Source organism: Bacillus sp. D386, from assembly GCF_006346415.1.
This window is the reverse complement of sequence record NZ_VEMV01000004.1, coordinates 403,701-461,371: the sequence shown is the minus strand read 5'-3', so window position 1 is coordinate 461,371 and position 57,671 is coordinate 403,701. Positions and strand designations below refer to the sequence as shown.

Here is a 57,671-nt window from a genome sequence, read left to right as displayed (position 1 = left end):
TAAATCTAACAATGCGCCTAATGCACCAAGCAGCATTCTTTGATCTTCAGCTATTACGATTTTAATCATGCCATTACCTCCTGTTGAACGTTCCGCTCTATCAGTGGAATTTTAAAAATTAATTCTGTTCCTGAATTAACCCGAATATCAAGGCTTCCATTCACAAATTCAAGCCGCTCCCTCATTCCCTTTAATCCATTCCCTTTACCCATTTCTTTTTCAACAATTCCTGTTCCATTATCCTGAATAATCATTGTTAATTCTGTATGCGTTTTTTTAATATCCAGTCTGCATTCATTGGCCCTGCTATGCTTCACGATATTAGTGATAGCTTCCTTTAAACACATACTCAATACATTTTCCACAAGCAGCGGAATCTTCTGGATACTCTCTTCTCCTTCAACATAAAATTCCATTTGAGCTGCTCTCAATATTTGCTTGATACGGATTAATTCATCCTCCATTTTGGTGCCCCTCATATCAGCTACAATGTCACGCACTTCTTTTAATGCTGTTCTTGCAGTCACTTGAATATCTTTCAATTCATTCTTTGCCTGCTCCGGATTTATTTGTACCAGCTTACCGGCCAAATCACTTTTCAGTCCGATCAACGAGAGTTTCTGACCAAGAATATCATGTAAGTCCCTTGCAATTCGCTGGCGTTCCTGAAGCTTAACTAAATCCGATATTTGTTTGTGAGCATCTTTCAGCTCGGCCTCAAGCCTTTCTCTTTTATGAATATTATAGGAGCTCAATGGAAGTAAAATGACACCAATTACACATATTAAAATAAAAGGAAATTGTGAAAAGAAGAGTGGATTCTGAGTAATGAATCCCCAATTAACCGTCAGTACTGTGCCTCCAACATGAATACCATATAAAATAAAGAAACCTACCTTATTCTCAACAGTTCCAATATAATAAGCCAGAAAGAGTGAAAAATAAACAAATCCAAAAATTAATGACATAGCTATACAAATTGCCATTTGAATTCCTACCCAGAAATAAACAAATCCACCTTTTGAAATGGCTGAAATACGATTACTAATAAAAAATAGCAGAATAAGAATGACTCCTGACACCATCATAAAAATAGATTTTGTGTGGAAAATGAAGTAGAAAGGGAGAATACTAAATACAAGCCAAATATAAAGATTCAACCCTTTATTATTTGGAAATAATTGATTCAAAGCGTTCAATTGCCCTCTCCCCCTCCATTGATTTTACTTCAGCATATACCAGTAAATTAAAAAAATACAGTAAATTTACTGTATTTTTTTGTAACATCTAAATTATGATTTTACCTTACCAGCACGCCCATTTATATCTTTAAAGCTCACAAATCCTTTACCTTTTTCATCCCATAAGCGAAAACGGATGGCCTTTAAGCTTGAAGATATCGTAATGGTTGTAGCTTGCTGTAAAGGAGCAGTCTCATTATGGACTTTTTCAAGATGGTAATTTGGTACTCTTGGACTTAAATGATGGACATGGTGAAATCCTATATTCCCTGTCACCCATTGAAGAACTCTTGGAAGTTTATAATAGGAGCTTCCGTCGATTGCCGCTTTGACATAGTCCCAATCTTTTTCTTCCTCAAAATATGAATCTTCAAATTGATGCTGTACATAGAATAACCAGATTCCCAGAGCACCTGCAATAAACAAGATCGGCAATTGAATCAATAAAAATTCTTTCCAACCGATGAGCAAGCACATAGACGCATAAATGACGACGATAGATAGATTGGTAATATACGTGTTTATGCGTTCTTTTCTTCTGGCACCTTTACGATTGAAACGATTTGTAACTAAAAATAAATAGATTGGACCTAATCCAAACATGACAATTGGATTCCGATATAGTCGATATATTAACTTTTCCTTAAACGAGGCCATCTTGTATTCCTCGACAGTCATGATCCAAATATCTCCGGTTCCACGCTTATTCAAATTACTGCTTGTCGCATGGTGAATGGAATGACTTCTTTTCCACTGTTCATATGGAAACATGGTAATAACTCCAGTTATCGTCCCTAAAATGTCGTTCCATTTCCTATTTTTAAAAAAGGATTGATGGCAGCAATCATGGAAGATAATAAACAATCTAATAACAAAACCGGATGTAAGTACCGCAAAAAACAATGTCAGCCAATACGAAATTTCCAGACTTTGATAGGCAGCAAACCAAAGAATTAAAAACGGAATAAATGTATTTAGAATTTGTTTTACACTTGATTTTGTATTCGCCTTTTCATAGGGAGCAATTTGTTTTCTTAAGGATATATTCTTCTCCTTGGACATTTTATTCACCTCTATAACAATATTTATTCTTAATGTTATAGAATAGTTCAACTCCAAACTAGTCATAAACGTCAATAGGTGAACATGACATATGTCATATACAAACATTTTAGAATAAACTGAATAATTCATTTGCAAATCATACATAATTAAACTATAGTTAATGTAATCACTTACTTAAAGGAGGAATGTATTATGGAAACTCAAATCGTAAATATAGTTTCTGTCAATTTCATATCACAGCCCTCTGGTAAGGATGCATAAAATTCCTTTATTTTAACATGATTGAATTTGCATATATCCATGGGCTGTGTGCGCCCATGGTTTTTATTTGTCCGATCTGTCTATAACACAGAAACGACATGAAGGAGACCAACGTATTTGGCCTCCTTTTTATTTTGCAATCAAAAACAATCATATGGAGGAATTTAAATTGAATTTAAAACAATTAGGTTGGAATCAGCATTTTGAAGAAGCTTTCAAACAATTTAGCAATAAAGAATATACAGTAGGCCGCGTGGCTTTAGAGCATAAAGGTATGTATCGTGTTTTCTCGGCAGATGGTAATCTTTTAGCTGAAGTTACAGGCAAAATGCGTCATGAAGCAAAGGAAAGCTCAGATTTTCCTGCAGTCGGTGATTGGGTTGCCATCACTTCCCGAAAAGAGGAGCAAAAAGCAACCATCCACGCAGTACTGCCAAGAAGAAGTAAATTCTCAAGAAAGAAAGCTGGAGTGACAACTGAAGAGCAACTTGTCGCAGCCAATATCGATACCATTTTCTTAGTCAATGCACTAAACACCGATTTTAATATGCGCAGGCTGGAACGTTACTTATTGATGGCTTGGGAAAGCGGAGCAAATCCTGTCATTATTTTAAGCAAATCTGATTTATGTGATGATGTTGATCAAAAAATCAGAGAAGTAGAGGCAGTCGCATTAGGTGTACCCATTCATGCTATCAGTGCGGAAAACAGGATGGGTTTAGAGCAATTAGACCCTTATATCCAAGAAGGTAAAACAGTTGCTTTACTTGGTTCATCTGGTACCGGTAAATCAACATTAACAAATGTACTATACGGCGACAGCATCCTAGAGGTTAAATCCATTCGGAAAGATGATGATAAAGGGAGACACACAACTACACACCGAGAACTAGTTATCCTTAATGGAGGAGGGATCATAATTGATACTCCCGGAATGAGGGAATTACAATTATGGGAAGCCGACGAAGGAATCAGTCATAGTTTCACTGATATAGAAGAATTAGCTTCACAATGTAAATTCACAGACTGTAAACACAAAACCGAACCAAGTTGCGCAGTACAGGAGGCAATATCCAATAAAACGCTGAGTAAAGAACGCTTTGCCAGTTACCTAAAACTCCAACGCGAACTCGCCTACCTAAACCGAAAAGAAAACCAACGCGCCGCACTCGCGGAAAAAGCTAAATGGAAAAAAGCAAAAGGCTGAAGGGCCCCGCTCAGCCGCGACAAGCGTAAGAAGAGGCGCGCAGGGAGAACGATTCTTCCTCCCGTAGCGGCTATTCTTACGACCTCGAGCGGCTAGGCCCTGAAGCTAGATTAAGCAAAAAGCGGAGACGGCTTGCCCAGAAGCGAGGAGCATAAGACAGGAACTCGGAAGGAGGTGTTCTCCCTCCTGTAGAGTTCATACTTATGTCCTGAGCTTCTAGCCGTCGAAGCTAGATTAAAACAAAAGGCTGAAACGACTGGGTTAAGGATCGAAGACTAAGTTCGCCACATCCTGTGGCAACGTCTTCGTGACCTACATCCTGTAGGCCTCCGACAAGCATAAGAGGAGTCATGTAGGGAGGCGCTCTATAAAGGACCAAAGGCTATGGGCGCCACGTCCTGTGGCAACGCCTTTGTGACCTACATCCTGTAGGCCTCCGAAGTGGCTATCCTTATGACTCGAGGGACTAGGAGTTGAAGCTGGATTAAAACAAAAAGCTGAGACGGCTTGCCCAGAAGCGAGGAGCATAAGACAGGGGCTCGGAAGGAGGTGTTTTTTCCTCCTGCAGAGACCATGCTTATGTCCTGAGCTTCTAGCCGTCGAAGCTAGATTAAGCAAAAAGATGAAGGGCCTAGCTCAGGAGCGAGGAGCATAAGACAGGAGCTCGGAAGGAGGTGTTCTCCCTCCTGTAGAGGTCATGCTTATGTCCTGAGCTCCTAGGCCCTGAATCTGGATTAAGCAAAAGGCTGAAGGGCTGGGTTAAGGAACGAAGACTAAATTCGCCACATCCTGTGGTAATGTCATCGTTCTTTTTCTTTTGTACTACCTTATCTTTCTGAGTGAACTGCCCACTCAAATCAAACCTCTCTTATACAAACCCTCTTACATAAAAAAATTACAAAATTCTCCTCCCAGTGCAGAATATTCAATCATTTAACCAAAATATGTTAAAATCATCATGACAAAATGATTATCCATATTTACAAGATAAAAGGCAGGCCTTTGTACAGAAAGAGGAGATTTAAATGAATAGTCCAATAGGAAGAAAAAAGCGGACAGAAAAATTATTAAAAGAGATGGGAATCCCAATAAATACACACTTACATACATTAGAAAGTGAAAATAGCCTGCATTTTAAAGAAATTGAACAGGTGATTGACCGAATTATTGCCATCACTATAGTATCGGCTAAAGGCAGCGGTGCCCCCGATGAAACGATCGACGAATTTTTAGAGAGTTACAATGCGAAAGAATTATTTTCTCCTGAGGAAAAAGAGTTCATTGAGAATGAAGAACCTGACCAGGACGAATATAACACCTACTCCTGGAAAATTGAATGTAACTCTGCCCTTTTATGGGCCATTAATCTGATACCCGATCTTCCATTCCCACATACTTTATCCGATGTAGAAACACTTTATGATCTTGTATTGCATTCTACCAAGGAAGAGCTATTGGAACGGGCTTCCTATCGGGACAAAAATGAAATACTGGATGCACTCGATCTTTTGTACAGACTCCATTGGGCTATTGCCGAAACTCGTATGAATAATGAAGAATTTCCGATTGAAATTAGTCCCGGTGTTGTTTACGAGAGAAGATATGCTCTAAATTGGATGATTAATATCTTGGATGAGGAATGGGACGATATATCAATGGATACAATCTAAACCTATACTATATTCGATCAATTCAGATGGGGATGCCTTGGCTTGCAGTTTCGTCACTACTTGTTACGAACTTACCATATCCCCTCCATTTGGATGGAGGATTTGCCCCGACATATAGCTCGAATCATCTGATGCTAAAAATACATAGCTGGGGGCAATTTCAAATGGTTGGCCTGCTCGCTTCATCGGTACCTCAGGAGTTAATGTTCCAAAAGTCTTTACCTCTTCAGCTGAAAATGAAGACGGAATCAGCGGTGTCCAAATTGGTCCTGGAGCTACACCATTTACCCGAATCCCCTTTTTTATTAAAGAAAGAGAAAGCGAACGCGTAAATGTAACAACCGCCCCTTTCGTTGCTGAATAATCCAATAGCTTAGGGTGACCATTATATGCTGTTACGGAAGCTGTATTTATAATAGAAGACCCACGCTGGAGATGTGGCAGGACAGCCTTCACCATAAAAAAATAGGAATAAATATTCGTACGAAATGTTAAATCAAGTTGTTCCTCCGTAATATCCTCAATCCGTTTTTGAACAAACTGTACAGCATGATTATTTACCAAAATATCGATCTTTCCAAATTCGTCCAAACATTGACGAACGGCAGCCACTGACATATCCTCATGGGTAAGATTTCCACATATAAGCAGGCACTTAACCCCTAGCTTCTCGATTCTTTCTTTTGTTTCCTCGGCATCCTCATGCTCATACAGATATACAATAGCAACATTCGCACCCTCTTTCGCAAAAGAATAGGCGACCGCTCTGCCAATACCTGAATCTCCTCCTGTAATAAGCGCAGTCTTCCTCTCCAGCTTTCCGCTCCCTTTGTAGTATGGATTTTCAGATATAGGTCTAGGATTCATTACATATTCCAACCCCGGATGCTCGCTTTGATGTTGAGGAGGAAAAGCAATCGGTACATCTTTACAATATCTTTCCTTCCTTAAATACTTATAGTATGGATACATATAATTCAGACCTCCCGAATTTTAGCCTCACTATTATGCGTATAGCAGAAAAGTGTCCTATATGCACCCTGGGGTTATATATTTATTAAAATAGCCTATCAAGAGACAGGTGGCTTCCTATAATCCCTTTAACATAAAAAAGACACCCACTCTGGGTGCCCTTCATTTAAATACTTTTTACATTTTGGATAATGAATCCACTTTTTGGGTAGGTTGGTATTCTGGTCTTACTGATTGCTAAGTCCTGTTCGGGTACTTCATAATCAATATCTTTAACTAGAAAATCAACAGTTGTTTGCAAAATCTTGACGGTAGCCCATTCCCCTGCACAACGGTGTCCCTTATCATAATCTCCGCCGCCTTGTGGAATAAAGGCAAATGGGCTGTCCTTCCATTCTCTAAATCGCTCAACGTTAAATGTATCTGGATCATCCCAAAGATTCGGATGATGATTGGTTCCGTATAGATCCAAAAGAACCAATGTCCCTTTTTTGAACGGATATTCATTCCAATAAAAGTCTTTGCGGACTCTGGCTCCTAAAAATGGTGCAAAAGGATAATAGCGACGTACTTCCTGTACAAACATTTTATTGTACACTTCATTATTGGTTTTCAATAATTTACGTACCTCAGGATAATCATGCATCGCTATAGCACAGAATACAACAAAATAACAATTAGCCACCACAGGTCGAATGATATTAATTAATTCGACCGCAGCCAATTCCGGTTCCAACAATTCACCAGTCAAATCACGATGATTAGCTATGATCGATAAAGCAGTACCTTGCTCAGCTCTTAGTTTCCCATCCCGTACTTGTCCAATAATATCAGCAACCCACTTATCTGAGTCTCTTCTTGCCCATCTGCCTTTTTGGTATCTTGGACCCACTCCACCAATAGAATCAACTAAATTAAACATTTCTTCTGCTCTCTTTTTTACTTCCTTTTCTTTTAACGGAACTCCAGCCCACTCACAGGCAATCCTGTAAAGAACTTGTTTAGCCTCTTCCATTAAAATCACTTTTTTACTCTTTTCCCATTTAGGGATAACCGACATCCATTGTTTTTTTGTGATTTCCTGGAGTTTGTCCAAACTTTGGTGTGTCATAATCGACATGAACATCCCTTTACGATGTCGGTGTTCTCCTTCATCCAGCGTTTGTACACCATTTTTACCAAAAAGAGATTTCTGAATTCTCATCGGAATTGCCGGTTTACGAATAAATCGATCTTCATCATAGAAGGCTCTTCCAGCTTCCTCTCCTGTCATACAAATAACCTTCTGTCCCAGAAGGCGAGTCTGAAATATGTCCGAATTGAATTGCTTTCGCCTGTTAGAAATAAATTCGTACCCTTCTGATAATAGGGTAAGGGTGTTATCAACGGTTTTTTCACGAGGAATTTCTTTTATACCTTTCATATCAACAGCTCCTCATATATAGTCCATAATAAAACAGGATACCCCTCAGAAAAGTATATAAACATACTATTCATGCATGCCATTTCCGTTCTGTACCAACTAGCTGCCCTAATAGAAATAAGACTTACGTAATCCGTAAGTCTCTAATCAATTTTCAATATATACATGCTGGGAAAGTTCATGTTTTAAATGTTGCGGTATAGGTTCTGTTTTCTGAGTCTCCAAATTAAAATTAACATATACTGCTGTCCCTTTGGCACAAACCTGACCATTCTGGTGAATCTCCTCATACAGCTCCAAGCTTGTATTTCCAATGCGTTTAACCCATGTGAAAACTTCGACATTTGTACCGAAATATATTTGTCTACTATAATCTATATTCATATTTAGAATGATCATTTTCCATTTCTGAAATGAGAGATCTGGAGTAAACAGTTTAAAAATCGGGTTCCTTGCTGCTTCAAGCCAAATGGGAATCGTCGTATTATTGACATGGCCAATGCCATCTGTTTCAGAAACTCTCGGCTCTATCGTTTTCTTATACATACCGGCCTCCCGCCTCCCTACTCAAAGGTACTCCTTTATATGCATGCTGATAAATGTTCAATATATCATCCTTATTTAAAGGGAGCGGACTTCTGGCCAGCAGCCTTGTCTGTTTGTTCGCATCATCGGACAATCCTACCAACGAGGCTTCCTTCACACCATATTCTTTCAATGTGACAGGCAATCCAACGTCCTCTATCAATTGATGAAACACCTCGAATGGCGTCTGCTTTTCATCTCCCAGCATCGTTACTAGATGACTCATTTTATCCTGGCAATGTTCCTTAATATAGTCCATTACATAAGGCAGCAATACAGCATTCGATTCACCATGAGGCAGTTTGTATTGACTTCCTAGTGGATACGCAAGTGCATGGACACCGGCTACACCTGCATTGTGAAAAGCCAGGCCAGCCAGATAACTCCCATGGCTCATTGCTGATCTTGCTTCCGGGGTCTCACCATTTTGTACAGCCCTGCGGATTGCCCCTCCAATAAGCTTAATTGCTTGAATGGCAATCCCATCCGTCACATCATTCGCTTGGACTGAAAGATATGACTCTATCGCATGTGTCAAAGCATCCACACCGGTAGCAGCCGTAATTCGTCTTGGTACAGAAACAGTCAGCTGCGGATCGACAATTGCCAGATCAGACAACAAATACTTATGGGTAATGACATCTTTTGTTCCATCAAGTGATAACACGGCAATATCCGTCACTTCACTTCCAGTCCCCGAGGTGGTCGGGATTAATATTTTTTGTTTCCCTTTACGGAGGATTGGTTTTGTCCCAGTTAAATTTAAATAGTCGGCAACATCCCCTTCATTGTCAGATATAACCGCGGCCAGCTTAGCTAAATCCAATACCGATCCTCCGCCAATACCTACAATACAATCAAAATCTTCTATTCTTGCAAAATCGACCAATCGTTGAGCACAAGCAAGAGTCGGCTCTGGCTCTACATCTGTGTAAATTTCAACTCTATATTTTGATTGCAATGGAGTCATATAAGGTGTAAGCAATCCAATATCAAGTAATATTTGGTCAGTGATTAGCAGGATTTTATTACTTTTCATAGATTGCAAACCTTCATCCAGTCTCTCCATTGAACCCCAGCCGATAAAAGTTTGACTTGGTAATTTAATAGTAGACAACACCATCACAGCCTCCTTTTCTCTATTAATGACTCTTTACTGAAAATCTAAAGACTTCTTTTACATACTTCGTTATAAACCGTCTATTTCCTGTTATATTTTTAACAACTACACAATTTTCTTCCAATTAAATATAAATTTTACATCTATTATCTATTTTAATATGATAGAAGTAACCACTTTCCCACCGATATAAAACTAATATGCCAAGGATTGCAGGAGATGAAGATGCATGAAAATCAAGAAAGTCCTTAATAATAATGCCGTTATTGTCATGGATGAAAATCAGGAAAAAATTGCGCTGGGTCCAGGAATTGCATTTAATAAAGGGAAAAACGATATCATCAATAGGAATAAGATCGATAAACTATTTGTTATCAAAAACAGTGATCATTTTGATCAGCTTTTGCCCCAAATCCCCAATGAGCATATGATTCTAACACAGGAGATTATTCAGTATGCTGAGGATTGCCTTCAAGTAAAATTAAATCCCCATATCTTTATTGCTCTCGCAGACCATCTTACGTTTGCGATTGAACGCCATGAAGATGGTATATTTATAAAAAATAAACTTATCCCCGAAATAAGAGTTTTATATAAAAAGGAGTTTGACATAGGCATTTGGGCGATCAATCATGTTAAGGAGAAAATAGGTATACAAATGCCCATAGATGAAGCTGCCTTTATCGCGCTCCATCTGCATACGGCATCTATTCCGTCTGGAAATCTGCAAGTCTCCCTGCGCCAAACTTCTATTATTAATGAAATTGTACATATGATCAGGGACTATTTTTCTATCAGTTTAGAAGAAACAGGACTTTCCTACGAGCGCTTAATAACTCATTTTCGCTACACCCTGTATAGAGTCAATGAAGCTCCTGAACGCACAATGGATGAAGAAATGCTAATGATGATAAGCAGTAAGTTTCCTTCCTCTTACCAATGTGCTAAAACAATCGCAGAACATCTATCTACACAGCATGGCATACATCTTCCCTCTGAGGAAATTGGCTATATTACGATTCATATTGAGAGATTGCGAGGCAGAAAGGGATGATTATGTTATTTATTGCTGATAGCTTTGACCGCTTCTCTCATAGTTGAACTTGTAATACTAAAAAAAGCTCTTTCCATATCGACTGGAAGGAGCTTTCGTTTGAGTTGCATTATAGGCTAGATGCCTGCAAAAAATGAAGCTAAGTTGCCAATTTAATAGGATCCACTTGAAATTCTATGATTGTATCTTTCATTTAAAACGATTATGAACTAGTTCTTTACTAATTTTTTTAATTCATCAGCAACAAACTGAACGTTTGTACCGACAATAACCTGCAGACTTTCCCTTCCGGTTATCTTAATACCATGTACACCGGTTGATTTAATTTTATTTTGATCAACCGCTTCCATATTTTTGACTTCCAGTCTAAGGCGAGTTGCACAATTATCAACAGAAACGATATTTTCTTTCCCACCCAATCCTGTATAAATCTCAGCAGCTAAACTAGCATATTTATTTTCAATAGAGGCCGCAGCAGATTGCATTCCATTTGCCTCATTCTCCAATTCTTCTCCTCTTCCAGGTGTATTAAGATTAAATTTCACAATAATGAATCGGAACAAGAAATAATAAATGACTGCAAAAATTAATCCCTGGACAATCAGCATATAAGGCTGATTTGCAAGCGGTAATTTGAAACTTAGGGCAAAGTCTATAAAACCAGCACTGAATCCAAACCCCGCTGTCCAATGAAAAGTGGCGGCAACCGCTAGAGAAATTCCTGTCAATACAGCATGGACTAAGTATAATAATGGGGCTGCAAACATAAAAGCAAACTCAAGAGGTTCTGTCACACCTGTAAAAAATGCAGCAAAGCCTGCAGCAAGCATTAAGGAAGCGATCTGTTTCTTATGTTTTGTTTTCGCCGTATGATACATAGCCAATCCAGCAGCAGGTAACCCAAACATCATTACCGGGAAGAATCCGGCCTGATACATTCCAGTGACACCTTTTACACCTTCACCTTTCCAGAAGTTACTGATATCATTAATGCCCGCAACATCAAACCAAAATACTTGGTTTAACGCATGGTGTAAACCGGTTGGTATTAGTAATCGATTAAAGAATCCGTAAAGACCGGCACCTACGGCTCCCAATTTAGAGATACCTTCACCAAATGAAATCAGAGCAGTATAAACAGGAGGCCAAACAAATAGTAAAACGATAGAGACAACCAGCATGGTTAAGGCTGTCATAATCGGCACCAAACGTTTACCGCTAAAGAAAGCCAATGCATCCGGAAGCTTGACATGACTGAATCTGTTATACATAGAAGATGCTATAATACCTGATATGATTCCGACAAATGCATTTTTGATTTTATCAAAGCCTGGTTGCACATTTTCTAATTCAATCCCTTTTAACATCGCAACCGTTTCCGGTGCCAGCAAGGTCGTTACAACTAAAAAGGCAACTAAGCCACTTAAAGCAGCTGAACCATCCCGATCCTTTGACATTCCAAGCGCCACACCGACTGCAAATAGGATTGGAATACTGTCAATAATTGATTTACCGGCTGTTATTAAGAAAGCCGCCAAAGGGCTGTCAGCACCCCAGTTATCAGGGTCAATCCAGTAACCAAGTCCCATCAAAATAGCAGCAGCAGGCAAAACTGCGACAGGCAACATTAACGAGCCGCCCAGCCTTTGTATATACTTCTTCACTTTACTCCCTCCGCTTCTTTTAATTAGTGAGCTAGACTACGCTTTCAAGCCATACATTTGACCAGATTTTGAAAACGTTTTCAAAATAATGCACTTTCCTAAAGTTCTCATCACCTCCTTTCATGTATAATAAAAAATAGTTTTAGATTGTCATAATAACCGTTTCACCTTGTGTACACGTTCCCTTACTGCCGTAGGTAATTTCCTTATCGCTATTCATCACTATAATTGGAGTAACCGTACTTTCAACTCGCTCCTCTAAATACGCCCAATCCACCTCTATCAACAATTGTCCAACTCTCACCTGTTCTCCTTCTTTAACGGAAGGCTGAAATCCTTCTCCATTTAAGGCAACGGTTTCAAGACCAATATGAATTAAGACCTCAATACCAGATTTACTGCGGATCGCAATGGCATGTTTGGTTGGAGCAATCATGATAATCTCTCCATTAAAAGGCGCATATACATGGCCGCCCGAAGGCTGAATTGCAATACCTTCTCCCATCATTTTTTGGCTAAATACCGGATCGGGAACCTCTTCAATTGAAATAACTGTACCATTTAACGGTGCCACCAAATTATTCTCTTTCTTCTTAAAAAAACTAAATGCCATTCTTAATTGCTCCTCTCTGTCTATAGATATGAATTGTATTTAGAAATTAATCTTCATCCTGTCCTATTGACCAAAAAAAGGCATGGCGGAATTAGAAATAGGTTACTTCTAACCTATCACTATACCACCATGCCTGATCGTATCAGTTACATGTGAGACAGATAACATTTCTATCTCCATAGTATCATTTTTCCTATGTAAATTACAGGATAATTTTGGATGCACTTACAATCTTTTTATATTTTCACTACCCTTATACCATTCATGAAATTCGACAACGACTTCCTTTGGTACATCAGGTAATGAAGTAATGACAACCGGCTTGGAGCGATTGGTGAATTCCAATGTAGCCACGTTAAATTTACGCTGCAGCCATGAATATTTACTCACGGTTTGCTGAATATTCTTACGTTTTGTTAAAAAGGTTTCTGTAATTAAACCGCCATTTCGTACTTGGATGAAAGCATCCGTTTGCAAATAGCTTGTAAATTTATAATTAAGGAGGCGGAGAATCAGCTCAATTACAAATACACCTATCGCCAACCAAATCCAGTCTTTCTTGAATAAAAAGAGACCGATCAAAGCAGCAATCGTCCAGTAATAAGGGCGAATTAGCCTTAGCCATAATACGTGCTTCGGTAAATGAGTCATTTCTTCTTCAATATGATAATCTGGCAATAATTCATTCGTTAACGAATAGGCTTCATGCTTTGGTAAAAATGGATAAAGTGAACTAATCTCCTGTTCACTACTCTCTGTTTGGCCGGCACTTACTACCTTGACCTCGGCCATCCCCAGAAGACGCTTGATTAAAGACTGTTTAATCGTAATCGCCTGAACCCTGCTTTTTTGTATAGAAAAAGTGTTTCTGTTCAACACTCCTTTAGAAATATAAATCCTTTGATTATCACCGGCTATTTCATAATTCCCATACTTGATGACAGTTTGGATATATCCTATTCCAAAAGAAAGAAGAAGCGCAATTATAATCAACGGAACCAATAAACCTAAGTGATTCATAAAGTAGGTAAACACTGCTTTAGTGGATTCCTCTACATTAAAAAAATCATCAATATTTGAGTACACAGCTGCCAGAAGAGGGAAAATGGCTAGAAAACTGAATGACGTCAGCGCAGCTTTTAGGTTATCTTTTTGAGTGGAGCGGAAGTAGATCTGTTTTTCAACGACTTCTTCTTCTTTTGCTTCATCTAACCGATTGGAATTTTTCCTGTATACTAAATCAAGGATGCGATCCGCTTCCTCTGAACTAACAGCCTCAAAGATTAGAGTCGATTCGTCATCCGTAGTCCCGGTTTCAAGTTTAATCGTTGTTAGCCCAAGCAGCTTATGAATAAAGTTTGTTTGAATATGATGGTCCTGAATTCGTTCATAGGTTGTTGTACGCAGCTTTTTAACCAACACACCCTCATGAAGAACGATCGCTTCTTCGTTCAATTCATAGGTATTTGAATACCATTTTAATGGAATGTATATAAGGGCCCAGGCAACAACAGCCCAAAATGCATATCGCGCCCATACAACCCAACCGGTCTCTGTGCCAGCATTTAAAATAAATAGGAAGATGATAATAAATAAGAGACTTTTAATAAATGAAACGATTTCTATAAGAATCCAGGCAGGATGCTGTCTTTTTTTAGAGTGATTCATAACTCCTGCTCCATTCCTTTTTCATCACGGTCTTTAACCTTCGCGAAAATCGCAATTTGCTCCCTTAAAGCGATCGCTTGTTCAGCTGGTATCGCTGGAATCGTATGATTTGTAGTTGTGGTTCCTATTTCAACATCATAAAGCTGATACTTTCGTAAGAAGGGGCCTTGATGTGTCGATACATATTCTACTTTTTCCATCGGAATCACAATGTGCTCTACAATAAAATGGCCACGCTTCAATTGAACGTATTCCTCGTCAATCTCGTATCTCCAGGTTTTATATTTATAGTACGGTTCAAATAAAATTTCATAAATAGCTGAAAGCACTGTCAAACCTATAAGCACGATTAAAGTATAGGTGATCCACGTTTTCCATTCATACATTTCAGATAGATACCATAATACCCCAGCTACGAGGATAGTGGCTCCATGCCCAAGTGTTTTGGACAGCCTCCAAACCAATATACTGTCCTTCGATATTCTCTGCGTCGGTTCTTGAATCTGTAAATACATTGCTCCACATCCCTGCTTATCTTTTACTATCTATACGTGAGGATAGATATTTACTCTGTTATGCTCCTATCCCTTATTTCGACAAAAAACCTTCTATTCCTTTCAATCAAATAAAAAAACCCGGTAACTAGCCTTACCGAGTTGTATCCTTCCAGGTTTATCCCAGCTTGATTGAGATACTGCATTTAGCCTGTAACTCATCGTGCGCAGGTAAACGAACAACACCTTCCATCTGTTCAAATCCACCAGGTAATGCCATCCATGGTTCAAGACATACATATTGATCCGGCCGTTCTGACCACACAACAATGGTAGTAAAGTCGTTGCTATACTCTACTTCTATAGTGTCTTGATTATTACTTAGTCTGGATATCCCTTCAGATACCGGATTGAAATTCTTTGCATCCTGAATAGGTAAATCTTTTAGATTTTCTTCGTACTTTTTTGTTATGCCATCTTCATTATCAACATATTGAGTTGCTGGAATTTCATAACGACTGTTTGGATGATTCGCATTAAAATAAGGATGAAAACCAGCATAGAATGGCATGGTTTCTGATGATAAATTTTTGTAGGTTTGGTAGATACTTAGTTTTCCGTCTTCCAATTTATACGTAAATTCTAGAGAAAAATGAAAAGGGTATTGTTTAAAGCTTTCTTCATCATCCTGCAGTTGTAAAGTAGCCCAATTTGAAGCTTGATCGATTACTTTCCAAGCTTTATTCCGGGCAAATCCATGCTGTCGCATTGTATATGTATGTCCGTTTAATTGATATTCATTGTTTGGTAATGGACCACAGATTGGAAACAGAACCGGGTTTCCTCCGCGGATATTTTTTGCTGGATCCGCAAACGTTTCCTCTTGTAAATATAAAATGTCCTTTCCATGAAGAGTTAGCTGAATTAAGATGCCCCCTCTTTCCGGACATAAAACCGCTCTTGAATCTGTGGCTTTTTCCGTAAGAACGATTACGTTATAACCCGCCATTACTTCCATCGTCATTCCGTTCACTCCTTAAACCTAAATTGATTTATATTTGTGAATTATACCACAATTCATACTCATATTGATTAATGGCTAGACAAAAAAACACAGTTTCGTTAGCAAACTAGGTTGCTAGGAAACTGTGTTTTTAGTTGTTTAGTCTTCTACTATATCCTTACGATTCTTCTTAAGCATTTTAGAAAGTACCTCATAAACAATCGGTACTACTACTAAAGTTAATAGCGTGGAACTAATCAAACCGCCAATAACGGTAATAGCCAGGTCTTTTGAAACAAGACCTCCACCGCCGCCATCACCGAGTGCCATTGGTATCATTGCACCAATTGTAGCAATAGCAGTCATGAGAATTGGGCGCAATCTTGTTGCTCCAGCCTCAAGAATGGCTTCACGCATCTTCATTCCTTCACGTTCCATGTGAATGATACGGTCAACTAACACTATGGCATTTGTAACAACAATACCAATTAACATTAACAGACCCATCATAACAGATACAGAAATGGTTTGATCAGTTAGATATAATCCAACAAATGAACCTATTACTGCAAATGGCAAGGAGAACAGAATGGCAAATGGCGCCAATCCTTCACGGAATGTGACAACTAGGATAAAGTAGACAATTGCAACTGCTGCAATCATGGCCACCCCTAGCTGTGTAAATGTCTCAGTCATATCTGCTGCAACGCCCGCAACTCCCGTCGTTACACCCTTAGGTAGATCGAGTTTATCCACTTCTTCATCTGCTGCAGTTGAAGCCTTGGATACATCTTCACCGATAATGGTTGCAGACACAGTCGCATAATACTCACCTTCAGAACGAGCTAATGTGTTGAGTGTTGTGCCTTCTTCAACTTTTACTAACTCGGATAAAGGCATTGCCGTACCCTGTGCAGTTGGTATTGGCGTTTTCAGTAAGTCATCCATTGATTTCGGATCAGCTTTCGCTTCACGTTGAACGACTACCTCTATATCATTGCCATCATTTTCAACTGTCGTTAATACTTCTTTTTGATCAGATGCATTTAGTGCCATAACAATTTGGCCAGTAGTTAAACCATATTGCAGGACATCCGCCTGATCCACATTTAATACGTGCTCAACATATGGATCCTCGGCATCAGAAGTCACATCTTCAACTTCATCCACATTACCGAGAGCGCCTTCCACTTGTTTAACAGCATTCTGCAGATCATCCAAGTCCTTACTGTAAATCGTGTAGCTTACTTCATTGGATGACATGCCGCCCATAGCTGCAAAGTCTTGCAGCTTCCATTCACCTGATTGGCCGATATTAAGTAAATATTCTTCAACTTCTTCTTTTGCCTCACTGAAGTTTTCCATATCAGGATCAAAGATGAGGAACATTAATGCTCCGCCAGCACCGCCGCCCATAGCCATAGATGCTGCCATATCAGCAGAATCAGAATCGTTTACGGATATCTGGATTGTATCTATATCTTTCCGATCCATTAACTTCTCTTCGACTTGCTCAATGTTTTTCAATGTATCTTCCTGTAACTCACCAGTAGCTGGTGTGTACGTAATATACATTGTTTTCTCTTCCTGTGATCCCATAAAGCTGAATCCAATTAACGGTGTTAAGGCTATTGAACCAACTAGCAGAACAACAGCGATAATGGAGGTGATGATTTTATGGTTCAGCACCTTCGCCAATACACCTTTATACCATAATGCTAGTTTACCTACTTCTTTATGCTGACCTTCTTTTCTTTCACCATATATTCCTTTACGGAATAAGAAGTGAGATAGTGCCGGAACAATTGTAATGGCCACGATTAACGATGCAATCAAGGCAAATGACATTGTTAAGGCGAATGGCATGAACAATTCTCCTACCATACCACCAATGAAGACCATTGGGGCAAATACTGCTATCGTTACTAATGTTGAAGACAATATAGGCTTGAACATTTCAAGCGTTGCTTCACGAATCAGTGCACGCCCTCTAAGCTTCTCTTCTTTCAAGTGCATTCTTCGATAAATATTTTCCACAACGACAATGGAGTCATCAATTACCCGTCCAATCGCAACCGTAATCGCACCAAGTGTCATGATATTTAAAGTAATATCCATCCAATTCAAGAGCAACAATGCCATGAAAATGGATACTGGTATAGAGATAATGGATATAATCGTAGATTTGATATCCCGTAAAAATAACAAGATAACCAGAATCGCAATTAATCCGCCAAATAAAGCTTTTTCAATCATCGTAAATACAGAGTCTTCAATTGGTTTACCCTGGTCAAGCGTAACATCGATCTTCAATCCATCGATTGCCTTCTCCTGGTCATCAATTAAATCTTTAACAGCATTCACGACTGTCACGGTATTTGCTTCCTGCCCTTTAACGATTTGAATCGCTATGGCATCCTTACCGTTCGTACGTGAAACGGATTCTACTTTACCAACCGTTTCAATTTTTGCAATGTCACTCAATTTCACAAATGGCGTTGGATTTTCCGCAGACGGTGTAACTGGAATGACCATGTTTTTCAGGTCATCAACTGTTTTTAGTTTACCATCTACATAAACCGCTTCTTCGCCTTCCTCAAACTCATAAAGACCGAGTGAAAGCTCCATATCACTCGCCTGAATCATTTCCTTCACTTTGTCTTCAGTCAATCCCAATTGCTTCATCTTTTCCTGATCGTAACTGAAGTTTACTTCTTCTATATGCTGTCCTGTGATAGTTGCAGAAGCTACACCATCAATATCTTCAATCTTAGGCAGGATTGTATCTTCAACAGTCGAGGTTAAATCTACAATGTCCTCTTCCTCACTGCTGATGGATAAGGATAGAATCGGCATCATATTCATACTGATTGCCATAATAGATGGTTCTTCAGCATCCTCCGGCATTTTTACTCCGTCAATAGCTGATTCAAGCTGACGCTTTTTCTCATCCATATCTACTCCGTACTCATACTCTACCTGAACCTGAGATACACTGGATGATGAATTGGAATATACGGCATTGACATCTTCAAGTCCTTCTATTGCCTTCTCCATTGGAATGGAGACTTCATTCATTACTTGCTCTGGAGCAGCACCGGGATATACACCCATTACAATTAAGTAAGGAATAGATATATCTGGAATTGACTCCATTTTCATTCTTGTACCTGAATAGATTCCTGATGCTGTAATAATAATCGTTAATAGCCACACGGCCAGTTTATTTCCTAAAACAAAGTTGACTAACCCCTTCACCCTTACACCTTCCTTTAACTAAAAAAATTCAAACAATTGACTCAATTCCTACAATTAATTATAATAATGACTGGTTGGTCAGATGTCAACTAAATGAACAGGGGTGTCGGCATGGTTAAAAAACAATTAATAATGGAAAGGGCCTTTGAGCTTTTCGCAAAGAATGGAATTGAAGCAACATCTGTTCAACAAATAACGGAAGTATGCGGAATCTCAAAAGGCGCATTCTACCTATCTTATAAATCTAAGGATGAATTAGTTTATGCACTTATTGATTACTTCCTGAGCGATATGGCAGCGAATATTGAACAGGCGGTCAGTGAATCTAATTCAGACCATTCACTGCTTTATCATTTTTATTTTAATATTTTTAGTTCGTATCAAAGCCATTCCAACTTTGCAAAGGTTTTAATAACAGAACAATTTACCTCCTGTAGTATGGAATTATTTGAACAGTTATCAAAATATGATCAATTTATGAACTCTATTATATTCTCTATTGTTGACCGACAATTTCCAAATGTGGATGATTCGATGCGACCAGATTTGGTTTATACCATTAAAAGTTTCTCTAAACTATATGCAGAGCTATTCATATCAAATTATCCTTTTGAGCTTGATACAGTATGCAAATCGTTAGTTGAAAAGGTAACCATTCTAACTAACCAGGCAGACATTCCGCTTATTTCAGCAGAATATTTAACCTATACAAGCTCAAAATCTATCATTCCTACCAAGGGGGAACTGGTGGATTTGCTCACTGCAAAAAAGGATGAAATATCAGATCAAACCATACAGCAATCATTAGAGCTATTAAAAGATGATTTATTGAACCCCCAATATCCAGGAGTCATCATTCAAGGGCTACTAAAAAACTTAAAGGCAAATTCCCACACTAAATGGACTGCTTATTTATATGAAACATATTTGGAGACATTACAATAAATTTTAACAACCGGAATTATTCATAAATCCCAAACGCAGAAAATGCCTGGGATTTTATTTATACTTATTGATAGTTCCATATCAAATATTCTATTTATTCTATTAATATTTATTACACCCTGCGATATTGCAGTATAATAAATAGAATAAGATGATTTCACCAGGGAGGGGTTTTCGTAATTGAAGGATTTAGGAAACAGCCTTTATACCATATTGGAATGGGTTATGAGGTTTGCTTATGTAAATATATTATGGATTTTATTCACACTGGCCGGTGTAATTGTTTTAGGGATATACCCCGCCACCACAGCCATGTTTTCTGTAATGAGAGAATGGTTGAGAGGGAATTCGGATTTACCTGTGTTCAATACTTTTTCGTCCTATTACAAAAAAGACTTTTGGAAAAGTAATCATTTAGGAATTTATACATCCATTATCTTTTTATTGATAGGTATTGATCTTTTTTACATACAGAGCGAGGCAAGCAAGCTTATGACCTGGACTCATATCCCGATATTTGCTTGCATTCTATTTTTTATCTTTTTACTTTTTTACCTGTTTCCTGTGTTCGCTCATTATGATTTAACGGTACGATCCAATTATAAACAAGCATTCTTCATTATGTTAATTAGCCCAATCCAAATTATCATGATGGTCATTTGCCTTGTTGCATTTTCAATCATCTCGTTCATCTTCCCTGCACTTGCATTTATTTTTGGTTTAAGCTTTTATTCCTTTATTACATCATGGTTAGCCTCTTCCTCTTTCAAACGTTTAGAGGCAAACAACAAAATCAAACAGACTGATTTATAACTCTGTCAGTTAATTAAAACGCAAAGCACAAATGCTCCTTTATCGCACTTGTGCTTTTATTGATTTCATTGAATAAATTCCTTAACCATAAAAACGACATACTCCCCATGCCAGGTGTATGTCGCTTTGGTTTATCCTATTATCCTTTTACTGCGCTAGCTGATAATCCTTCAATTACTTTATTACTAAAGAAAATAAAGGCAAGCAATAATGGTAGGAAACTGATAATTAATGTGGCACCGATGGCACCCCAGTCAGTCATATACTGTCCAATAAAATTCTGAATGCCGACTGTTAAGGTTTTATATTTATCAGAGCTGATAAACGTATTAACAAAAACGAATTCATTCCAATTGTAAATCATATTGATGATGACTGTCGTAGAAAGAATAGGCATGGACATTGGCAGGACAATCCGGAAAAACATCCGGTTGATTGAGCTTCCATCTATGATCGCAGCCTCTTCAATTTCTCTTGGCAATGTAGTATAGAAGCCAAGCAGAATCATCATCGTAATCGGTAAATTATATGCAGTGTAGGTAAGAACAATCGACCATGGATTATCAATTAAGTTTACGTTCAAAAACATATTGAACAATGGAATTAATGCTGAGTGAATTGGAATCATCAACCCGATCATAAACAAACCAAGCACCAGCTTACTGAATTTCCAATGCATCCTCGTAATCGCATAAGTTGCCATACTTGCAAAAAGAACTGTCAAAATAATGGCTACTCCTGTAATCCAAATACTATTAAAAAAGTATAATCCTATGCCTCCATCCCAAACCTTCAAATAGTTTTCCCATCTAAATTCGGAGGGAAGAGCAAAGGGCGAACCCGCAAATATCTCCTGATTGCTCTTTAATGAAAACAGGAAAAGCCAAATAATTGGGAACACCTGAAAGACCGCAACAACTGTCAAACAAATATATAATACTATCTTTCCAAAACGAGCCATTATTTTCCTCTCCTCTCTAATATTGGATTTCTTCCTTGGATGCAGTCAGTTTATTGATAATAAACGTCACAATTAACGTAATGACCAGTAACAGGAAGCCAATTGCACTGCCGTAACCAAAATTAGAGGATGAGAAAGCCAGCTTATACATATAGGATGCCATTACTTCACTGGATCCGTTCGGACCTCCGCCTGTCATAACATAAATAAGATCGAAATATTTAAGTGAACCAACAATAGCCAGTACAATTGTAACTTTTACAACTCCCATGATTAGCGGCAATTTAATCTTCATGGCAATCTGCCATGGAGTAGCACCGTCTATTTTTGCTGCTTCAATTAAAGATTCAGGTATATTTTTTAGGGCTGCATAATAAATCAAAATATAAAATCCTGCATACTGCCATAGGATGGGGATAAAAATAGCATATAAAACGATAGATGTATCAGATAACCATAATGGTGGATTTTCAACCCCAAACCAAACCAATATCGTATTTAATATTCCGTTCGATGGATTGAACACTTTAATCCAAAGCTGCGCAATAGCCACTGAAGATAGCAGCATTGGAATCAAATAAATTTTCCTTAATAAATTTGCCCCTTTTATTTTGGAAGCAAGAATGAGAGAAATAGCTAAATAGATAACTAAACTCAATGTTGAAAAGATAGCCAGTAAAATGGAATGCCAAGCACTATCCCAAAATTTCGCGTCCTGGATTGCATTTATATAGTTCTCCAATCCAATAAACTTCATGGCTCCAATGCCATCCCAATCCATAAGTCCATAATAACCTGTCAAAATAAGCGGGATAAAAATCAGTACACTGACCAATAACAAAGCCGGCAGAATATACATAGCTATAATCCACTTATTGGACATCACCTTATTCATAAAAACCACCTCATCTGTATGTAGGAAAAGGATTCATCGTATCAGGATGAATCCTTTTCCTTTGTCGTTTTACTTTGAAGAAAGCGCCTTTTCATGCTCTTTTGCAAATTTCTCTGGAGTTGTTTCCTTACCGAATAAAGCTTGAATTTGATCTAAGTGAACCTGTGCTGCATCGGAGCTTAATTGTACATCCGCATATAAGGTAATATTAGTTGCTTTATTTAATTTCCCTAAAACATCTACATACATTTGCGGCAAATCTAGCTTCTCAGCATCAATTTTAGTAGCTGGTATTACGCCGGCATCCGTGACAGATTTTTCTCCCCACTGCTGAACAAAGTAAGATACGAAATCCTTCGCCTCTTCTTTTACTTTAGAGTCTTCAGAAACAAACAATCCTACTCCAGGTCCACCAACATAACTGTTCATATCCCCTTTTCCATCAACAGATGGGAAGTCAAAGAAACCAACCTGATCTTTAAATTCCTGAGGTACATCTGGATTTGTTGTGTAGTTTGGCAAATCCCATGTAGCAATTAGATACATAGCGGCTTGGCTGTTCATGAACATACTTTTTGCTTCTTCATCAGATAAACCGTTGAATCCGTTTACAAATCCATTTGCATCAACTAATTCCTGTACTTTTTCAACGGCAGATACAAGCGCTGGATCTTCGAAAGAACCTGAACGATCAATGGCACCTTTCAATGCTTCAGTCCCGCCAATTCGATCTGCTAAATACATATACCATAATGAACCAGTCCATTTATCCTTATTACCTAGCGCAATTGGCTCAACTCCATTTTTATCAAGCGTTTTTGCGGCCTTTACTAACTCATCAAATGTTTTTGGAGCTTCTAAGCCATTATCCTTAAACATTTTCTTATTATAGAAGACAGAGGCTATATTAAGCTCCAGTGGCAGACCGTACGTTTTACCATCGATTTGGTAAGCTTCCGAAGTACCAGCTACAAAAGAATCCTTTAAATCTCCTTCTAGAATGTCATCCAGCGGCGCAAACTTTTTGCCATCCACGTATGGTTGAAGGTATCCTGCTGACCATGTCATTCCCACATCAGGAAGTTCATTGGAAGCAGATAAAACTTTAATTTTATCCTTGTATTGTTCATTGCTAAGTACTTCAAGCTCAACCTTAACATCCTTATGTTCCTTCTCATAATCAGCAACGATTTTCTGAACAATTTCATGATGTTGTTTAGAGCTTCCTTCCGGCCATAGGTGCATAAACTTAACAACTTTCTTTCCATCACTGTTTGACTTTTCAGTTTCTGACGAACATCCCGCTAGAACTAAAAATAAGGCCAAGAACCCAGCAAGAAATGAAAACGCTTTCTTTTTACTCATAATTAAACCCCCAATAGTTAATTTTACTTACTATTAAACTTAAATTTAGAATATCATGGAATACTTTGTTTGTCTACTAGATAAACAAAGTATTAGATGTTACTATTATAGTAAATGTGATAGAAATGAGGCGGACCATTGAAAACGTATAATCAGCAGGTTGTAAAAAAAGAAAATAAATCTTTGGTCATGCATGTTATTAAGGAATCTCCTCCTTTATCACGCACAGATGTGGCCAATAAAACCGGCCTTAATAAAGGAACAGTCTCTTCATTGGTTTCCGAGCTTATAGAGGAACAGCTCGTATCTGAATCCGGACCTGGCAAATCCAACGGTGGCCGACGGCCAGTTATGTTATTCTTCAATGAAAATGCAGGCTATTCCATAGGAGTTGATCTTGGAGTTAACTATATTTTAGGAATCGTAACCAACCTACAGGGGAAAATCCACAAAGAAAAACTGGAAAAATTCCAGGAACTAACCTATGAAGATATTAAAAAAAGACTGTATGAAATGATTGATTGTATGGTTGCTTCCATTCCTGATTCACCATATGGTTTAGTCGGGATTGGTATTGGTGTACCGGGCACAGTTGATACAACTGGAAGAATTTTAATGGCTCCCAATTTAAACTGGAAAAACATCGATTTGAAAAATATGGTCGCAAAGAAATACTGTGTACCTGTTAAAGTTGAGAATGAAGCAAACTGTGGGGCATATGGCGAAAAAAAATTCGGTGTCGGAATAAACTTCACCAACATGATATACATCAGTATTGGGTTTGGAATCGGCGGCGGCTTAATCCTGAATAACCAACTTTATCAGGGCAATAATGGACTTTCAGGGGAGCTGGGTCACATGACAATCGAAAGAAGCGGAGAAAAATGCCGCTGTGGAGACCATGGATGCTGGGAATTATATGCATCAGAGAGAGCCCTAGTCAGTCAGGCGAAGCTCATGATGAATGATCCCGCCATTACACTCGAACACTTAATTGATCTTGCTGAAAATGAAGACCTAACAGCAATTGAATTATTCAGTGAAATAGGGAAATCGATTGGGATTGGCATTAATAATATCATTAATATTTTTAACCCTAATCAAGTTATTCTTGGCAATCGCCTGGCCGCCTGTGAAAAATGGATTCACTCTTCATTAGTAGAAACCATAAAAAATCATTCTCTATCTAATCATCAAAAGAACTTACATATACAATATTCAAGTTTAGCGAGTCATTCTTGCGCACTGGGCGTAGCTGCTTTTTCAACTGAACATTTCTTAGATAACGACCTGTATCATCAAAGTATTCAGACCTATCCATTAGTGCATCAATATTAGCTGCTTTCTTTGCTGACGCAATCAAGATTACACATTTATGAAAGCGCTTCTATTTTTTTATATATTAAGGAGGCTACAATAATGAAAATTCAAAACCCTATTTTAACTGGCTTTAACCCTGATCCAAGTATTTGCAGACGTGACGAAGATTATTATATTGCCGTTTCTACGTTTGAATGGTTCCCCGGGGTCGGTATTTATCACTCTAAGGATTTAAAAAATTGGTCATTAGTTTCCCGCCCATTAAATAGATTAAGCCAATTAAATATGATGGGAAATCCTGATTCAGGGGGTATTTGGGCTCCTGCTCTCTCCTACCATGATGGGAAGTTCTGGCTCATTTATACAGATGTCAAGGTGACAGGCGGACAGTGGAAAGACAGCCATAATTATCTCAGTACCTGTGAAACGATTGATGGCGAATGGTCTGATCCAATCCATCTTAATAGCTCTGGCTTTGATCCATCTTTATTCCATGATGATGACAGCAAAAAATATCTTGTGAATATGGTCTGGGATCATCGCCTTGGAAACCATAGTTTCTATGGAATTGTACTTCAGGAATATAGTGTAGAAGAGAAAAAGTTAGTTGGAGATAAAAAAATTATCTTTAAAGGAACCGACATCAAACTGACAGAAGCTCCGCATTTATATAAATGGAATGGCTACTACTATCTGTTAACGGCAGAGGGTGGAACAAAATATGATCACCAGGCAACCATTGCCCGCTCCAAAACGATTGATGGACCATATGAAGTACATCCGGAAAATCCGTTAATTACATCGTTTCCTTATCCAAGAAATCCATTACAAAAAGCGGGCCATGCTTCTATCGTTCACACTCATACAGATGAATGGTTTTTAGTTCATTTAACCGGACGCCCTCTTCCTAAAGAGAATCAGGCATTGCTGGATCCAAGAGGGTTTTGTCCGCTCGGCCGTGAAACAGCCATTCAACGATTGACTTGGGAGAACGATTGGCCGTATGTAGTGGGCGGTAATCAGCCTTCTCTTGAAATAGAAGGACCTAAGATGGAGGAAGTAAAATGGGAAAAAGATTATCCTGAAAAAGATGATTTTAACGAGAAATCATTGAATCTTAACTTCCAAACTTTACGGATTCCTCTAGGAGATCATCTCTCATTGGAAGACAAACCAGGTCACTTGCGATTGTACGGTAAAGAATCACTCACTTCAAAATTCACACAGGCTTTTGTGGCAAGACGCTGGCAGCATTTTAACTTTACAGCTGAAACTAAATTGGCTTTTAACCCGGACACATTCCAGCAGGCCGCCGGCTTAGTAAACTATTACAACACGGAAAATTGGAGCGCCCTTCAGCTTACATGGAACGAAGAGAAAGGTAGAGTTCTAGATTTAACCGTATGTGATAATTTCACCTTTGATCGACCATTGAGTGGTAATGAAATTCCGGTACCGGATGAAATTGAATATGTTTATATACGTTCCGAAGTCCAAACAAACACGTATCACTACTCCTATTCATTTGACGGAGAAGCTTGGATACAAATCCCAGTAACCCTATACTCTTATAAACTATCTGATGATTATATCCGCGGTGGCGGATTCTTTACTGGAGCCTTTGTAGGCATGCAGTGCCAGGATACATCTGGAGAAGGCAAGGCTGCTGATTTTGATTACTTTACTTATATGGTCAATGAATAATTTGCGTAGGGGTAAAATAGACTGCATTAGCTTAAGAGAGGATATCCAGACCGGATATCCTCTTTTCTCATGTATAAATACATCGTAAGCATTCCTATGTTTAAGTCCTTACTGTTTTAGGAAAGGTATAGGATAACGAGGAGGTTTTCTGATGGATACATTTTTGTATATACTGTTTGCTTGTTTTTATGCCGGCTTGCTCATCATGATGCTTCAATCCATAAAAAAGAGTGGTGTTAGCATAGTATCGAATGTATTAATTCTGGTTATTGTACCGCTCATCTATGATAATGCCATTCTTGGCATCGGAAAGTGGATTGGGGAGGGAGAAGTTTTAGAGAATTTGAATGCTGCTCGATACTGGATGCATGCGATTTTTACACCTTTGTTAATTTTATTTTCCTGGGATGTACTTAAACGTGCTAGGGTCAAGTGGGTGAATACCACCTCAGCCATACTGATTACAGTTGCCTTTACACTAATTGCTTTTTTGATAGAACTATTTACAGTTGTGTGGGACCTCTCACTAAAAGCGGAAAAAAGCTATGGCATTCTAAGCTATTCTTCAACCAATTCTCCACAAGGACCGCCAATCATGATTTTAATGGTCACACTGGCACTTCTTGTGTCATCCATTATTCTTTGGAAAAGGACAGGTTGGTATTGGATATTCGTTGGAACCGCACTTATGATTGTCGGGAGCATGGTCAAGATCCCAATTGAAAGCGGCGCAATCACCAATGCGTTTGAATTAATCTTACTCATCTCTCTTGTGTTTACAAAAAGGTATCAGGATCGTTATCAGGGGGGCAAAAAACTGGCTCTCGGTTGAATATCCAAAGAGACCAACCCAATGAAAATCAGCTTGGTCTCTTTAAAGCTCTATTTCTTATTAGGTTAAACTCCATTTACGATAAATAACAGATGCGCATTTAAAGGAAATATAAGACAATAAAATAAATCATAGTTATTGGGGGAGTTCATTTGAATTGGCTAGAACCTTTTAATAGAGATTTTTTTATTGATGAAGAAGAGGATAGCTCTCCTTTCTTCAGGAGCAAATCCATTGATGGTAATGGAGTGCCAAAACAATATTCCCTTCTGACGCAATTTTTCCTATTATTAAGTGCACAGTTGAGCGATAGCGTTACTTATTATCCGATAAAAAATGGCCTTATCAAGGATAAGGAGCTGCGAGAAATCATCTTGCACTTCGATGAGCGAAAAGAATTTATAGTGAATGATAAACCGATTGAGATCATGTTGGCTAAGCCCAATAATGATTCTTTAAAGCATCTCATGTCTAATCCCTTAAACCCTGTTATTAAGAGCCTTTTTCCACAAAGCAAACAACTTCAACAAGTTCAATTCTCACCTTCAAGTCCGTATAGAGTAATTCCAGAGAAAATCAATTCCTACGAGGACAAGGAGTTTGATCTAGTACTAGCCTATTTAAAAGAAAACACGGAAAGCCCTTCATTTGGTTTTCAACTCTCAAATTGGATTCTGAATGATTCCCTAAAAAATTCGCATGCTCTGCGTTATTTCTCTCATCACACACAAACACTTTGCCTGTGGATAGATGAATCAAAAAGAATTATCTCCATCGAAATGCAATTTTAGCATTAGCTGAAAGGAGAAAAACAATATTAAACAACACTAGCAGTAAAATATCTAACCTAAAATAACCCCTTGTTCTGAAAAACACACCAACCATGCTTAAGTCGCATAATACGTCTCAATGATGTATTTAAGGAAGGTTAGACAAACCTTCATCAATTATGGCGCTTTACGAATGGTAATGCGCCAATTACTGCCCGTACTAATGTGATAAGTATCAGCGAATGATTTTTGATTTAGGGCCAGCCCCAGATTATCAAGTGAATTAACATAAAGAATGGCTTCCTCTAATGCACTGTCTGCAAAAGATCTGCCATATACAACCTCTTCCTCAAACCTCACTGTTCCATCCTTTTCAATTTGAACCCAGACCTTATCTCCCAGTGAGATTTCCAGTTTTCTAAAGAGTTCTCGCGAAATATTCGTCCATAGATTTCCAAATCGAATATCAAGAATTTCAATAATACCGGTAATCTTATGATCATGTATGTATGCCTCATAAAGAGGTAGTTCAATAAGGGAATCAACAGGTATTTCCGGCCCCACTTCCTCAAAACTAATCACCCCAGCTGCAATCCTTGCCCCTGTATACGCATAAACATCACGCCCGTGGAAAGTGTAGGATTCTCCTGAACGCGGCAAACGATTTACCTTCTCATCTATCACTCTTGCTTCCGTGATGCCAATTTTATTTTTGATATGGGATAGGGTACCGTTATCAGGCGTGACCACATAGTGTCCACCAGAGGTCTTTGCAACGATACTTCGGCGATCGCATCCTACACCCGGATCTACCACCGATACAAATACCGTTCCTTCCGGCCAATAAGAAATAGCCTGCAATAGACGGTATGAGCCTTCCCATATATTAAACGTTGGAATATCATGCGTATTATTACTAATCTTTAAAGATGGCTCGACAGAAAGCGCTACTCCATACATAGCACTTACAGCCCCATCACTTAATCCAAAATCTGATTGAAAAACTAATAAACGTTTCAACTTCATCCCACCCATTTCTTTGTCCAAAATAAAAAACACCACGTCCTTACCATGATGAGGACGTGGTGTGACTTCACGTGGTTCCACCTTAATTCGCTGCTTACTCACATAAACAGCCTTCGTAAGCGTAAAAACGAATCAACGCTTCCTACACTCTGATATGGATAACGAGTACCAAATCTCGTCGAAACCTATTCATATAATTAATAAATTATACTTTCAGCACGAGGCTCAGAGGCCATTTTCAATAATGGTACTTCCCGCTCCTTTTCAGCTGCCGAAGCTCTCTAAAAGAGAAATATCCAGAATCTACTCTCCTCTTCCATACTTTATAATATTTTGAATTATTAAAATTATAATGAGCTTGATTATGCTTTGTCAATATACATTATCCAAATATGGAAACAATAATCGATAAAACTGATGAATTCCCTATTCTTTTTTTACATTGTCTATATCTTATAAAGTGTGTCTACATGCTCGTCTAAATTTCGACTGTAATTCTTTTAACACAGGAATAGAGTCATCCATAAAAATTTTCTGAATTATAGTAAAATGGGGACAGCGTACAGATTACGATGAGGGATACACTGTTTTCCGGTATAATCAGTCGCTAACATAGATAGAAAAATAAGAGTTTTTTAAATGGATGGAGGAATAAGCATGAAAAGGATAAAACTTGGTAGCAGCAGTTTAAGCGTTCCAGCTATTGCTGTAGGCTGTATGAGAATTGATTCTATGAATGATGACAATTTAGCAGCACATCTTACTTTTTGTATGGAGAATGGGCTGAATTTCTTTGACCATGCTGATATTTATGGAAATGGCATTTGTGAATCCAAGTTTGGTAAGGCCTTAAAGATTGCGGGATATAACAGAGAAGATGTAATCCTGCAATCAAAATGCGGGATCAAGCCGGGTACTATGTATGACTTATCAAAAGAGCATATCTTAACGTCTGTCGATAAAATACTAACACGCCTGGACACCGATTACTTAGATGCACTGGTACTTCATCGTCCAGACGCTTTGGTAGATCCTGAGGAAGTAGCTGAAGCATTCGATACCTTAGAGAGCTCTGGCAAAGTCCGTCAATTTGGCGTATCCAATCATAAGCCAATGCAAATTGAATTGTTAAAAAAATATGTAAAGCAGCCGATCATTGTAAACCAACTGCAACTAAGCCTCCCCTTTTCGAACATGATTGCTAATGGGATGGAAGTGAATATGCAAACAGAAGGCGCCGTTGAGAGGGATGGTAGTGTCCTAGATTATTGCAGACTCCATGATATAACCATCCAAGCTTGGTCACCTTTTCAATATGGTTTCTTTGAAGGCGTTTTTATCGGGAATGATGAGAAGTTCCCCGAATTGAACGAGACTCTTACAGAGTTAGCTGATAAATATGAAACAACTCCAACCGCTATTGCAGCAGCTTGGATTTTGCGACACCCAGCAAACATTCAGTTGATTGCTGGTACAACTAATCAAAAACGGATGGCTGACATTATTCGGGGCAATGAATTACAGTTAAGCCGTGAAGAATGGTATCGCCTTTATTTGAACAGCGGGCATATATTGCCTTAAAATCTTCCGAATAAAATGAAGAGCCTTAAGATACACTTAGGAAGACACTTTCCTTTCCAGTGTTATCCTATTTGAATTGAGGCTCTTCTTATCTTATTAGAAAGTCATCAATTTCACTAAAACTAAACTCTCTATCTATACCAACACTTATTCTTTCGTTTCATCAAAATTGCAAGCTATCGCTAGCATGTCAATGGGGTCTGCCACTTCGGAGACCGTATAAACGACTGTACCTTCCTGCCAAGAAATACGGTTATTGCCTGCTTTTTGCGAATCTATATCCGCTTTTACAGAACCATATTCATGGGGCACTGGCAGTTGGTTGCTTTCAAGATAGGAGACCATTTGTTTAGCGAGCGGGACGTAGTCACTGTTGCCTTCTATATTGGAGGCTTGGACTTGTAGATACCATCTTCCTTCATGCCAATTTAGCCACTTATGTCCTGCCCCTGCGTCCTCATATCCTTGGATGGAATGACCCAGATCTATTGGATTCCCTGCCTGGATCCCCTCAGGCTGTATATAGCCGATTTTTGATTTAGCCTCTTCTTCAGTTTTATACTGATGGACTTCTATTACAGCAATCGGTTTTGCAATGGTACTATTGTTCAACTCTTTACTGTTGACTGGTATCATTTTTTCGCTTTCAAAAAATATAACGCGATACATATCAGATTCCGAAAGGGTCGCCGCACTTAGATTCTTGTCCTCAGACGATAGCGGAAGATGTATGGGTAGCTTAGGAGATATTGAGCCTTTGATTTGTTCCTTGGCATCTTTTATTACTTTTTCCTGAGATAATGAGGCATCATGTGAGTCGTTTTGTTCAGCTTTTACAGGGCTTCCGTTGGCAGATTCGCTGTCTTCCTTCTGATCCGTTGAAGATTTTTCTGTTGTTACAGGTTGAGCTGATTCTTCATGTTTCTCCCCTGCTTTTTTATCCGTAGCTGCATCTTCATGCGAGCATCCAGCAAGGTAAATGCTTGTTAAAGCTAGCACGATACCCATCTGTTTCAACATTTTACTCACCCCTTTCTTTGTCGTCTACCACGTTATGATGCCAGATAATCCTATATACCAAAAAACGGTATAATTATAACAAGACTGATTCCTCAAAAAAAAAGCATAAACCTTCCGAAGCGGAAAATTTATGCTTTATGTCATATATAAAACAAAAACCACCAAAATTATGTATTTGGTGGAGACGGTGGGAGTCGAACCCACGTCCAAAGATAACGGCACTTATGCATCTACGAGTGTAGTCGATATATTGGCAATTCGCTGTGCCTTATGCCTATCGACAGGCGTCCGGACAGCTAGTCTGGTTATTCTCTTCCTTCTCCCTCAGACGGTGAGATCCGGCGTAGTCCACTAAAGTTGAGTCCCTTACCCTACCACATGGACGATGGAGGGAGGAACAGCTTATCGACTGTTATTAAGCAGCGAAAGCTAAGTTGTTGTTTTGTTTGCCAGTTATAGGCTGTGACGTTTTAACGAGGCCGATCCCCTCGACTCGCAACATAAGCTCGAACTACCCCTGTCGAATCCGTAACGTCCCCATGATAAGAATGTGGATCGTACGAAATGAAGAAGCGTACTTTGAGCGTTGCTTCTATTCAATTGTGGTACATAAGTAATTATAACATAATGAATATGAAATTCAATTGTAAGAACTTGGTGAGAGTACCAGTCAAAGCTTAACGCTGACGTTCTTTGAACGCTCGTTCGATTTCACGCTTTGCTTCTTTTCTCTTCAAGTCTTCACGTTTATCATAATTCTTTTTACCCTTACCTAAACCGATCAAAACTTTTGCAAAACCGTTCTTTAAATACAGCTTCAATGGAACAAGTGCATATCCCTGTTCTTTTGTGGAACCAATTAATTTACTGATTTCCTTATTATGCAAAAGTAGCTTACGCACACGCAATGGGTCGTGATTATAGCGGTTACCCTGCTCATATGGGCTAATATGCATTCCCATTAAGAATACTTCCCCATTAATAATCCTTGCATATGAATCCTTTAAGTTCACACGACCATTTCGAATCGATTTAATCTCAGTTCCCTGCAAAACAATTCCTGCTTCATAGGTTTCCTCGATAAAGTAATCATGGTACGCTTTTTTATTTTGGCCGATTACCTTTCCTGAACCTTTTGGCATATAATTGCCCCCTCTCTCTTTATATGGGTTAGGTGAATAAAGAGCCCAGAATATCAGGCTCTCCTTTTATCATACTACAGCAATGGCTTCTATTTCTACAAGTCCGTCTTTTGGAAGCCGCGCTACTTCTACCGCACTCCTTGCCGGAAAGCTGCCGGTAAAGTAGGTTGCGTATACTTCATTAACTGCTGCAAAATCATTCATATCATTCAGGAAGACCGTTGTCTTCACAATTTGGTCCAAACCAAGGCCTTCTTCGTTTAAAATGGCCTGAATATTTTTAAATGCTTGGTGAGTTTGTTCCTTCACACCATCTTTTAATTCGCCCGTCTCAGGATCTAATCCTAGCTGGCCTGATGTATAAATAAACCCATTCACTCGAATGGCTTGAGAATATGGCCCGATTGCGGCCGGTGCTTTAGCTGTTTGAATCGTAATCTTACTCATTCTAGTATTCCTCCATTTCGCTAAATTCCATACCTTTAGTATTCGATTGAAATGTCCTCTTATCCTTCCATCAGGAATGGGATGCGGACTTAAAGAAAAAAGGAAGATGCAACAATTACGCATTCTTCCTTACTCTTTTATGCTTCAAGTGAATTCATTTCAACCATTTTACCATTGTATACTTCTTTGTTCAATTCGCCTGTCATACGGCCGGTTACTAATCCTGCTGTTGCTGAACCGCTGACATTAAGAGCTGTTCTTCCCATATCAATTAATGGTTCTACAGAGATCAGTAAGGCTGCTATACCAATTGGCAGGTTCATGCTGGATAATACGATTAATGCGGCAAAGGTAGCTCCTCCGCCAACACCAGCTACACCAAATGAACTGATAGCTACAATGATGACTAATTGAATAAGGAAAACGGGATCTAGCGGATCAGGTGCAATCATTACAGCCAGCATAGCCGGGTAAATTCCTGCACATCCATTTTGACCAATAGACGCTCCCAATGAAGAAGAAAAGTTAGCAATCCCTTCAGAGTTACCAAATTGTTTGGTTTGAGTCTCTATATTAATAGGAATAGCTGCCGCACTGGACCGGGATGTAAAAGCAAACGTAAGTAATGGACCCATTTTCTTAACATATTGCATTGGATTTAAACCGCTAAAGAATAATATAACTAAGTGGATCAGGAACATCACGATCAATGCTACATAGGAAGCAATAACAAATGTAGATAATTCAATGATTCCTTGTACATTTGTATTGGCAATAGTTGTAGCCATTAACGCTAAAATACCATACGGTGTTAAACGAAGAATCAACGTAACGATTCGCATGACAATTTTATATAAGGCATTAATGATTTTCTCAAATGTCTCAAACTCCGCTGGCGCCTTTCTTCTAACTCCGATTGCCGCAATTCCAACAAACGCTGCAAAAATTACGGTTGCAATTGTAGAAGTAGGTCGTTGGCCAGTCAAATCAAGAAACGGATTTGTTGGGATGACCTGCAAAATACGTTCCGGAAAGCTCTGGTTCTCTACTTGAACCATTGTTTCTTCTAATTGAGCTGAACGTGCCTCCTCTGCTTCGCCAGATTCAAGATGGTCCGCTGATAAATCAAACGTTAAAGCACTGCCAATTCCAACAGCGGCTGCTATAGCTGTTGTTAAAACCAGAATACCGATAATAGAAAAGCTGATTTTACCAACTCCAGCTTGCCCTTTTATGCGAATGATAGCTGATATAATCGACACAACAATCAAAGGCATGACAATCATTTTTAAAAAGCTAACATAACCTGTTCCAACAATGCTGTACCAATTTTTTGTATCTGCCAATACAGCACTGTCAGGATCAAATGCAAATTGAAGGAATACCCCTAAAAGAATTCCTAATCCGAGACCTGTAAATACTCGTTTTGCAAAAGAAACATGTTTCTTTTGCATATAGAAAAGTACACCGACTAATGCTAACAAAATAAGAATATTTATAATAACTAAGGTCGTATCCAATTCAATCTCTCCCCCTTTTAATTCATACTAAATACATATGTATTATATAGATTGTACTGTCTATTGTACAGTATTATGACTAGACAAGCTGTTTTTCTATATCATCAATTCTTTTTTATCTATATACCTCAGCATGGTAAATATAACTACAAATCTAACACAAAGAAAAGAGAGCCAACATAAGTCAGCTCTCCTCTGCTTATTATCGTTTTTTCTTCTTACCGGATTTGCGCTTGGCAGCCGGTGCGTTTTCGTAAAACTTCTTTTTCTTTCTTGGGCCTTTTTTATCGGAGCTTTCTCCAGGCTTACCTTTGCCTTGGCCTTTCGGACCGCGCTTGTCTCCATTTCCTCCCTGTGGTTTGGAAGAATCCTTGCGGCGGTTTTTACCCGGTTCTGCTCTAAAAATACGTTTTTCACCGGAAACTCGTTCACGGTTGTCTTTCATCCCAACAATTTCAAAGTCAATGGTACGCTCATCTTTATTTACATTAATGACCTTTACGGTGATCTCGTCTCCGATTCGGAAAACCTTAGCTGTACGTTCACCAATCATCGCATATTGACGGTCGTCAAAATGATAGTAATCATCAGTCATGTAGCTGACATGGACAAGACCTTCAATTGTGTTGGAAAGCTCAACAAACATACCGAAGTTTGTGACAGAGCTAATAATCCCGTCAAACTCCTCGCCCACTTTATCTTCCATGTATTCAGCTTTCTTCAGATCATCCGTTTCACGCTCAGCATCTACTGCCCGTCTTTCCATTGAGGAAGTATGCTGGGCAATCTCACCAAGTCTTTCATTCCATTTTTCCTGTGTTTCTCTGCTTAAGTCTCCATTTATTAAATACGTTCGAATTAAGCGATGAACAATTAAGTCAGGATAACGACGGATCGGTGATGTAAAGTGAGTATAATAATCTGTCGACAAGCCAAAGTGTCCCAAGCTTTCAGGATCATATTTTGCTTGCTTCATGGAGCGAAGCATGACTGTCGATACGACCATTTCCTCCGGTTTTCCCTGTACCGCTTCAATGATTTCCTGCAAAGCACGCGGGTGAATGGAATTCGCCGTACCACGAACGATATAGCCAAAGTTCACGATAAAGTCGAAGAACTTTCTCAGCTTTTCTTCATTTGGATCTTCGTGGATTCGATAAAGGAAAGGCACGTCCATCCAATGGAAATGCTCAGCTACTGTTTCGTTAGCTGCCAGCATAAATTCTTCAATTAATTTTTCTGCAACAGATCGTGTACGAAGAACAACATCGGTTGGTTCTCCATTCTCATCAACAAGGATTTTTGCTTCTTTAAAATCAAAGTCAATGGCTCCTCTGCGCATCCGTTTTTCGCGAAGAATTCCAGCCAATTTCTCCATTTCCTCAAACATCGGAACAAGCGGTTCATAGCGCTCAATCAATTCTGCGTTCTTATCAACAAGAATCTCATTCACATCTGAATACGTCATACGCTCTGTTGTTTTAATGACACTCTGGAAAATCTCATGGGAAACAACAGTTCCTTCAGAATCAATCTCCATTTCACATGATAATGTTAAACGGTCAACACGTGGATTCAATGAACAAATTCCATTTGATAGTCGATGTGGTATCATCGGAATAACTCGATCCACAAGATAGATACTTGTTGCACGCTCTGCCGCTTCCTTATCAATTGGCGATCCTTCGGTTACATAATGAGAAACATCGGCAATATGTACACCCAATTTATAATTTCCATTATCAAGTCTCGTTACTGTAACAGCATCATCCAAGTCTTTCGCATCCGCACCATCAATCGTGACAATCGTTTCATCCCTAAGATCACGACGATTGGCCAGATCTTTTTCATCTATGACTTCAGGTGTTTGATTAGCTTGTTCCAGTGCATCCTCTGGAAATTCTCCTGGCAAACCAAACTTATGAATAATGGATAAAATATCAACACCCGGGTCATTTTTATGCCCTAAGATCGTGATAACTTCACCTTCTGCCGACATTCTGCCTTCTGGGTAATTTGTTATTTTAACAACTACTTTATGACCTTCAACGGCACCGTTCTTCGCCTCGTTAGGAATAAAGATATCATTAGCCATTTTTTTATCATCTGGGATTACAAAACCAATCCCTCTTGTTTCCGTATATGTCCCTACGACATTTTGGACACCGCGTTCAATGATTTTAACAATGGTGCCTTCCCGTCTTTGGCCTGATGATTGTGAAGAAACACGGACCATAACAATATCTCCATGCATCGCATTATTTAACTCATGCGGAGGAATAAAAATATCATCCATGCCTTTCTCTTCAGGTAGCACAAAAGCAAATCCCTTAGCATGACCTGATACCTTCCCTTTTACAAGGTTCATACGTTCTGGCAGTCCATAACGATCAGAACGAGTTCTCACGATTTGGCCATGCTCCTCCATATAGACAAGAGCCTTCACAAAATCCTTGAAATCCCCGGAGTCTTCTACCCCCATTGCTGCCTCTAATTCTTGTACGGTCATGGGTTTGTAAGCTTCTTCTTTCATATAAGAATACAGCTTTTCTACATGTTGACGTATCATGTCATCCATCACAAACCCCTCCTTTCTTTCCTTTATCATTGATCTATCTATTAATTTGCCCAATCAAGACTCTCTAAAAACGCAAAAACATCCTGATGAAGCTGATCACGTTCTTTATCCAGTGTTATCACATGGCCTGATTCCTCATACCATTTTAATGTTTTTTGTTCAGTAATTGCAGAATTATAGATAATATTAGCGCTGTCAGTATTGATCATATGATCGTGGCGTGCCTGAGCGACAAAAAGCGGAACATCCACTTGATTCACATGATCTCTTACATTGCCAATCAATTCTTGCAAGGCTTGCAGGGTATTCATTGGACGAAAACAATTCATTTCTGCCTCAATTTGTTCCTGACTTTTACCTTCACGCTTTTTATACTGACGGGCATACTCAAGTACCCCATCATACATAACTTTTTCACTTTTTATATACATAGGTGAACACATGGTAACGATACCCTTAACAGGTACAGTGTAACCTAATTTCAAGGAAAATACCCCTCCTAACGAAAGACCTGCTACCGCAATTTCCTTATGGCCCATTGCCCGCAATCGATCATAGGCTTTCATACAGTCCTTCCACCAATCAGTTGGTCCGAATTCTACCAACTCCTCCGGAGGTACTCCGTGCCCTTTATATTGCGGTGCATGACATGTATATCCCCTGCTTTCAAGATATCGGCCTAACATCCTTACATCAGCGCTATTCCCTGTAAAACCGTGAAGCAATAAGACTGCACGGTTTCCTCCCTCGAATGTAAATGGTTTTGGCTGAGTTAATTTCATATAAAAAATCTCCCTTTGTTAAAACTTATACTATGTACTATTAGTTTACGATGTTAGAGGAACAAAACGCTATTAATATGAACGATTTACACATCAAAAAAGCCTGGCAAAGCTGCCAGGCAATGTTTGTTTTCGCACTATTACTTTGCAAAGAAAGAAACCAGAATGGTTAAAACAAAAAATAATACTGATAAAACAATAGTAGCGCGGTGTAAATATAAATCAAGTCCTCTCGCCTTTTGTTTACCAAAAAGCTGTTCAGCACCACCGGAAATCGCGCCGGATAAACCTGCACTTTTACCGGATTGCAGTAAGACCACAACAATTAAACTAATACATGTAATAACCAATAATACCATGAGCGTAGTATGCAACACGAACAAATACCTCCTAATTACGGTCTTATCAATACTATCACTTTACCATAACCACCTTTTTTTCACAATAACTAACAAGGAGGTAATAGTTAAATTCACCGCAGGCAGGGTATAATCAAATAAGAGGATTCAAAAACCCGGGACAGAGGGGGACATGATTATGTTTACCGATTGGTTATATAAAGTAAATTACATAAATATGATCGGATTTATATTTGGCAGTTTAATGATGTTCTTCGGATGGAATGCCCCCTTAATGGGAGCTCTTTTACTCGCGGCCGGTGTACTATTAATCATTTCTAAACTTAATGGAAGGCCGTTCATCTATTTTATGACCTATTTTGTACATCTATGTTTGATTGGTTTATTGATTTTTGAACTCTTATCTATAGAATGGTTGTCTATTAACCCCATCCTTTTCGTAGTTTGTATAGCAGCACTGATTAGCTTAATAGCAGTCATTATTCGCTCGAATACGAGCACTCTAAGCCTCTTTTGGTTGGCATTACATATCTTAATACTTGCCTATGGATTTATTGGCGAAGGCACTTTCTGGTCGACTGTTTGGAGTCCGGGATCTGTCCAGGTCGTATTTAAAACCTTCTATTCTATATTAATCGCATTTTTCCTGATTGGCGTATTTTTGGACCGTTTTCAAAACGAACTAAGGAGAGAGTACCGCGATAGAAATTAAATGAAAAGACGCTCACTTTTTAGCACCTCAAGTTAGATATAAAATCTAACTTTTGGAGTAAACTAAAAATGGAGCGTCTTTTTTGTTGATTTATTTATACACTTTCACACGATCTTCAATTGGATTGAATTGTTTTTCACCAGCAGGAGCAACTGGTTTACCAAATGGCATTTGGGCGGATAATCTCCAGCTTGCAGGTATATTCCAGGTTGCCTTCACTTCTTCATCAATCAACGGATTGTAATGCTGAAGTGTAGCTCCTAATCCTTCCGCTTCAAGAGCTGTCCAAACGACGAGCTGCAGCATTCCGGAGGCTTCATTAGACCAAATAGGGAATTTATCTGCATATAGATCAAATTGTGACTGCAGCCCCTCTATGACCGATTGATCTTCAAAGAAGAGTACAGTGCCATATCCAGCATTAAACATATCCATTTTTTCCTGAGTGTCACTAAAATTTTCGGCAGGTACGACTTTTCGTAATGTTTCAGTTGTGATACTCCAAAACTTATTACTTTGTTCTCCAAATAATACGACTACTCTTGCGCTTTGTGAGTTAAAGGCAGATGGTGTATGCTTGACGGCGAATTTAACAATCTCCTCTACTCTTTCTTCAGAAATTACCTTTTCATTACTAATCGCATACAGTGAACGTCTTTTTTCAATTGCTGATAAAAATTCATTTGTATTTGTCATGATTTATTCCTCCCCAATGTTTTTATACATACTAAAATCTATTTAGACAGATAACCGAATAGATAAACCAAACGGGTCTGTTGTTACCCAAATTCCATTCTCTTCTCGAACTTCAGCACCTATATTATTCAAACGTGAAATCACTTCTTCTCTTTGTTCATGATTAGGATAATAAATAGTGAATGTTTGGAGTCCCACACTTTCTTTTGAAGCAGCCGGTATATTCCTGCCATTCCATACATTTAAACCGATATGATGGTGGTAGCCACCTGTGGACAAAAACAATGCCTGATTTCCATAACGAGTAACTACATCAAATCCCAATCCCTGGCAATAAAACTCCTCCGCCAGTTCAAGATTGCCAATATGCAAATGAATATGCCCCATTGCCGTATCAGACGGAAGGCCTTTCCACATCGTGTCTTCTCCTGCTGCCAATACTTCTTCTGCCTTCAAAGGCTCCGTAACCATATGAACCTCTTTGTCTTTCCATATCCATGAGGAAGCTGGGCGATCTGCGTAAATTTCAATTCCATTCCCATCAACATCCTGTAAATATAGTGCTTCACTAACATGATGATCTGAAGCACCCAATGGGTAATTAATTTTTGCAATATGATGCAAAAAGCTTCCTAAATCTGCACGTGAAGGCAACAATAAAGCAAAATGGTACAGCCCGGTTTTATGTGCCTCTTTTGGTATAACATTTTCAGGTTGAATCAAAGTTAATAATGGTGTTTCCCCATCAGCTGTTAAAACTGTACGATTCTCCTCTTTCTCCAGCACTTTAAAACCAATGATGTTTTCGTAAAAGGCGAGCGATCTTTCCATATTAAGTATCTTCAATTCAAGACTTTTCACAAACGTATTTGTTTTCTGATGAAAGTTCATATTACTCTCTCCCAAATGGCATTTTGTTTTTTTATAATTTAATCAGTACATAACTTACTTTATGTAAGTAATTATACTTTAGTAATAAATTTATATCAAGTAAATTATTTCCTATAAATAATTATATGATTTTTCAATAATACGATATAATATAGACCAGAGGGGTGATGTAATATGAATCAATCTCACATTTGTCCTAAATTTGAGAAAGCTATGGATATCCTCAGCCGCCGTTGGTCAGGGTTAATTATTTATCAACTGCAATCCGGTCCTCAGCGTTTCTGTACGCTGGAATCCTCAATTGGTATCAGTGGACGAGTACTATCTGAACGGCTAAAGGAATTGGAAAAACAAGGGATTGTCAAACGCGAAGTTTATCCGGAAACGCCGGTCCGAATTGAATATTCCTTAACAGAAGCAGGAGAAGCCATGAAGCCTATGATGCAATCCATTGCAAAATGGGCCGATGAATGGATGAAAAAGGATTCTCCAGAAACTGATCAAAAATAAATGCCGATTGCGCTGGCCGCAATCGGTTTTTTCTTTTTTTGATTGAAATTCATATCAGCCTACAATAAAAAAAAAGAGAATAGGAGGTTTCCCTACTCTCCCATCCCTTCATTATTTTTTAATCATCACTTGTTTAGGTGCTGGTTATAAAAAGCCCTAATACAAGCGTTAATTATATACGCTTTCATTTAGAAGCTATGTATTCACTATCTTTAATTTTTGATCTACTTATATATAAAGTGAAATATTTTAACTTTTCTGATAAACTTAATCAAACGTTTTATTCTAGATAGTAAGTGAAAGTGCAGGACAAATTAGAGAAGAGACAAAGGGGGATCACAGATGGATTATGCATTATTAACATCAGTCATTATTTACATGATTTTAATGCTCGGAATCGGATATTTTGCCTATAAAAGAACATCGAATTTATCTGATTATATGCTTGGCGGCAGAACACTCGGACCTGCCGTAACAGCTTTGAGTGCAGGGGCGGCTGATATGAGTGGCTGGCTGTTAATGGGATTACCCGGAGCTATGTATCTATCCGGTCTTAGCGCAGCATGGATTGCCATCGGTTTAACGATAGGAGCCTGGGCGAACTGGATTTATGTAGCTCCGAGACTGCGTACGTATACACAAATAGCCAATGATTCGATTACAATACCTGGCTATTTAGAGAACCGCTTTGGTGATACCTCAAAGATACTTCGCTTAATTTCTGGACTTGTTATTCTAGTATTCTTTACCTTTTATGTTTCATCGGGGATGGTTTCCGGCGGTGTACTTTTCCAAAGTACATTCGGACTTGATTACCATACTGGATTAATAGTTGTTACACTGGTAGTAGTAGCATACACTTTGTTCGGAGGATTTCTTGCCGTCAGCTGGACTGACTTTGTACAAGGAATCATCATGTTCGTTGCACTGATTCTCGTTCCAATCGTCACTCTCATTGAAGTGGGAGGATTAGGAGAGTCCATTGATACAGCACGATCCATTAATCCTGCCTTATTAGATATTTTCAGAGGAACAACGATACTAGGCATCCTTTCTTCCATTGCCTGGGGACTTGGTTACTTCGGCCAGCCTCATATCATTGTCCGCTTTATGGCTATTTCATCTGTTAAAGAAATTAAAAAGGCTCGTCGCATCGGGATGGGATGGATGATTTTCTCCATCATTGGTGCGATGCTGACTGGTTTTATCGGGATTACGTATTTTTCACAAGCAGGCACTCCATTGGATAACCCGGAAACAGTATTTATCGTTTTAGGCGAAGTATTATTCCATCCGATCATTACCGGATTTTTAATCTCAGCTATTTTAGCTGCCATTATGAGTACCATTTCTTCGCAGCTTCTCGTTACATCCAGTTCGTTAACAGAAGATATTTACAAAACATTCTTCAAACGATCAGCATCTGATAAAGAACTTGTTTTCTTGGGAAGATTGTCCGTTTTAATTGTCTCGATTGTCGCGTTATTTTTATCCTGGGAAAAGAACTCAACGATTCTTGAACTGGTTGGTTATGCTTGGGCAGGCTTCGGATCATCATTTGGTCCGCTCATCCTGTTAAGTCTCTTCTGGAAACGTATGAATAAATGGGGAGCATTGGCAGGTATCGTTGTGGGAGCCCTGACTGTTATTATTTGGTCTAGCATAGGTCTCTCTGATACACTCTATGAAATGATTCCTGGCTTTGGAGCAAGCACACTTGCCATCATCATTGTCAGCTTACTGACCGCTCCACCGAAGCAAGAAGTTAGTATTCAATACAAGCAATTTAATGATTTAATGAAGCAATAGAATTAAAAACATTGAGGCGAGCCTCAATGTTTTTTTATTGATTTTTAGCCCCAAATGACTGAACTCTTACCCCAAAAACGGAGTCGGCGGCAATCTGTTAGCACCGGCCAAAACAGGAGATTACGATCAGATTACTGAAATCGCAAAGATGTATATTGAAAAGGCTGAAGCAGCAAGGAAAAAATAAGAATTCATTCTATTAACTAAGTTGAACAGTCATCCTTTATAATAAAAGAATAGTTAGAAAAAACCAAATTAGACAGAGGAGGATTCAGATATGCCAACAAATCTCAAAGATACAGTCACCTTACATAATGGCGTTGAAATGCCATGGCTTGGATTGGGCGTTTTTAAAGTTCAAGAAGGTGAAGAGGTTATCCAGTCTGTTAAAGCAGCCATCCAAAATGGATATATCAGCATTGATACAGCTGCCATTTACGGTAATGAAGAAGGCGTAGGCCAAGCGATCAAAGAATCAGGTGTGCCACGCGAGGATTTATTTATTACAACAAAGTTATGGAATAGTGAACAAGGATATGAATCTACCTTAAAAGCCTTCGATGAAAGCATGGAAAAGCTAGGCTTGGATTACTTGGATCTTTATCTAATTCATTGGCCTGGTAAGGATAAATATAAAGAAACATGGAAAGCCTTTGAAAAACTCTACAAAGATGGACGCGTTCGTGCAATTGGTGTAAGCAACTTCCTGATTCATCACCTTGAGGATTTAATTTCTACCGCTGAAATTAAACCAATGGTGAATCAAGTGGAATTCCATCCTCATTTAACATTGGAAGACTTGCGTGCTTTCTGTAAAAAAGAAGGAATCCAATTGGAAGCATGGTCTCCATTAAAACGAGGAGAGCTTTTGGACAATCCAGTGCTCAAAGAAATTGCTGAAAAGCATAATAAATCAGTTGCTCAAGTCATCTTACGATGGGATCTTCAACATGGCGTTGTAACGATTCCAAAATCAATCAAAGAACACCGTATCATTGAAAACTCTCAAGTGTTTGATTTTGAACTATCTCCTGAGGAAATGGACAGAATCGATCAGCTTAACGAGGATAGCCGTTCCGGATCTCATCCTGATACAATGAAAGCAGGCTTTGAAGATTAATAATAATCAGGAGGCAGCTTATACGAGCTGCCTCCTTTTTATTGAAATATTAATGTTGCTCTGCATATACTCCTTCTTCTATAAGTCTTGCATGGACCACTCTTCTTCCGTCCTTTAAGCCTTGACTACACGTTGAGAGCGTTAAAACCTTATCCTTATCAGTCAATGGTTCTTTCTTATAGCTAAAATCTGACCTTGATTGTAATTGGTTTATAAAAGCAAGATACTGTTCACTAGTTCCAAACTCAGTTTGGATATAATTAAAATCTGGATCTGTGTTATAAGTAGAAAAAACCTCCCACTTATAATAGCCCGTTTTCCCATAAAAGTTTATATATCTATGCTCGTAAAGAAAGTTTTCATCCTTGTATTTATTCAAATCATGAAACATCGTACCGTTCTTCATATTATGTCCATAAAGAATGATATGATTGTCTGCAAACCCTTCCTGATTACGATAATCCATAAAAATACTTCCCTGAATGGACGAGCTATTGTTAAAATCATGCGTTAAATAGTAACTGTTATCATCACCCTGTACAACAGGGTAGTCAATGGCTGTTCCATCAATGGTGATCCAACCAACCGATTGGTCATTCAGCTCTACCAATTTAGTAAAATCGGCATTACCTGTCTCTTCTGATATGACCTTGTGTTTATCTTGATCCAGCTGCTTCTCCAATTTATACATCTGATATTCATCCATTGCATATTGAAACAAATAAATTCCTGACCAGCAAAACACAATCAGTAGTCCTAAACCGATTAACTTTGATATAATTGTCCGACTTCTCTTCATGCCTCTCAACTCTCTTAAGGAAATTATTATTCTTATATAACATAAGTTTAATAACAGACATTTCAGAATACAATAGCCTATCAAATAAAACAAAACCCACATTATAAGCATAAGGAGGTTAAAGTCTGACTAAATCTATCCCTTTTAAGGTTTTATAAAACTTCTCAAGCGTTTTCGGGAATTATATACATACTCGGATAGGAATTTTAGTTCGTAGAATTATTCTTTTTACTCCCTTTCACAATCTATATTGGTATTTAAGTATTCCCTCACCAATTTCCATTGAAATCTCTTCTTGTAGTAATTTAGTCATCTCAAATTCTCATTTTAGTTGTTCATCTTTCATTGAAACAATCAATCATCCGTTTGTATGCTTTTAAATGATAAACTTAGTTGCTGATCTGTTTCTTCACTTAATTCCAATTCCCAGTGCATTAGTTTATTACTGTCCAGTCTCATCCTTATGTCTTTCTCGAGAACGGTACCAATTTAGGGAGAACATGGATATTTTTCGTCATTATTCGACAATATTTGCATAAAACTTGACTGAATTTTCTCTTTAATGTTACCTTCAATATGGTTAACCAAAAGTTTACTATTTAAATTGTTAAATAGATTGTTTGTTTATATGCGAATAAATATTATTAAACTAGTATTCCTAGGCATTAGTTGATAATATACCTAAACAATACTGGAGGCACATTTTATTATATGAAAATAAAGATAGCCCTTACGATGACATCAGTCATTTTGTTAAGCCCCATGTCAACTTTTGCTGAAACATACACAGTAAGATCTGGTGATAACTTATGGGATATATCGGAACGTAATTATGTTAATTTTCAAGCACTTTTAGAAGTTAATAATCAAATTCCGAATAAAGACTTAATCTATCCCGACCAAGTTATTAACATGCCTGATACTATGAATGAATATACCGTACTTTCTGGCGATACATTATGGGATATTGCCAGGAAATTAGACGTGGATTTTCTTGAATTACTAAATGTAAATTCTCAAATTCATGATAAAGATCTAATCTTTCCAGGACAAAAAATTAATTTACCAAAGGTGACAGAATCTGAGAAAACCAATTTGGAAGTTACTAAACCTGAAGAAACTACTCCTGAAGTAATGGTGCCTGTTGAGACTACTCCTGAAGTAACGGAGCCCGTTGAAACTACTCCCGAAGTAACGGAACCTGTTGAGACTACTCCTGAGGTCACGGAACCTGTTGAGACTACTCCCGAAGTAACGGAGCCTGTTGAGACTACTCCCGAAGTAACGGAACCTGTTGAGACTACTCCCGAAGTAACGGAACCTGTTGAGACTACTCCTGAAGTAACGGAACCTGTTGAGACTACTCCTGAAGTAACAGAACCTGTTGAGACTACTCCTGAAGTAACAGAACCTGTTGAGACTACTCCTGAAGTAACAGAACCTGTTGAGACTACTCCTGAAGTAACGGAGCCAGAAGGCAATGACCAAGCCATCGTCAACCAAATTGTTGCATTAGTCAACGAGGAAAGAGCTAAAAACGGTCTACAACCTCTCAGCAATAATGCAGACTTATCCATAGTTGCTTACACGAAAGCTGTAGATATGTCAGAAAACGGTTATTTTGCCCATACATCACCAACATACGGAACTCCCTTTGATATGATGAAGGCTTTCGGAATCACATACGTAGCAGCAGCTGAAAACATTGCACAAGGCCACAGAACAGCTGAAGCCGTTATGGAAGGTTGGATGGACTCAGAGGGTCACAGAGAAAATATCCTAAATCCAAACTATACTGAAATCGGGATTGGTTATGAAAAGTATGAGCATTACTGGGTGCAAATGTTCATTCAAAATTAATCAACCATTATTCTAACAAAAACGCCTCTTTCCAATAAGGAAAGAGGCGTTTTATTGTAAAAAAAAAACTTCTTATACTGAAATTCAGTATAAGAAGTTTCCCTTTTGAGCTTTTATAATACTTCTCAAGCGTCCTTGAAAATCATATAAAATACTCATCAACTCATCAAAAATTTCTACTTCGTTAATTATTTCTTAAGGTTGTAGAAAGATTGAAGACCTTTGTATTCAGCTAAATCGCCAAGCTCATCTTCGATACGAAGAAGTTGGTTGTATTTCGCGATACGGTCTGTACGGCTCATAGAACCAGTTTTGATTTGGCCAGCGTTTGTTGCTACTGCAATGTCAGCGATTGTAGAATCTTCTGTTTCACCGGAACGGTGGGATACAACTGCAGTGTAACCAGCGCGTTTTGCCATTTCGATTGCATCGAAAGTTTCAGTTAAAGTACCGATTTGGTTAACTTTAATTAGGATAGAGTTAGCAATACCTTTTTCGATACCTTCAGCAAGCTTTTTAGTGTTTGTAACGAACAAGTCATCACCAACAAGTTGTACACGATCGCCAATGCGCTCAGTTAACAATTTGTGGCCTTCCCAGTCGTTTTCATCTAAACCATCTTCAATAGAGATGATTGGGAATTCGTTGATTAATTCTTCATAGAAGTTAACCATTTCTTCGGAAGAAAGACCATTGCGTCCTTCGCCTGCTAGATCGTATTTCTTAGTTTCTTTGTTGAAGAACTCAGAAGAAGCTACGTCCATTGCAAGGTAGATATCTTTACCAGCTTCGTAGCCAGCTTTAGTGATTGCTTCAATGATTACTTCAAGAGCTTCACGGTTAGAACCAAGGTTTGGAGCGAATCCACCTTCGTCACCTACTGCAGTGTTTAAGCCTTTGTCGTGAAGAACTTTTTTCAAGCTGTGGAATACTTCAGCACCCATACGGATTGCTTCTTTGAAAGTTGGAGCTCCAACAGGCATGATCATGAATTCTTGGAAGTCAACGTTGTTATCAGCGTGAGAACCACCGTTGATGATATTCATCATTGGAGTTGGAAGCTGTTTCGTGTTGAATCCGCCAAGGTAACGGTATAAAGGAATGTTTAGGTAATCAGCAGCAGCGATTGCAGCAGCCATGGAAACACCAAGAATTGCGTTCGCACCTAATTTACCTTTGTTTTCAGTTCCATCAAGGTCGATCATCGCTTTGTCGATTCCAGCTTGATCAAGAACATGCATACCGATGATTTGTTCAGCAATGATATTGTTTACGTTATCTACTGCTTTTTGAACACCTTTTCCAAGGTAACGGTCTTTATCGCCATCACGAAGTTCTACTGCTTCGTATTCACCAGTGGAAGCACCACTTGGTACCATAGCACGGCCGAATGCGCCAGATTCTGTTTCAATTTCTACTTCAACTGTTGGGTTACCACGGGAGTCTAATACTTCACGTGCATAAACGTCAATAATAATTGGCATTAAATTTCTCTCCTTTTAATTGGAAAATATAGTACATTTTATAGTTTGTACAACTTACTTTTTAATTAATGATTTTCCAGTCATTTCTTTCGGTTGCTCTACATGCAATAGTTCAAGCATAGTTGGAGCTAAATCACCCAGAATTCCACCGTCACGAAGTTCTACCTCTTTATCAGTGACAATCACTGGAACAGGGTTTGTCGTATGTGCTGTCATCGGATCTCCATCTGGAGTGATTACCTCATCAGCATTACCATGGTCAGCTGTGATAATGGCTTTACCACCCATAGATAGGATTTTATCGACGATTTTTCCAAGGCATTCATCCACAGTTTCAATTGCTTTGATTGTTGGTTCAAGCATTCCGGAGTGCCCAACCATATCAGGGTTAGCAAAGTTTAGGATGATCGCATGATGATTATCTTCATCCAATTCCTTCATAAGGGCTTCAGTCACTTCATAAGCGCTCATTTCAGGTTTAAGGTCATACGTGGCAACCTTTGGAGAATTAATCAAAATACGTTTCTCGCCTGGGAATTCATCTTCACGTCCACCACTCATAAAGAAGGTAACGTGTGGGTATTTTTCAGTTTCGGCAATGCGAAGCTGTTTTAAGTTGTTTTGCGATAAGACTTCACCGATTGTGTTATCCAGATTTGTTGGTTTAAATGCAACATATCCTTTAACAGTTTCACTAAAGTGAGTCAAGCAAACAAAATACAAATTCTGCGGGAATCCTGGGCCTCTGTCAAAGCCGCGGAAATCATCATTTGTAAATACGTTAGAAATTTGGATAGCACGGTCAGGACGGAAATTATAGAAAATAACAGAATCATTATCTTCAATTTTCGCCACAGGCTGTCCATCAGCTTTCGTAATTACAGATGGTAGAACGAATTCATCAAAAATCCCATTACGGTAGGAATCCTCTACTACTTCCATTGCGGAAGAATAAGAAGGTCCTTCACCATAAGTCATGGAACGATACGTTTTTTCTACACGATCCCAGCGTTTATCACGGTCCATGGAGTAATAACGTCCTGAAATAGTCGCGAACTGGCCTACACCAATTTCTTTAAACATATTTTCAGTTTGTTGAATGTACTTTTCAGCAGTTTGAGGACCAACATCACGTCCGTCTAAAATGCCGTGTACATAAACATTTGTAAAGTTTTCTTTAGCACACAAGCGAAGTAATGCAAATAAATGCTGAATATGGCTGTGTACTCCACCATCAGATAATAATCCCATTAAGTGTAGAGCCTTATTATTTTCTTTCGCATGTTGAATCGCGCCTAAGAAAGTTTCATTCTTTTCGAATTCACCTTCACGAATCGCAAGGTTTACTCGAGTTAAGCTTTGATAAACAATCCGGCCTGCACCGATATTTAAATGGCCAACTTCTGAGTTACCCATTTGTCCCTCCGGCAAACCAACTGCTAAGCCACTCGCTATCAGGTGATTATGTGGATACTCTGCCCAATAACGGTCAAAGTTAGGCTTTTTAGCCTGTGCCACAGCATTACCCTGTGTTACATCTCGAGATCCAAACCCATCGAGAATGATTAACGCTACTGGTTTCTTACTCATTTAGAAACAGCCTCCAATAATCCTAAGAAAGAAGTTGGTTCAAGGCTTGCTCCGCCAACTAAAGCACCATCGATATTATCTTCTGAAAGATATTCTTTGATGTTTTCAGGTTTAACAGAACCGCCATATTGAATCCTAATTGCTTCTGCCACATCAGTTGAAAAGCTATCAGCGATTGTTTGACGGATATGACCGCAAACTTCATCAGCATCAGCTGCTGTGGAAGACTTTCCTGTACCAATTGCCCAGATTGGTTCATAAGCAATAATTGTCTTCTTAGCTTGTTCTTCCGTAAGGCCTTTGAATGCCTTTTTAATTTGATCAGCTACAAGAGCTTTTGTTTTACCAGCTTCACGCTGCTCCAACGTTTCCCCACAACACACAATAGGGATTAAATTGTGTTTAAAAGCAGCCAATGTCTTCTGGTTAACTGATTCATCTGTTTCATTGAACATTTCACGACGTTCGGAATGTCCAATGATAACATAGTCTACCCCTAAATCAGAAAGTGCTTCCGGACTTACTTCACCCGTATATGCGCCACTTTCTTTAAAGTGCATATTTTGTCCACCAACTTTAAGATCCGTTCCTTTTGTTGCTTTTACAAGCGATTCAAGAAATAGCGGAGAAGAACACACAACCGCATCCACTTTTTCTGGAGTAGGAATGGAACCTTTAACTTCATCTACAAATTGTAAAGCTTCGCCAACCGTTTTATTCATCTTCCAGTTTCCTGCGATAATTGGTTTACGCACTTTTCTCATCCTCTCGTATGTGTCCGTATAATGTATTTATTTGTCGTTTAACGCTACCACACCAGGAAGCTCTTTACCTTCCATGAATTCCAAGGAAGCACCGCCTCCAGTAGAGATGTGGCTCATTTTATCCGCAAGGTCGAACTTTTCAACTGCCGCAGCTGAGTCCCCACCACCAATTACGGAGTATGTATTTTCCGCATTTGCAAGTGCTTCTGCTACTGCTTTTGTACCGCCAGCGAATTTATCAAATTCGAATACACCCATTGGTCCATTCCAGATCACGAGTTTGGAATTTTTAATAGTGTCTTCATATAATTTTGCAGTCTTTGGTCCGATATCAAGCGCTTGCCAATCAGCTGGAATCGCATCAATATCTACCACTTTAGACTCTGTATCAGGTGAAAATTCTTTTGCAATAACCGCATCCACCGGCATTAAGAAGTTAACACCTTTTTCTTTTGCTTTATCCATAAAGGATTTAGCCAATTCAATTTTATCTTCTTCTAAAAGAGATTGACCAATTTCATAACCTTGAGCCTTGATGAACGTATATGCTAGTCCACCGCCAATGATTAGGTTGTCCACTTTCTCAAGAAGATTATCAATTACACCGATTTTATCCTTTACTTTTGCTCCACCAATAATTGCTGTGAATGGACGTTCTGGATTAGAAAGAGCTTTTCCAAGCACTTCTAATTCTTTTTCCATTAGCAAACCGGCTACAGCAGGGATATGTTTTGCAATTCCTTCTGTCGAAGCATGTGCACGGTGAGCTGCACCGAATGCATCATTTACATACACATCTGCAAGATCTGCAAATGCTTTTGCCAATTCTGCGTCGTTCTTTTCTTCGCCAGGATAGAAACGTACGTTTTCTAGAAGAAGTACATCGCCATCTTTCATCTGCCCGATTTCAGCTTGTACAGCTTCTCCGTATGCTTCATCCGTTTTCTTAACATCTTTGCCAAGTAATTCGCTTAAACGCGCAGCAACAGGAGTTAAGCGTAGCTCTTCTTTTACTGCACCTTTTGGACGGCCCAAATGGCTTGCCAGAATTACTTTTGCGCCTTTTTCAATTAAAAGTTGAATAGTCGGTAAAGCCGCACGAATTCTTGTGTCATCAGTTACTTTGCCATCTTGCATTGGTACGTTAAAATCAACGCGGCAAAATACTTTTTTTCCTTGTACATCAATGTCTTTAATCGATTTTTTGTTCACTTAAATGAACCTCCTTTAAAATAAGGGACCAGCTAAAGACTTAATCAGGTCTGCCCAAACTCTGATTAATTGCCGTTAAAATAAAACAGGGAGAAAGGGGAATTTTCCCCTCTCCCCCCTTAAACAAATTCATTATACCTTTAATAAGGTTTTCTATCTACTACGTTAAAGATTAAAGACCTTTTTTAGCAATGTAAGCTGCAAGGTCAACTACACGGTTGGAGTAACCAGTTTCGTTATCGTACCAAGAAAGTACTTTAACCATGTTGCCTTCCATAACCATTGTAGAAAGAGCATCAATAGTAGAAGATTGAGTAGTTCCATTGTAGTCACGAGATACTAATGGAAGTTCGCTGTACTCAAGAACTCCTTTTAATTCACCTTCAGCAGCTGCTTTTAATGCTGCATTGATTTCTTCTGCAGTTGCTTCTTTTTCTAATTCAGCAACAAGGTCAACAACAGATACGTTTGGAGTTGGTACACGCATAGCCATACCGTTCAATTTACCTTTCAATTCAGGTAATACTAGAGCAACAGCTTTAGCAGCACCAGTAGTTGTAGGGATCATGCTTTCAGCAGCAGCACGAGCACGACGGTAGTCTTTGTGTGGCAAGTCTAAGATTTGTTGGTCATTTGTGTAAGAATGAATTGTAGTCATCATTCCGCGTTTGATACCGAAGTTATCGTTCAATACTTTTGCAAATGGAGCCAAGCAGTTTGTAGTACAAGATGCATTAGAGATTACATCATGGTTAGCTGCGTCATATTTATCTTCGTTAACACCCATAACGATTGTGATATCTTCATCAGATGCAGGTGCAGAAATGATAACTTTTTTAGCGCCAGCTTCAAGGTGTTTTGCAGCATCTGCGCGTTTAGTGAAACGTCCAGTAGATTCAACAACGATATCTACTCCAAGATCTCCCCAACCAAGTTGAGCTGGATCTCTTTCAGCAAGAACTTTTACACGTTGTCCAGCTACTACTAAGTAGTCTCCGTCAACTGTTACATCTTGATCTAAAGTTCCATGAACGGAATCATATTTTAAAAGATGCGCAAGCATTTTTGCATCAGTTAAATCGTTAACTGCTACAACTTCTACTTCCGGATTATTTAACGCTGCACGGAATACGATACGTCCAATTCTACCAAAACCATTAATACCTAATTTTACTGCCATTAGAAGGTTCCTCCTTTTGGAATCTTAGAAATAGATTTTAAATTATATTCAAAAGGGTGTTATCCCTTAAGTAACTGTAGTGCCGCACCTTCATCCGTAATTAAAATCGGTTTTTTAGGTGCCATTTTGATATAAGCTTTTATTGCCTTAGCTTTTGAAGCTCCGCCCGCGACGGCGATTACATGTTCCGCATTAACCAGATCATCTAATTGAAGGCCGATTGTATGGACTTTTTGTATTATGTTGCCATCTTCATCGTAATAATATCCAAACGCCTCTCCGATTGCCTTTTTATTCTCAAGCTCCTGGAGACTGTCATTGGATGATTTCCTTCTTTCAGCCATTGTTTTGGCTTCCCCTATACCATGAAGAACGATATTAGCTGATTTCAGCAAATTCAATACCTCATGTATAGCAGGTTCACTGGTTAGCGTATTGTATGCTGCTTCACTTAGGTTGTCCGGTACATACAGGACACGATATCGTGAATGCATCTTTTCTGCCATTTGTTCGCAAACTGTATTGGCCTGGTATTGAACACCCTTGCCAAGACCGCCTCTCGCTGGTACAAACAAAATGTCATCCACATCTGGAAGCTCTGAGACATCAGGTAACATTCTTCCTATTGCTGCCATTGTTGTTCCACCTGTTACGGCAATGATATTTTTACCCGTTAAGAGACTTTTCATACGCGACGCACCGGCACGTCCAAGCTCATCTATTACCCATGGGGATTGGTCACTATCACCGTTAACGATGATAATTTTCTCCAAATTAAGTTTTTCCTGTAATAGGCGTTCCATATCATCTATACCCGATAATTGCCTTATTACACCACCCAGATGGTCGAGTACCTCTTTCCCTTCATTGGTAACAGTCATTCCAGAGCTCGCAATGAGTATAAGATTTTGGTTTTTCAAAAATTCCACTTCGCTGCGCAAAATCCGCTCCGTAATGTTCAAAGTCAGTGATAAGCTTCGTCTGCCTACCGGCTGCAAAGTACGAATCGTTCTTAAGATATTGTATCTTTTTTGCATGACCTCAAATATATCTGGAATTAATTTCTTCTGTAAATGGAGTATTCCGTCCATATCCTTCAAACTCCTTTTATACTTTGGTCATTTTTTGTCCTAGCAAGACGTTTAGCGTCCCAGTTTATGTAAAAAAATAGCTCCTGATGTAATTCCATTCTAACAGGAGTTTCGAATAGTTGCAAGGTTCTAAATGTGAACATCACGTTAAATAGCGACGAATCTCATCTAAATCTATACGGCCGTATTGAATAACCTGATCATTGATTTCGACTACAGGAATCATAAGGCCATATTGTTCCAGTAATTTATCATTAGAATATATATCGACTTCAAGGAGAGTAAACGTCATTTCTCTTTGCAAAATTTTCAAAAGATCCTTTGCCTCTTCGCATAATGGGCAATTCTTTTTTGTATAAAAATGAATGATTGGTACACTCACTCTCTTTCCCCCTGCTCTTTCTTATTTTCTACATTTATAAATTAATTATTCACTAACCTCATATCGTTTTCTTTTTGAAGAAGATGGTATATGAAGCAGAGTCCGATATTTCGCGATTGTCCTCCGTGATACAAGAATACCAAAATCATCCTGAAGTTGCTTTGCAATTGCCTGATCCGATAAAGGTAATGTTTTCTGCTCTGCCTTTATCAACCGCACTATTTCTTGCTTTACTTGTTCTGATGAAGAGTCTTCCAATTGAGCGTTCGGGATGCTGCTCGTAAAAAACATTTTCATATCATAAGTCCCAAATGGCGTCTCTACCACTTTGTCTCTAATCGCCCTGCTTACTGTGGACTCATGCACATTAACCATTTTGGCGATTTCCTTCATAGTTAATGGCTTTAAGGTGACACTTTTTCCAGTATCAAAGAAGGCAGATTGCTTTTCCATGATGGCATAAGTTACACGCCTTAAAGTTTGCTCTCTTTGCTCAATAGCCTTTTTTAGCCAGTTAAGCTCCAATTTCTTTTCGTACATATACTTTTTAGTTATGTCATCACTTCCATTTATAGGGGAAGTAAATTCATTCGTTTTAAATCTTCTCATTGATAAAACTTTTACAGTGGGTACTCCTTTTGAAACAGAAACACTTACATCCGGTATGAAATATTGGAATTCACCACTATTAAAAGCTGAACCAGGTTTGGGGTTATATGCCTGTATTAAATCAAAAATGGATTGAATATCTGCAATTGTTACACCAACCAGCTTGGCAAGCTCTTTCCACTTTCTATTCACAAGCATATCGAAATGATTAACCAAAACCTCTTCTAGTGGCAGATCATCGATATAATCACGTTTAGCCTGTATGAGCAAACATTCACTTAGATTCCTGGCACCCACTCCGACAGGCTCCAATGCCTGCAAAACAGATAAGGCAACATCCCATTCTGCCTGACTAACCTCCACAAGGGATCGAGCTTCCTCAAAGGTAATACGTAAATATCCATTTTCATCGATACAATCAATCAAAAACAATAAAACGCACTCTTCCCTGTCGGTTAATACTTTAAATGGAATTTGGGATCGTAAATAAGATTTTAATGAAACAGTCTCCTCACTGATTTGATTGATTGATGAGTCGCCATATGATCTGCCTGAGACTTTCGGATACTCGTCATCTATTTCAATTAACGGATTCTCAAGTGCTTTTCCATCGATATAGGCAGCTAATTCAATTGCCGGGTATTGAAGCAAGTTTATTGCCTGATTTAATTCCGGCGTCATCGTCAGCTTTAACTTTTGTTGCTGGTACAAACCAAACTCTACGTTCAAATCCCTGCCCCCTTATAATAAATCGCTTACATTAATAGTAGTAAATAGGAAGGAGCAGAGCAAGAAAAAGGAGGATATATTTACAAAATATTGAATTTGTTAATAAATAAAAAAATGCCCCAGTGCTAAGCTACTTTCGGCACTGAGGCATTTCCTACAATATATTATACGCCCTCGGAGGGAATCGAACCCCCATCGTAAGAACCGGAATCTTATGTTCTATCCATTAAACTACGAGGGCAAAATGTTAGCCTACAAAATTATATTATAAGGAAGAGAAAGTCTTTTTGCAAGAACTATTCCTTAGGTTTATAAGCCTTTATGTTGGGTAAGATGGATATCAGGGATTATTTTGTTTCTATACATAGAATCAGTTGCAAATTATGCGCAGACCAATCAGATAAACTAGACATCAGTCCTTAATAAAAAACATATAGTAATGTAAGCGTCTTTTGTTTGACCTTTATTGACCATAAAGTGTATGATAAAGTCAAAGCCAAATGTATTATTTTTTTACATATAAGGAGGAGAAAATAAATGAATTTAATTCCTACAGTTATTGAACAAACAAATCGCGGGGAACGCGCATACGATATTTATTCCCGTTTATTAAAAGACCGGATTATCATGCTTGGAAGTGCAATTGATGACAATGTTGCCAACTCTATCGTTGCCCAATTATTGTTCCTTGAAACTGAAAACCCAGAGAAAGATATTTATCTTTACATCAATAGCCCAGGCGGAAGCATCACAGCTGGTATGGCAATCTACGATACAATGCAATATATTAAACCAAAGGTTTCTACGATCTGTATCGGTATGGCTGCTTCAATGGGTGCATTCCTTCTTGCTGCCGGCGAAAAAGGAAAGCGTTT

Annotated in this window: 51 protein-coding genes, 1 tRNA gene and 1 other RNA gene (2 of these 53 cut by a window edge); 16 read left to right on the top strand and 37 right to left on the bottom strand. The window is 38.7% G+C overall.

Annotation, left to right across the window (positions count from 1 at the left end; all coding sequences use genetic code 11):
* From FHY45_RS14205 to desA, 3 genes are all read right to left on the bottom strand, one after another.
* Nucleotides 1-69 carry the start of a response regulator transcription factor gene (locus tag FHY45_RS14205; RefSeq protein WP_139892244.1) on the bottom strand. The gene continues 531 nt to the left of window position 1, outside the view, so 69 of the gene's 600 nt are visible here — the first part of the coding sequence; the start codon lies at nucleotides 67-69; its stop codon lies beyond the left edge, outside the window.
* Nucleotides 66-1,199: a sensor histidine kinase gene (locus tag FHY45_RS14200; RefSeq protein WP_139892243.1), complete on the bottom strand. Its 1,134-nt coding sequence runs from the start codon at nucleotides 1,197-1,199 to the stop codon at nucleotides 66-68. The genes FHY45_RS14205 and FHY45_RS14200 overlap by 4 nt, the downstream gene beginning before the upstream one ends.
* 93 nt (nucleotides 1,200-1,292) lie before the next feature.
* Entirely contained in the window at nucleotides 1,293-2,303 is a 1,011-nt protein-coding gene (desA, locus tag FHY45_RS14195; protein WP_139892242.1) for a Delta(5) desaturase DesA, read from the bottom strand.
* Between the two features lie 418 nt (nucleotides 2,304-2,721).
* On the opposite strand from desA, the gene rsgA reads away from it, so the two are divergent.
* Nucleotides 2,722-3,774 (top strand): ribosome small subunit-dependent GTPase A, encoded by a 1,053-nt coding sequence (gene rsgA / locus FHY45_RS14190; RefSeq protein WP_139892354.1) that lies wholly within the window; start codon nucleotides 2,722-2,724, stop codon nucleotides 3,772-3,774.
* Between the two features lie 1,025 nt (nucleotides 3,775-4,799).
* Nucleotides 4,800-5,444: a DUF4272 domain-containing protein gene (locus FHY45_RS14185; RefSeq protein ID WP_139892241.1), complete on the top strand. Its 645-nt coding sequence runs from the start codon at nucleotides 4,800-4,802 to the stop codon at nucleotides 5,442-5,444.
* Nucleotides 5,445-5,507: 63 nt separating this feature from the next.
* Here the strand turns inward: FHY45_RS14185 and FHY45_RS14180 are convergent, their stop codons facing one another.
* From FHY45_RS14180 to FHY45_RS14165, 4 genes are all read right to left on the bottom strand, one after another.
* A complete protein-coding gene (locus FHY45_RS14180) occupies nucleotides 5,508-6,416 on the bottom strand; it encodes an SDR family oxidoreductase (RefSeq protein WP_066106347.1) in 909 nt (302 codons plus the stop codon).
* A 166-nt stretch (nucleotides 6,417-6,582) separates the two neighbouring features.
* Complete coding sequence (gene cypC, locus FHY45_RS14175) at nucleotides 6,583-7,839, bottom strand: CYP152 family fatty-acid peroxygenase CypC (RefSeq protein ID WP_139892240.1); 1,257 nt, start codon at nucleotides 7,837-7,839, stop codon at nucleotides 6,583-6,585.
* Between the two features lie 147 nt (nucleotides 7,840-7,986).
* Nucleotides 7,987-8,385 carry an acyl-CoA thioesterase gene (locus tag FHY45_RS14170; RefSeq protein ID WP_066106341.1) on the bottom strand — a complete coding sequence of 133 codons (399 nt, stop codon included), beginning with the start codon at nucleotides 8,383-8,385 and terminating at the stop codon, nucleotides 7,987-7,989.
* Complete coding sequence (locus tag FHY45_RS14165; RefSeq protein ID WP_066106338.1) at nucleotides 8,378-9,547, bottom strand: iron-containing alcohol dehydrogenase; 1,170 nt, start codon at nucleotides 9,545-9,547, stop codon at nucleotides 8,378-8,380. Before FHY45_RS14165 ends, FHY45_RS14170 begins: the two co-directional genes overlap by 8 nt.
* A 226-nt stretch (nucleotides 9,548-9,773) precedes the next feature.
* Here FHY45_RS14165 and FHY45_RS14160 point away from each other — a divergent pair, with 226 nt between their 5' ends.
* Entirely contained in the window at nucleotides 9,774-10,598 is an 825-nt protein-coding gene (locus FHY45_RS14160; protein WP_066106335.1) for a PRD domain-containing protein, read from the top strand.
* A gap of 209 nt (nucleotides 10,599-10,807) precedes the next feature.
* Here FHY45_RS14160 and nagE read toward each other — a convergent pair whose 3' ends face one another.
* The 6 genes from nagE to FHY45_RS14130 all read right to left on the bottom strand — a co-directional run bounded on the left by nagE (nucleotide 10,808) and on the right by FHY45_RS14130 (nucleotide 19,298).
* Complete coding sequence (nagE, locus tag FHY45_RS14155) at nucleotides 10,808-12,262, bottom strand: N-acetylglucosamine-specific PTS transporter subunit IIBC (RefSeq protein ID WP_139892239.1); 1,455 nt, start codon at nucleotides 12,260-12,262, stop codon at nucleotides 10,808-10,810.
* A gap of 142 nt (nucleotides 12,263-12,404) precedes the next feature.
* Nucleotides 12,405-12,875 carry a PTS sugar transporter subunit IIA gene (locus FHY45_RS14150; RefSeq protein ID WP_139892238.1) on the bottom strand — a complete coding sequence of 157 codons (471 nt, stop codon included), beginning with the start codon at nucleotides 12,873-12,875 and terminating at the stop codon, nucleotides 12,405-12,407.
* Between the two features lie 225 nt (nucleotides 12,876-13,100).
* A complete protein-coding gene (locus FHY45_RS14145; RefSeq protein WP_139892237.1) occupies nucleotides 13,101-14,543 on the bottom strand; it encodes a PH domain-containing protein in 1,443 nt (480 codons plus the stop codon).
* Nucleotides 14,540-15,058 (bottom strand): PH domain-containing protein, encoded by a 519-nt coding sequence (locus FHY45_RS14140; RefSeq protein WP_139892236.1) that lies wholly within the window; start codon nucleotides 15,056-15,058, stop codon nucleotides 14,540-14,542. Before FHY45_RS14140 ends, FHY45_RS14145 begins: the two co-directional genes overlap by 4 nt.
* A gap of 157 nt (nucleotides 15,059-15,215) precedes the next feature.
* On the bottom strand, nucleotides 15,216-16,061 hold the full coding sequence (locus tag FHY45_RS14135) for an aldose epimerase family protein (protein WP_139892235.1): 846 nt from the start codon (nucleotides 16,059-16,061) through the stop codon (nucleotides 15,216-15,218).
* 138 nt (nucleotides 16,062-16,199) lie between these two features.
* Nucleotides 16,200-19,298 (bottom strand): efflux RND transporter permease subunit, encoded by a 3,099-nt coding sequence (locus tag FHY45_RS14130; RefSeq protein ID WP_139892234.1) that lies wholly within the window; start codon nucleotides 19,296-19,298, stop codon nucleotides 16,200-16,202.
* 111 nt (nucleotides 19,299-19,409) lie between these two features.
* On the opposite strand from FHY45_RS14130, the gene FHY45_RS14125 reads away from it, so the two are divergent.
* Complete coding sequence (locus FHY45_RS14125) at nucleotides 19,410-20,243, top strand: TetR/AcrR family transcriptional regulator (RefSeq protein ID WP_180349982.1); 834 nt, start codon at nucleotides 19,410-19,412, stop codon at nucleotides 20,241-20,243.
* A gap of 180 nt (nucleotides 20,244-20,423) precedes the next feature.
* On the top strand, nucleotides 20,424-21,056 hold the full coding sequence (locus tag FHY45_RS14120; RefSeq protein WP_139892232.1) for a YesL family protein: 633 nt from the start codon (nucleotides 20,424-20,426) through the stop codon (nucleotides 21,054-21,056).
* Nucleotides 21,057-21,195: 139 nt separating this feature from the next.
* Here the strand turns inward: FHY45_RS14120 and FHY45_RS14115 are convergent, their stop codons facing one another.
* The 3 genes from FHY45_RS14115 to FHY45_RS14105 form a co-directional block, all read right to left on the bottom strand.
* Nucleotides 21,196-22,017: a carbohydrate ABC transporter permease gene (locus tag FHY45_RS14115; RefSeq protein WP_139892231.1), complete on the bottom strand. Its 822-nt coding sequence runs from the start codon at nucleotides 22,015-22,017 to the stop codon at nucleotides 21,196-21,198.
* A gap of 16 nt (nucleotides 22,018-22,033) precedes the next feature.
* Nucleotides 22,034-22,912, bottom strand: a complete 879-nt coding sequence (locus FHY45_RS14110) for a carbohydrate ABC transporter permease (RefSeq protein ID WP_066106306.1) — start codon at nucleotides 22,910-22,912, stop codon at nucleotides 22,034-22,036.
* A 69-nt stretch (nucleotides 22,913-22,981) separates the two neighbouring features.
* Nucleotides 22,982-24,277 (bottom strand): extracellular solute-binding protein, encoded by a 1,296-nt coding sequence (locus FHY45_RS14105; protein WP_139892230.1) that lies wholly within the window; start codon nucleotides 24,275-24,277, stop codon nucleotides 22,982-22,984.
* 138 nt (nucleotides 24,278-24,415) lie between these two features.
* On the opposite strand from FHY45_RS14105, the gene FHY45_RS14100 reads away from it, so the two are divergent.
* From FHY45_RS14100 to FHY45_RS14085, 4 genes are all read left to right on the top strand, one after another.
* Nucleotides 24,416-25,615, top strand: coding sequence for an ROK family transcriptional regulator (locus tag FHY45_RS14100; protein WP_257469110.1), 1,200 nt, complete (start codon nucleotides 24,416-24,418; stop codon nucleotides 25,613-25,615).
* Nucleotides 25,616-25,693: 78 nt separating this feature from the next.
* The gene (locus FHY45_RS14095) at nucleotides 25,694-27,301 is read left to right on the top strand and encodes a glycoside hydrolase family 43 protein (RefSeq protein WP_139892352.1); all 1,608 of its coding nucleotides are present in this window, start codon (nucleotides 25,694-25,696) and stop codon (nucleotides 27,299-27,301) included.
* A 151-nt stretch (nucleotides 27,302-27,452) separates the two neighbouring features.
* A complete protein-coding gene (locus tag FHY45_RS14090; protein ID WP_139892229.1) occupies nucleotides 27,453-28,133 on the top strand; it encodes a hypothetical protein in 681 nt (226 codons plus the stop codon).
* A gap of 152 nt (nucleotides 28,134-28,285) precedes the next feature.
* Nucleotides 28,286-28,924 carry a hypothetical protein gene (locus tag FHY45_RS14085; RefSeq protein WP_066106296.1) on the top strand — a complete coding sequence of 213 codons (639 nt, stop codon included), beginning with the start codon at nucleotides 28,286-28,288 and terminating at the stop codon, nucleotides 28,922-28,924.
* A gap of 156 nt (nucleotides 28,925-29,080) precedes the next feature.
* Here the strand turns inward: FHY45_RS14085 and FHY45_RS14080 are convergent, their stop codons facing one another.
* Entirely contained in the window at nucleotides 29,081-29,929 is an 849-nt protein-coding gene (locus FHY45_RS14080; RefSeq protein ID WP_066106884.1) for an SAM hydrolase/SAM-dependent halogenase family protein, read from the bottom strand.
* Nucleotides 29,930-30,586: 657 nt separating this feature from the next.
* Here FHY45_RS14080 and FHY45_RS14075 point away from each other — a divergent pair.
* The gene (locus FHY45_RS14075; RefSeq protein WP_139892228.1) at nucleotides 30,587-31,510 is read left to right on the top strand and encodes an aldo/keto reductase; all 924 of its coding nucleotides are present in this window, start codon (nucleotides 30,587-30,589) and stop codon (nucleotides 31,508-31,510) included.
* Between the two features lie 147 nt (nucleotides 31,511-31,657).
* Here the strand turns inward: FHY45_RS14075 and FHY45_RS14070 are convergent, their stop codons facing one another.
* From FHY45_RS14070 to secG, 8 genes are all read right to left on the bottom strand, one after another.
* Nucleotides 31,658-32,530, bottom strand: a complete 873-nt coding sequence (locus FHY45_RS14070; RefSeq protein ID WP_066106293.1) for a hypothetical protein — start codon at nucleotides 32,528-32,530, stop codon at nucleotides 31,658-31,660.
* Between the two features lie 176 nt (nucleotides 32,531-32,706).
* Nucleotides 32,707-33,069: a transfer-messenger RNA gene (gene ssrA / locus FHY45_RS14065) on the bottom strand.
* Between the two features lie 138 nt (nucleotides 33,070-33,207).
* Nucleotides 33,208-33,672 (bottom strand): SsrA-binding protein SmpB, encoded by a 465-nt coding sequence (gene smpB / locus FHY45_RS14060; protein WP_066106290.1) that lies wholly within the window; start codon nucleotides 33,670-33,672, stop codon nucleotides 33,208-33,210.
* 69 nt (nucleotides 33,673-33,741) lie between these two features.
* Nucleotides 33,742-34,119, bottom strand: a complete 378-nt coding sequence (locus FHY45_RS14055) for a RidA family protein (protein WP_066106287.1) — start codon at nucleotides 34,117-34,119, stop codon at nucleotides 33,742-33,744.
* A 137-nt stretch (nucleotides 34,120-34,256) separates the two neighbouring features.
* A complete protein-coding gene (locus tag FHY45_RS14050) occupies nucleotides 34,257-35,639 on the bottom strand; it encodes an L-cystine transporter (protein WP_139892227.1) in 1,383 nt (460 codons plus the stop codon).
* A 202-nt stretch (nucleotides 35,640-35,841) separates the two neighbouring features.
* Entirely contained in the window at nucleotides 35,842-38,208 is a 2,367-nt protein-coding gene (gene rnr / locus FHY45_RS14045) for a ribonuclease R (protein ID WP_373925490.1), read from the bottom strand.
* Nucleotides 38,209-38,258: 50 nt separating this feature from the next.
* Nucleotides 38,259-38,999, bottom strand: a complete 741-nt coding sequence (locus FHY45_RS14040) for an alpha/beta hydrolase (RefSeq protein WP_139892225.1) — start codon at nucleotides 38,997-38,999, stop codon at nucleotides 38,259-38,261.
* Between the two features lie 140 nt (nucleotides 39,000-39,139).
* Nucleotides 39,140-39,358 carry a preprotein translocase subunit SecG gene (secG, locus tag FHY45_RS14035; protein WP_373925489.1) on the bottom strand — a complete coding sequence of 73 codons (219 nt, stop codon included), beginning with the start codon at nucleotides 39,356-39,358 and terminating at the stop codon, nucleotides 39,140-39,142.
* Between the two features lie 178 nt (nucleotides 39,359-39,536).
* Here secG and FHY45_RS14030 point away from each other — a divergent pair, with 178 nt between their 5' ends.
* Entirely contained in the window at nucleotides 39,537-40,070 is a 534-nt protein-coding gene (locus tag FHY45_RS14030) for a hypothetical protein (RefSeq protein ID WP_066106276.1), read from the top strand.
* Nucleotides 40,071-40,160: 90 nt separating this feature from the next.
* Here FHY45_RS14030 and FHY45_RS14025 read toward each other — a convergent pair whose 3' ends face one another.
* Nucleotides 40,161-40,766, bottom strand: a complete 606-nt coding sequence (locus FHY45_RS14025) for a nitroreductase family protein (RefSeq protein WP_139892224.1) — start codon at nucleotides 40,764-40,766, stop codon at nucleotides 40,161-40,163.
* A 42-nt stretch (nucleotides 40,767-40,808) separates the two neighbouring features.
* Entirely contained in the window at nucleotides 40,809-41,657 is an 849-nt protein-coding gene (locus tag FHY45_RS14020; protein ID WP_139892223.1) for a VOC family protein, read from the bottom strand.
* 174 nt (nucleotides 41,658-41,831) lie between these two features.
* Here FHY45_RS14020 and FHY45_RS14015 point away from each other — a divergent pair, with 174 nt between their 5' ends.
* The 3 genes from FHY45_RS14015 (at nucleotide 41,832) to FHY45_RS14000 (ending at nucleotide 45,096) form a co-directional block, all read left to right on the top strand.
* A complete protein-coding gene (locus tag FHY45_RS14015; protein ID WP_139892222.1) occupies nucleotides 41,832-42,167 on the top strand; it encodes a winged helix-turn-helix transcriptional regulator in 336 nt (111 codons plus the stop codon).
* Nucleotides 42,168-42,509: 342 nt separating this feature from the next.
* The gene (gene putP, locus FHY45_RS14010; protein WP_139892221.1) at nucleotides 42,510-43,976 is read left to right on the top strand and encodes a sodium/proline symporter PutP; all 1,467 of its coding nucleotides are present in this window, start codon (nucleotides 42,510-42,512) and stop codon (nucleotides 43,974-43,976) included.
* Nucleotides 43,977-44,253: 277 nt separating this feature from the next.
* The gene (locus tag FHY45_RS14000) at nucleotides 44,254-45,096 is read left to right on the top strand and encodes an aldo/keto reductase (protein WP_139892220.1); all 843 of its coding nucleotides are present in this window, start codon (nucleotides 44,254-44,256) and stop codon (nucleotides 45,094-45,096) included.
* 49 nt (nucleotides 45,097-45,145) lie between these two features.
* Here the strand turns inward: FHY45_RS14000 and srtB are convergent, their stop codons facing one another.
* The gene (gene srtB / locus FHY45_RS13995; protein WP_180349981.1) at nucleotides 45,146-45,895 is read right to left on the bottom strand and encodes a class B sortase; all 750 of its coding nucleotides are present in this window, start codon (nucleotides 45,893-45,895) and stop codon (nucleotides 45,146-45,148) included.
* A 711-nt stretch (nucleotides 45,896-46,606) separates the two neighbouring features.
* Between srtB and FHY45_RS13990 the strand changes: the two genes are divergently transcribed.
* Nucleotides 46,607-47,755: a LysM peptidoglycan-binding domain-containing protein gene (locus FHY45_RS13990; protein ID WP_139892218.1), complete on the top strand. Its 1,149-nt coding sequence runs from the start codon at nucleotides 46,607-46,609 to the stop codon at nucleotides 47,753-47,755.
* A gap of 188 nt (nucleotides 47,756-47,943) precedes the next feature.
* Here the strand turns inward: FHY45_RS13990 and eno are convergent, their stop codons facing one another.
* The 9 genes from eno to FHY45_RS13945 form a co-directional block, all read right to left on the bottom strand.
* Complete coding sequence (eno, locus tag FHY45_RS13985) at nucleotides 47,944-49,239, bottom strand: phosphopyruvate hydratase (RefSeq protein WP_066106229.1); 1,296 nt, start codon at nucleotides 49,237-49,239, stop codon at nucleotides 47,944-47,946.
* Nucleotides 49,240-49,293: 54 nt separating this feature from the next.
* On the bottom strand, nucleotides 49,294-50,829 hold the full coding sequence (gpmI, locus tag FHY45_RS13980) for a 2,3-bisphosphoglycerate-independent phosphoglycerate mutase (protein WP_066106226.1): 1,536 nt from the start codon (nucleotides 50,827-50,829) through the stop codon (nucleotides 49,294-49,296).
* Nucleotides 50,826-51,584: a triose-phosphate isomerase gene (gene tpiA / locus FHY45_RS13975; RefSeq protein WP_139892217.1), complete on the bottom strand. Its 759-nt coding sequence runs from the start codon at nucleotides 51,582-51,584 to the stop codon at nucleotides 50,826-50,828. The genes gpmI and tpiA overlap by 4 nt, the downstream gene beginning before the upstream one ends.
* A 36-nt stretch (nucleotides 51,585-51,620) precedes the next feature.
* The gene (locus FHY45_RS13970) at nucleotides 51,621-52,805 is read right to left on the bottom strand and encodes a phosphoglycerate kinase (protein WP_066106220.1); all 1,185 of its coding nucleotides are present in this window, start codon (nucleotides 52,803-52,805) and stop codon (nucleotides 51,621-51,623) included.
* A 172-nt stretch (nucleotides 52,806-52,977) separates the two neighbouring features.
* A complete protein-coding gene (gene gap / locus FHY45_RS13965) occupies nucleotides 52,978-53,985 on the bottom strand; it encodes a type I glyceraldehyde-3-phosphate dehydrogenase (RefSeq protein ID WP_066106217.1) in 1,008 nt (335 codons plus the stop codon).
* A gap of 59 nt (nucleotides 53,986-54,044) precedes the next feature.
* Nucleotides 54,045-55,076 carry a sugar-binding transcriptional regulator gene (locus tag FHY45_RS13960; protein WP_139892216.1) on the bottom strand — a complete coding sequence of 344 codons (1,032 nt, stop codon included), beginning with the start codon at nucleotides 55,074-55,076 and terminating at the stop codon, nucleotides 54,045-54,047.
* 142 nt (nucleotides 55,077-55,218) lie between these two features.
* Nucleotides 55,219-55,458 carry a glutaredoxin family protein gene (locus FHY45_RS13955; RefSeq protein ID WP_257469108.1) on the bottom strand — a complete coding sequence of 80 codons (240 nt, stop codon included), beginning with the start codon at nucleotides 55,456-55,458 and terminating at the stop codon, nucleotides 55,219-55,221.
* Nucleotides 55,459-55,503: 45 nt separating this feature from the next.
* Nucleotides 55,504-56,796, bottom strand: a complete 1,293-nt coding sequence (gene rpoN / locus FHY45_RS13950; RefSeq protein ID WP_139892215.1) for an RNA polymerase factor sigma-54 — start codon at nucleotides 56,794-56,796, stop codon at nucleotides 55,504-55,506.
* 169 nt (nucleotides 56,797-56,965) lie between these two features.
* A tRNA-Arg gene (locus FHY45_RS13945) sits at nucleotides 56,966-57,037 on the bottom strand.
* 296 nt (nucleotides 57,038-57,333) lie between these two features.
* On the opposite strand from FHY45_RS13945, the gene clpP reads away from it, so the two are divergent.
* Nucleotides 57,334-57,671, top strand: partial view of an ATP-dependent Clp endopeptidase proteolytic subunit ClpP gene (clpP, locus tag FHY45_RS13940; RefSeq protein WP_066106206.1) — the 5' portion only. The gene runs 265 nt beyond the window's last position; 338 of the gene's 603 nt are visible here — the first part of the coding sequence; its start codon is at nucleotides 57,334-57,336; its stop codon lies off the right edge, out of view.

Bases quoted from the DNA above. Each gene is read 5' to 3' on its own strand.
- desA (WP_139892242.1), bottom strand. From the start codon at position 2,303: ATGTCCAAGGAGAAGAATATATCCTTAAGAAAACAAATTGCTCCCTAT.
- rsgA (WP_139892354.1), top strand. From the start codon at position 2,722: ATGGAGGAATTTAAATTGAATTTAAAACAATTAGGTTGGAATCAGCAT.
- FHY45_RS14185 (WP_139892241.1), top strand. From the start codon at position 4,800: ATGAATAGTCCAATAGGAAGAAAAAAGCGGACAGAAAAATTATTAAAA.
- FHY45_RS14180 (WP_066106347.1), bottom strand. From the start codon at position 6,416: ATGTATCCATACTATAAGTATTTAAGGAAGGAAAGATATTGTAAAGAT.
- cypC (WP_139892240.1), bottom strand. From the start codon at position 7,839: ATGAAAGGTATAAAAGAAATTCCTCGTGAAAAAACCGTTGATAACACC.
- FHY45_RS14170 (WP_066106341.1), bottom strand. From the start codon at position 8,385: ATGTATAAGAAAACGATAGAGCCGAGAGTTTCTGAAACAGATGGCATT.
- FHY45_RS14165 (WP_066106338.1), bottom strand. From the start codon at position 9,547: ATGGTGTTGTCTACTATTAAATTACCAAGTCAAACTTTTATCGGCTGG.
- FHY45_RS14160 (WP_066106335.1), top strand. From the start codon at position 9,774: ATGAAAATCAAGAAAGTCCTTAATAATAATGCCGTTATTGTCATGGAT.
- FHY45_RS14150 (WP_139892238.1), bottom strand. From the start codon at position 12,875: ATGGCATTTAGTTTTTTTAAGAAGAAAGAGAATAATTTGGTGGCACCG.
- FHY45_RS14145 (WP_139892237.1), bottom strand. From the start codon at position 14,543: ATGAATCACTCTAAAAAAAGACAGCATCCTGCCTGGATTCTTATAGAA.
- FHY45_RS14140 (WP_139892236.1), bottom strand. From the start codon at position 15,058: ATGTATTTACAGATTCAAGAACCGACGCAGAGAATATCGAAGGACAGT.
- FHY45_RS14135 (WP_139892235.1), bottom strand. From the start codon at position 16,061: ATGACGATGGAAGTAATGGCGGGTTATAACGTAATCGTTCTTACGGAA.
- FHY45_RS14125 (WP_180349982.1), top strand. From the start codon at position 19,410: ATGGTTAAAAAACAATTAATAATGGAAAGGGCCTTTGAGCTTTTCGCA.
- FHY45_RS14115 (WP_139892231.1), bottom strand. From the start codon at position 22,017: ATGGCTCGTTTTGGAAAGATAGTATTATATATTTGTTTGACAGTTGTT.
- FHY45_RS14110 (WP_066106306.1), bottom strand. From the start codon at position 22,912: ATGAATAAGGTGATGTCCAATAAGTGGATTATAGCTATGTATATTCTG.
- FHY45_RS14105 (WP_139892230.1), bottom strand. From the start codon at position 24,277: ATGAGTAAAAAGAAAGCGTTTTCATTTCTTGCTGGGTTCTTGGCCTTA.
- FHY45_RS14090 (WP_139892229.1), top strand. From the start codon at position 27,453: ATGGATACATTTTTGTATATACTGTTTGCTTGTTTTTATGCCGGCTTG.
- FHY45_RS14080 (WP_066106884.1), bottom strand. From the start codon at position 29,929: ATGAAGTTGAAACGTTTATTAGTTTTTCAATCAGATTTTGGATTAAGT.
- FHY45_RS14075 (WP_139892228.1), top strand. From the start codon at position 30,587: ATGAAAAGGATAAAACTTGGTAGCAGCAGTTTAAGCGTTCCAGCTATT.
- FHY45_RS14070 (WP_066106293.1), bottom strand. From the start codon at position 32,530: ATGTTGAAACAGATGGGTATCGTGCTAGCTTTAACAAGCATTTACCTT.
- smpB (WP_066106290.1), bottom strand. From the start codon at position 33,672: ATGCCAAAAGGTTCAGGAAAGGTAATCGGCCAAAATAAAAAAGCGTAC.
- FHY45_RS14055 (WP_066106287.1), bottom strand. From the start codon at position 34,119: ATGAGTAAGATTACGATTCAAACAGCTAAAGCACCGGCCGCAATCGGG.
- rnr (WP_373925490.1), bottom strand. From the start codon at position 38,208: ATGATACGTCAACATGTAGAAAAGCTGTATTCTTATATGAAAGAAGAA.
- FHY45_RS14040 (WP_139892225.1), bottom strand. From the start codon at position 38,999: ATGAAATTAACTCAGCCAAAACCATTTACATTCGAGGGAGGAAACCGT.
- secG (WP_373925489.1), bottom strand. From the start codon at position 39,358: ATGGTATTATTGGTTATTACATGTATTAGTTTAATTGTTGTGGTCTTA.
- FHY45_RS14030 (WP_066106276.1), top strand. From the start codon at position 39,537: ATGTTTACCGATTGGTTATATAAAGTAAATTACATAAATATGATCGGA.
- FHY45_RS14025 (WP_139892224.1), bottom strand. From the start codon at position 40,766: ATGACAAATACAAATGAATTTTTATCAGCAATTGAAAAAAGACGTTCA.
- FHY45_RS14020 (WP_139892223.1), bottom strand. From the start codon at position 41,657: ATGAACTTTCATCAGAAAACAAATACGTTTGTGAAAAGTCTTGAATTG.
- FHY45_RS14015 (WP_139892222.1), top strand. From the start codon at position 41,832: ATGAATCAATCTCACATTTGTCCTAAATTTGAGAAAGCTATGGATATC.
- putP (WP_139892221.1), top strand. From the start codon at position 42,510: ATGGATTATGCATTATTAACATCAGTCATTATTTACATGATTTTAATG.
- FHY45_RS14000 (WP_139892220.1), top strand. From the start codon at position 44,254: ATGCCAACAAATCTCAAAGATACAGTCACCTTACATAATGGCGTTGAA.
- srtB (WP_180349981.1), bottom strand. From the start codon at position 45,895: ATGAAGAGAAGTCGGACAATTATATCAAAGTTAATCGGTTTAGGACTA.
- FHY45_RS13990 (WP_139892218.1), top strand. From the start codon at position 46,607: ATGAAAATAAAGATAGCCCTTACGATGACATCAGTCATTTTGTTAAGC.
- eno (WP_066106229.1), bottom strand. From the start codon at position 49,239: ATGCCAATTATTATTGACGTTTATGCACGTGAAGTATTAGACTCCCGT.
- gpmI (WP_066106226.1), bottom strand. From the start codon at position 50,829: ATGAGTAAGAAACCAGTAGCGTTAATCATTCTCGATGGGTTTGGATCT.
- gap (WP_066106217.1), bottom strand. From the start codon at position 53,985: ATGGCAGTAAAATTAGGTATTAATGGTTTTGGTAGAATTGGACGTATC.
- FHY45_RS13960 (WP_139892216.1), bottom strand. From the start codon at position 55,076: ATGGACGGAATACTCCATTTACAGAAGAAATTAATTCCAGATATATTT.